The organism is Rheinheimera sp. (assembly GCF_030824435.1).
Taxonomy (GTDB): Bacteria; Pseudomonadota; Gammaproteobacteria; order Enterobacterales; family Alteromonadaceae; genus Pararheinheimera.
Window position 1 is genome coordinate 1 of the sequence record NZ_JAVBXS010000095.1, and the last position, 57,671, is coordinate 57,671.

Genomic DNA, 57,671 nt, shown 5'->3' on the forward strand with positions numbered 1-57,671 from the left:
CGAACCCCCACGCCGCGAAGCGCTAACACCTGAAGCTAGTGTGTCTACCAATTCCACCACCGAGGCATATGCCGCCGACGCCGTGCATATTATGCGCCGGCTGCATTTACGTCAACCTGCCATTGCAAAAAATCCTACATTTTTAAGCTGATCGTTTAAATGTTCAGCAAAAAGAAAAAGGTGCCTCCTAAATTCTGGCAGATATCACTATGGAAAAACCCGGAAGCGTCCTTGTCGCGGATAAAGCACCGGACAATCCGGATTTGCAGAAAACCGCCCTTTGCTTCATGTACCTTTAGCTATATCCAGCTGAAATAAGCTGCCTTCTATTGTCGCCAAACGCACCAGTTCATCAATAATGACACGCATTTTTGGCTGAAGATAAGGTGTTTTTAACCAAATCAGATGGATGGGTGTATGCTCTGCTACCTGATCATCAAATACAGACACCAGAGCCCCGGTTGTTAAATGTTCAGCAACTAACCAGAATGGCACCTGCACCAAACCAAGCCCGGCCAGTGCTGCTGCCAACATGGCTTCACAATCGGCAATTTCGTGGCGCACCGGAATATCAAATGCCTCTGTGATGCCATCGTCGTTTTTCAGCCGCCACTGCCGTTGCTGCCGCAAAGGCCAGCCGACAATACACTGATGCTGTGTCAGCTCTTTTTTATGTGTTGGCATGCCGTGGCGCTCAAAATAGCCAGGAGATGCACAAATCACTCTTTTTTGTTCGCCTAAACGGCGCGCCACCAAATCGAGACTGTCATCCAGCTGCCCTACCCTGATGGCGAGATCGATGCCATCTGCACTTAAATCCACCGGTCTGTCATTAAAAGTGATGACTAAGTCCAGTTGTGGATGTTGCTGCGCCAAATGAAGCAAAGCAGGCAATATAAATCTGCGGCCAAAAACGACAGGTAATTCGATACGCACCCTTCCGCTGGGAACTTGCTGCTCGTTGCCAAGCCTACTTTGTGCTTGCTGCAGAATGGCCAGGGCTCTTTGGCAATCTTGCAGGTATGAATCGCCACTGTTGGTTAAACTCACCTTTCTGGTGGTTCTGTGTAATAGCTTGGTACCAAGACTGTTTTCCAACCGTGCAATACTTTTGCTTAAGGCAGAGCCCGTCATGCCTAATGCCTGGGCAGCTAAAGTAAAACTGCCCAGCTCTGCCACCTGCACAAAATGACGGATCTCAACAAATTGCTGATTAACCATAAATATTAATTCCTATTGAGACTTACTATAGTGAACCATAAAGACTTAATCAGGTGATGTAAATCATTTATGCTGGTTTCACTCAGGCAGTATGTCTGCCACAACAACCGGATAACATCTGTGTGCTTTTCAGGCTGAACAACGCCAATATGCAAAACAGCCAGCGGAATTTCCCAACCCGAGGTAAATGAATAATGACATCATCTAAAGAACTGCAAAATAAAGTGGCCTTTGTACAGGGCGGTAGCCGTGGTATAGGTGCTGCTATTGTAAAACGTCTGGCTCGTGACGGCGCCGCAGTAGCATTTACTTATGTTTCTTCTGATGCACAGGCTGAATTGCTGGTGCATGACATTGTGACTGCCGGTGGTAAAGCTATTGCCATTAAAGCTGACAGCACAGATCCTGAAGCCATCCGCCGTGCTGTCCGCGACACAGTGCAACAATTAGGGCGTCTGGATATAGTGGTAAATAATGCCGGTGCTTTGATCTGGGAGCCTATTGAAAATCTTACGCTGGAGCATTGGGAACGCACTATTAATACTAATGTGCGAAGTGCTTTTATTGCCAGTCAGGAAGCCGCAATGCACATGCAAGATGGCGGAAGGATCATTCATATTGGCAGTACAAACGCAGAAAGGGTGCCTTTTGCCGGCGGCAGTATTTACAGCATGAGTAAAGCCGCGCTTGTGGGTTTAACCAAAGGTTTGGCACGTGACCTGGGCGCAAGGGCTATTACGGTGAATAATATTCAACCTGGGCCAGTAGATACAGATATGAACCCGGCCGACATTGATGCAGCAGCACCGGTCAAAGCCATAGGTGCTTTGGGTCGCTACGGTACTCCAGACGAAATTGCCGCTTTTGTTGCTTTTATTGCCGGTCCGCAAGCAGGTTATATCACTGGGGCCAGCCTGATGATTGATGGTGGTTTTTCAATATAACAACCACCATCAGTGGTATCCGGATAAAAAAGAACGCCGGGCATTTGCCCGGCGTTTTTCTGATAAACAGTGACACGGCGTGAACCGCGCTATCTGCTTAATATTTGGCTTTTTTAATTAAACCAATTTCTTCCAGACGCTGCATCAGGTAGTCGTTGGAATTAATAGGCTCAGGGTAACGATTTGGGTTTTCTGAGCTGATACAAGAATCCAGCGTTTCAATCACATAATCCGGGTTCGGATGCATAAAAAACGGAATTGAATACCTTGGCTGACCAGCAGCCGCGCCTGCCGGATTAACCACACGATGTGTGGTTGACGGCAACACATGGTTGGTCAGGCGCTGCAACATATCACCGATATTCACCACAATAGTGCCTTCAATAGTCGTGACTGGTAACCAGCTGCCGTCACGGCGCAGAATTTCCAGCCCAGACTCATGCGAGCCCACTAATAAAGTGATGAGGTTAATATCTTCATGCTGACCAGCGCGGATAGACTGGGTTGAGGTATCCGCAATTGGCGGATAGTGAATTGGCCGCAAAATAGAGTTGCCATAATTCACTTTGTCAGCAAAGTATTTTTGATCTTGTTTTAAGAACAAAGCCAAAGCTTCCAGCACCTGACAACCCAAGGCTTCTAACGCTGAATACAGCGCATAAGTGGCCTGCTTAAACCCTGGTACTTCAGCAGGCCATACGTTTGGATACAAACTAGGGTGTGGCGCCGGGCCGTTTAACTCACGGCCAACATGCCAGAACTCTTTTAAGTCCGGATGTTTGCTGTCTTTGGCTTTTTCAACACCAAATCCGGTGTAACCACGCGCACCACCCTGCCCAGGCTGATGGTATTGCGCTTTGACTTCAGTCGGTAAAGCGAAAAATTGTTTAATCGCTTGATAGGTGTTAGCAACCACTTCGTCCGGAATACCGTGGCCACTAATGCCACAGAATCCAAACTCAGTGTAAGCTTTGCCAATTTCGGCAACAAAGTTTTCTTTGTCGGTGGCAAACCGTCTGATATCTAAGGTTGGGACTTGTTGTTGAGTCATAGAACAGACCTGTTTTTCTTAGGTTGATGAGCTTAAATAAAAGAAAAAGCCTGCAATTGCTGCCGACATTAAATTAGCCAATGTCGCGGCAAACAGTGCTTTTAAACCCAGCTGTGCAATATCAGGCCGACGACTTGGCGCCATGCTGCCAAGACCACCCAACAGGATGGCAATCGACGAGAAGTTTGCAAAGCCACATAACGCAAAGGTTACGATTATTTGCGTGTGCTCAGAGAGCTTGCCTTCCTGCACATACTTAACAAAGTCCAGGTAGGCCACGAATTCATTAATCACCAGCTTTTGGCCGATAAAACTACCGGCTAACCGTGCTTCTTCCCAGGTTACGCCCAGGATAAAAGCCAAAGGCTGGAAGATATAACCAAAAATCAGTTGTAAGGTTAAACCTTCCATCCCCACTGCCGCGCCAGCCCAGCCGACGATGCCATTAATTAAAGCAATCAAACCAACAAATGCCAAAAGCATAGCGCCAACGTTTAAAGCCAGCATTAAACCACTGGCTGCGCCAGAAGCGGCGGCATCAATCACATTGGTACTTCTTTCGACAGTCTCAATTTCAGTCAGGTGGTTTTTTGGCGTATCAGTTTCCGGGATCAACATTTTTGCCATTAACAAACCACCTGGGGCGGCCATAAAGCTGGCAGCAATCAGATATTTCATCTCTATCCCTAATAAGGCATAACCAGCAAGTACCGAGCCTGCAACCGAAGCCAGACCACCCACCATCACAGCAAATAACTCGGAGCGGGTCATGGTTGGAATAAATGGTTTAACAATCAGTGGTGCTTCGGTTTGGCCAACAAAAATATTACCTGCCGCACTCATCGATTCAGGACGGCTGGTGCCGAGTAATTTCTGTAAACCACCACCGATAATACCAATGACAAATTTCATCACACCGATGTGGTACAACACGGCGATTAACGAAGAGAAGAAAATGATGACGGTCAAGACGTTGATCGCAAAAACAAAACGTCCCATATCACCGAATAGAAATTTAATACCTTCATTGGCGTATGCAATCACATTGCTCACAGCAGCTGACACATTAATCAGCACATCTTTGCCAAAAGGGATGTACAGTACAAAAGCGCCAATAGCCAGCTGAATGGCAAAAGCGCCACCCACGGTGCGCCATTTAATCTGGCTTTTGTGTGCAGACGCCAAATAGGCGACTAATAAGATGGCAAAGATGCCAACTAAACTCATCATATTGATATTCCTTGGATCTAGATCCGCAAAAGCTGCAGAATTATTGTTCTAGTGATGCCGGATTCCTAGGATAGCACCAAAAGATCAAGTAGTTACAGTTTCGAAGCGGGAGGCCGCCAGCTGAGTTGCCGGAGCTTGAGATTGCTTGTCTGGGGTTGTCTAAACTTGAAGTTTTGCCGGTCGATTATAACAGAAAAGAAACAGTTGAAAAGAGCCGGAGCATTAGTGTGTTCATAGACAAGTTTTGCTGAGAATTAAGCTTTATATCATCAACTTAGCTGCAGCTTATTCACAAATAACCCCGGATACCGAAACAAAAAAACCGCTATAACAGCGGTTTTTTTCGGCTTTGCAGCTTTAGACTGCCAGTAAAGAGCGTATTTTTGTTTTGATAATATCAATGGCTATTTCGTTTTTGCCACCGCGCGTCACCACCAAATCAGCATATTGTTTGGATGGGGAAATAAACTCAAAAAAGGCCGGACGCACGTAGTTTTCATATTGTTCGGTAATAGAACTTAAAGTACGGCCCCTGTCTTCCATATCTCTTTTAATACGGCGTAATAAACACACGTCCAGTGGTGTATCCATAAACACAGTGATATTAAATTGCTCACGCAGACGGGCATCTGTTAACAACAAAATACCTTCCACCAGAATCACTTTGGCTGGTTGCACCTTAATGGTTTCGGTTTTACGGGTATGGGTTTTATAACAATATTGCGGCATTTCTACCGCCTGACCTTCACGCAATTGTTGTAAATGCGCCGCCAGCAATTCATGCTCAAAAGCGGCCGGATGGTCGTAATTGGTCAGCACCCGCTGATCCATCGATAAGTGGTCCTGATTACGGTAATAGGCGTCCTCTGCCAACACTGAAATACGTTCACCGCCAAATTCAGCAACAAGTTCCTGATAAACGGTTGAAGCGAAAAGACTTTTGCCTGACGCAGAAGCACCGGCAATTGCAATAATGGTAGGTTTGGCCACGGTTCTGTTCTTATAAGTGTGAAATAAGCGTAATTATCGCGAATTTATGCAAAATTAGAAATAATTAATGTCTTGTTAGCGCAAAGCTTTGTGCTGCATCTGCAACTGAACTTATGCAAAAAAGAAAACGCCGGTCAGTTGACCGGCGTTTTTATGTGCTCTGAATGGTTATCAGAAGTTGTAGCTTACGCCAACTTTCATACGCCAGGTCGACTTTTCTGTGTAGAACTTGTCCCAGTTGCGCTGGTTCGACGTAATGTTGTTGTAAACATAATGGTAAGTGTTTTGGTCCAACGTGAAGTTAGCCAGAGTGACGTCACCGAAGTCATCGCCGTACACTTTACCTTTGCTGCTGTCGATCAGGTTCAGCAAGTTTTCGATATTAAAATATACCGAGCCTTTATGACCTTCAGCAAAACCAGGGATTTCCTGACGTAACGACAGATCCAGTGTGGTTACCCACGGAGTTGTTGCTACACCTTTTGGCAGGTATTGACCCTGGTACTGATCCAGACCTAACTGAGTCACACGTTCCCAGAACGTTGCTTCTGCAGCAGGGTTAGCAAATTTAACTACTGAATAATCGCCTTTTACCGGAATAAACGGCAGGAAGTAGTTGTTGGTTGTGCCAGGGCTTAACTGTACGTACGGGTTGGTCGCTTGTGGGCCGTTGAAGTCAGTTACACCTAACAGATAGTTAATTGGCTTGCCTGAACGACGCTCGTAGAACATGCTGACGTTAGTTGCATAACCAGAGAACAGTTCGGTTTCATAACCAAAGTTCACCACAAAACGGTGTTCAGTTTCGAAAGTAGAACGACCTAACAACATTTCGTTACGGTTGATTACCGGGTTATTACCATAGTTACTGCCTGCAGTAGAACTGGTTGCCGGTGCACCTTCAGTAATGTCCTGGTTGGTGTATGAAGTTACAACACTGATACCGTTGTCCCAGTTCTTGCTCAGCATAGTGCTGATAATTTTAGAACGGCCATCGTCTTCAGCATTGGTCAACATGATGTCAACAACACCATCGGTGTCGCGGTAAATCTTACGCTGACCATCAGGCGTGGTAGCAATTTGCTCAGAAGGCAGAATGCTGACATCTTGCCATACAACGCTGTCTTGTTTCTGCACATACAACAACTCTGTAGTCCAGTTGATGTCATCACCAATCACTGGCAGGCTGAACACATAGTCAGCAGCCAACTGATAACGCCAGTCAGACGGCAGGTTGAAGTTAGGATCAACCAGGTTAGTGTTACCACCCGTAGTAACACCAGCAACAGCATCTTTTAACGCCTGAGGAATTTGATCAAGCTTCACGCCAGTCAGGTTGCTTAAGGTACGGTCGCCGGTACCTATACCCACGTTTGAGTAGCTGTTTGAAATCCACACTGTTGGCTGACCACCAGAGAAGCGGCCTACACCACCACGTAAAGTCAGATCTTCAGTTGCTGTGTAAGTGAAACCCAGACGCGGCAGGAAAATATCGATGCCATCTAAGTTTTCGCTGTTGTCATAGCCGGTACGGGCCAGAGAGAAAGCGTTAAAGGCAGGCTCGTCGTTTGAACCTAAGCGCTCATAACGTAAACCCATATCCAAAGTCAGCTCGTCAGTTGCAGCCCACTCGTCATTGATATACAGCGCATGCTCGTCACGGATGAAGTCTGCCGCTGCATCATTTGGATTGTGGCTGATGGCGTTCTGATAACGGATGTTGGCAATCTGGTTCTGGAAGTTCGCCAGGCTGCTGAAGGTGTATTGACCTTTAGTGCGTTGTAAGAACAGGTTAAAAATATCTAAACGTTTAAACTGGTAACCGAAGCTTAAACGGTGATCGTCCATCAGGTAATCACCATCAGCAGCCAGGATCCAGGTTTTCTTCTGCAGGTCATTTGAATGACGTGACAAGTCGCTACCAATGGCAATAGTGGCTGTCTGGCCTGGGTTGCCAGCAAAACGCGGCACTGTGATTGATACATCACCAAACTCTGACAAAGATTTTTGTACAGTGGCAACGTCCATATAAGTTGCGCTTAACTGGGTTGAAAAATCAGAGTTCCAGTCAGAGTACAATTTAAAGGCGTGGTTATTCAGGGTTTCTTCTTTGTTGTACCAGTTAGAAGACAAACGCATTGTGGTTGAGCTTGACTGGTTGCCCTGAGTCTGGTTGCCTTTGTTGTACTGGTAGGTATAAGCAGCACGGTGTAAGTCGCTGATGTTCCAGTCCAGTTTAAACAACAGTTTTTCGTCAGTTTCTTCCGGAACTACATTCCAGTCACCTGCGTCAACGCCATATACAGTGCGGGCGATGTTCACAACCTGATCAATTTGTTCCTGTGATACAGCGCTGGCGTTTGATAAACCAGAGCCGGCAGGACCCCATTCCAGTGGTGGTGTTGCATCATAACTTTCAGCAGAAACGAAATAGAACAACTTGTCCTGTACTACTGCACCACCTAAGGTAGCAGCCCAGTTTTTGTTGTCATATTTCAGTGGCACTTCACCATTCGGGTTTTGAGCAGTGGCAGCAAAACGGTTTTCAGGCGTACCGGCTAAGCTGTCGTTTTTAATTTCATATTTAAATGAACCAAAAGTGTCGTTTGCGCCAGACTTGGTCACAGCGTTGATTTTACCACCCTGGAAACCACCGTCTTTGGCGTTAAAAGGTGATACATCAATAGTGATCTGATCAATGGCATCAAAAGAAATTGGTGAGCGTGTAGTTGGGTAACCGTTAGCATTCAGACCAAAGTCGTCGTTTTGTGAAATGCCGTCAACGCTGATGCTGTTATAACGTGGGTTAGTACCAGCAACACTTAACTCACCGTCTTTAGGTGATAATACGGCTAACGGGTTGTTTTTAACGATATCTTTCAGATCGTTGTTCAGGCTTGGTGCGTTTCTGATGTCATCTTCACCAAAGTAGCTGCTGCTGCCGTTGTTAGAAGCAGCAATTACAGCACCTGTTACCGCAATACGTTCAACGTCGTTGGCTTGTAATTGTTTGTTCAGCTGATAAGTGTCGCCCAGTTGCAGGAACACGTCACTCACAGTTTCATCAGCATAAGTGTCTGAATCAACGATAATTTTGTATGGACCACCAACACGTAAACCAGAGGCAACAAAACTACCGCCTTCGTTGGTGATTACAGTGCGGCTGGTGCCTGATGGTACGTGCAGAATAATAACTTTGGTACCTGCGGCAGCTGCGCCTTCAGGATTAGAAATACGACCGCGGATTGCTGAAGAAGTATCAGCCATGGCGTAGCTTGAACTTAAGGCCACGGCAACTGCCATAGCAATATGTCTCATTTTCATATCTGTTTTCACCCGGTAGTTGTAGGTTTTATCGAACCCTGATTAAAGCAAATCGTTGTTTAATTTTGGGAGACAAGCTTAACGCAGTATCATTACGTTTTTCTTACAGCCCTGTTTGACCTTTAAATTTATGCAGATTAAGGGAACTAATCTAATTTCTAGCGGTCAAAACGCGCCTGTTGTCAAATCAGTGTAACATATCAGACCAGAAATATGCAGAGTCGCTAATAACTTTGCTTAATATTTCGCAGAAATTTGCTGCAAAATTCAGCATTCTAGCCATCTAATTGCAATATTTCTGGGTTAAAACCACATTTCTGGTTATGTTGTCTGCCAATTTACTGAATGGACCTTATCAATGAAAAAGACGGCTGTTTTGCTGACTTTATTTTGCTTTTTTGCTGGAGGTGCTCCGGTGACGGCCACTGAACTTACTATCGCTACTTTTAACGTCAGTATGGAAGCGGAAAACTATGTGGAAAAAGGCCAGCCTTTGGGACCACAAGTGTTGTCAACACGCCTGCAACAAGGCGACAATCCACAAATCAAAAATATCGCCGCTATTATTCAGCAGGTGCGGCCAGATGTTATTTTGCTAAACGAATTTGACTACATTCAAGATCCCAAAGCCGGTGTGCAGCTGTTTATTGACAATTACCTTGCCAAACCACAACAAGGCGGCAAACCGCTGAATTATCCTTATTTTTATTACAACACCGTCAATACCGGCCAGCCCAGCGGTTTTGATTTAAATAACGATGGCAAAATAAATACGCCTGGTGAAGACGCCTGGGGTTTTGGCAAATATCCCGGCCAATATGGCATGGTGCTGCTGTCGCGTTTTCCAATAAACGCGCAACAAGTGCGTACTTTTCAGCATTTTAAATGGAAAGATATGCCAGGCCACAAAACCACGGTAAAAGCCGATGGCAGCCCCTGGTTTAGTAAAGATGCCTGGCAACAGATGCCACTTTCCAGTAAATCCCATTGGGATATACCGCTGAACGTTAACGGTAAAACTTTGCATATTCTGGCCAGTCATCCTACTCCGCCGGTATTTGACGGCGCAGAAAACCGCAATGGCCACCGCAACCATGACGAAGTGCGTTTTTGGGTTGATTATCTGTCGGGTGAGGACTACATCTATGACGATAAGGGCCATAAAGGTGGTTATCAAACCAAAGCACCTTTTGTGATTCTGGGTGATTTAAACTCATCTCCAGCAGAAGGTGATGCCTTTCGTGATGCCATTCAAGCGCTTATCCAGCACCCGCTGGTGAACGGCGCGCCCACTCCCACCAGCAAAGGTGGCGAGCTTCACAGTCCAACAAATCCCCATGCCGCCTCACACACAGCAGGCTGGCGGATGAGAGCCGATTATGTGTTGCCTTCCAAAGCCGGTATCAGCGTCAAACTGAAACAAAGTGGCGTGTTCTGGCCAGCGCCTGGCGAGCCTTTACATGAAGTGGTGAATAGCCGCGGTGCCAGCTCTGATCATCGTTTGGTCTGGCTAAAACTAAGTCTGGACTAACAATGCCGGGCTTGTTGGGTCTCTGAAGCAGAGGCTGCTTTTTACATCAGCGAAGTTTCAGCCTGAATAAACAAAGTTTATCAGCAATAAAAAAGCGCCAAAAAAGGCGCTTTTTTATTATTTTAGCTTTCACCCTGCCGGCTTATTGCTCTGCCAGCGGCTGGCTATAAGCCAGCTCCATATCCCATGGCAACTGGATCCAGGTGTCCTGCTCTATGTCAGTGACGTATTTGTCTACCAAAGGTTTGCCTTGTGGTTTGGCATACACAGTGACAAAACAGGCTTGCGGGAAATGTTCACGCAGTGCTTTGGCCGTTTCGCCTGTGTCGACTAAATCGTCGACAATCAGCAGCTTAGGGCTGTCTTTTAACGCAGCGTCTTTTAAAATTTTCAGTTCACGCTGCTGGTCATGGTCGTAGCTCGACACACAAATGCTGTCTACTACCCGGATATTCAGCTCACGCGCCAGAATAGCAGCTGGCACCAGGCCACCACGACTCACCGCCACTATGCTGTCAAAACCACCATCCAGACATAACTTGGCCAGCTCTTTGGTGGCACGGTGAAAAGCTTCCCATGACACATAAAACATTTTATTGCTGCAAAGTGACATACAAAGTTCCTTATGCCAGCGCCAAAGCGATTTCAACCATCTCGTTAAAGCTGGTCTGACGCTCATCCGGGCTTAATGACTCGCCGGTACGGATATGATCAGACACTGTCATAATGGCCAGAGCATTGATGCCATATTCAGCAGCAACACCGTATAAACCGGCCGCTTCCATTTCCACCCCTAAAATGCCGTATTTTTCCAGCGTATCAAACAGCGTGGCATCCGGGTTATAAAATAAATCAGAGGTAAAAACGTTACCTACTTTGACACCGATGTTTTTGGCGCGCGCTGCAGTGACAGCACGTTCCAGCAAATCAAAACTGGCTAAAGCGGCAAAATCCATACCTTGCAGACGGTTGCGGTTCACTGCTGAGTCTGTGCTGGCGCCCATCGCAATCACAACTTCACGCACTTTGACCGACAGTGGTAAACCACCACAAGAGCCAATACGGATAATGTTTTTAACACCATAAAACTTCACCAGTTCAGTGGCATAAATAGACATCGAAGGCACGCCCATGCCAGAGCCCATCACGCTGACGTCTTTGCCGTTATATTTGCCGGTAAAACCGTACATGTTACGTACTGTGTTCACACATTTTACGTCGGTTAAAAATGTGTCGGCGATATGTTTGGCACGCAGCGGATCGCCCGGCATTAAAACTGTGGCTGCAAAAGCGTCTACATCAGCGTGGATATGTGGAGTGGTCATCAGTTATCTCTTATTTGTTAGATTTTAATGCGGGTCTGGGCTAAAAAGGACTCACCATAAGCCAGTTTTTCCAGACCAAAAAATTCGGCCAGCGTCTGGCCCATATCAGCAAAACTTTGCCTTTCTGCCAGATTTACCGGCGCTACCTGCGGGCCGCTAAATAACACAGGCACATATTCGCGGGTATGTTCGGTGCCAACCCAGGTTGGATCACAACCATGATCGGCAGTCATTAACAACACTGAATTTTCATCAAGCGCAGCCGTTATTTCCGGCAGGCGGCTGTCAAAATATTCCAGCGCTTCACCATAACCAATTGGGTCGCGGCGATGGCCATAGTTCTGATCAAAATCCACCAGATTGGTAAATATCAGGCTGCGATCCGGCGCTTTGGCGTATTCTTGCAAAGTGGTATCCACCAGCGCCGCCAAACCATTGGCTTTGACTGCTTTGCTGATGCCCTGATGGGCATAAATATCGGCAATTTTACCAATGCTAATCACAGTGCCACCGGCTTGTGTCAGCTTATCCAGCAGCGTTGGCGCCGGAGGTAACACCGAATAATCTTTACGGTTGCCGGTACGGGCGTAATTTTGTGCGTTGTCGCCTAAAAAGGGACGTGCTATCACCCGTCCTATATTGTAAGGGTCCAGCAACTCTCTGGCGACTTCACAAAAGTGGTAGAGTTTGTCTAAGCCAAAATGTTCTTCATGCGCCGCTACCTGAAACACACTGTCGGCCGAGGTGTAACAAATTGGCATGCCGCTTTGTACATGTTCATCACCAAGTTTTACCAGAATATCTGTGCCTGAAGCGTGGCAATTACCCAAAATACCGGCAACGCCTGTACGCAGGCATAACTCGTCGATTAACTCTTGTGGGAAACTCTGTTGTTTGTTGTGAAAATAACCCCAGTCAAACAACACAGGCACACCGGCAATTTCCCAGTGCCCACTTGGGGTGTCTTTACCACTGGAGAGTTCTGCTGCAAAACCATAAGCGCCTTGTACCGGCTCCAGATCGGCCACAGCGGCAATTTCAGAAGAAGCGGCAAAAGCGGCTTTAACTAAGCCTAATCTGGCCAGGTTAGGCAACGCCAGTTGCCGGCCTTTGGCATTGGCAAAGGCGCGGGCTATGCTGCTAAAGGTATTGGCGCCGGCATCCCCAAATTTTTCGGCGTCCGGTGCACTGCCAATACCAAAACTATCCAGCACCAGAATAATTGCTTTTGTCATCGTTATTACCTCGGTTGACTCTGTACCACAGCAGTTGCAACAGCAACGCCAGAATATAAGGGTAAGAACATCAGTCCATACTGCAGCAGCCATCCTTAAAGATAGCCCAGAGTCCTTCGCTTATGCATCTGGCCTGAGCTTCAGATAGAAAATAGTCGGATGGAGAAAAACCATCCGCAGATCCGGCCAGTCAGAGCACAAAAATAAAAAGGGCACGCAGCTTAGAACGAAACAAAAATTTTAGCAATCCCTGCAGAAATGCCGGCGCTCAGACCGTTGTTTTTACCACAAAATCAGCAAACAACAACCCGTGGTTTTGTCACAGTCTTGCCCTTCTGTACCCCCAAGGGAGTAGCCAATGACCCCCTTCAAGGTCATAACAATCGGTGGTCTTGCGCTCTAACATAAGCACAACGCCGAGCTGTGTAAGCTAAGTCCTGATGTTCAGGATAAGTGATTACCCTTTGTAATCCGCCTGCAGCAGCCGTGGCAATTGGGCCACCGGGCCTGACGGGAAACGGTCAGACCTCCCCACTCTGGAAAGGTGTGTTGTGATGCTTCAAGATCAATTTAACCGTCGTTTCAGCTACTTAAGGCTGTCGCTGACGGAAAGTTGCAACTTTCGTTGCAGCTACTGCCTGCCAGATGGCAACGAATGCCAAAGCCGCAGTGAAGAACTGACGCTACCGGAAATTAAACGGCTGGTCACCGCCTTTGCCCTTTGTGGCACCCGCAAAATTCGCCTGACCGGCGGTGAACCCAGTTTGCGTCGCGATTTAACTGAAATTATTGCCACCTGCAAAGCAGTGCCTGGCATTGAACAGGTGGCGATGACCACCAATGGTTACCGGCTGAAACGGGATATTCAAAGTTGGCTGGACGCCGGACTGGATGCACTGAATGTCAGTGTCGACAGTCTGGACCCCGCCACTTTTGCGCTGGTGACAGGTCAGGACAAACTGCCGGATATTCTCGAAGGCATTGAATTGGCAAGTAGCCTCGGCATTAAAAAACTTAAACTCAATACAGTGCTGCTGCGCCAGCATAACGCCGGTGCATTGCCCGACTTTATGGCTTTTGTCAAAAACCGTGCTGTCACTTTACGTTTTATTGAACTGATGCAAACCGGCGACAACAATGCTTTTTTTGCCCGTCAGCACTTATCAGGTGACAACATCAAACAGCAACTGCTCGCTGCCGGCTGGTTATTGGGGGTGAAAGACGCCCACGCCGGGCCTGCACAGGAGTTTTTCCATCCAGCACATCAAGGCGGCATTGGACTTATCATGCCGTACAGCAAAGACTTTTGTGCCGACTGCAACAGACTCAGGGTATCGAGTCTTGGCGAGTTATTTCTTTGTCTTTTTACCGAACAACACCGCAGTTTACGCCATTTGCTGGCGCAGGATGAACCCGAACAAATCCGGCAGTTTTTACAGCACAGCCTGCTCTTTAAAAGCAGCAGTCATTCACTTGCTGAACAAAAAACCGGAGCCACCCGTCATCTGGCGATGATTGGCGGTTAACCCCTTGCGGGTTCATACACAAAGCGCAAAAGCAACAATCAGGCCGGGGTTTGACAGTGTTTCAGCACAGGCTGAACTCAGCAAAAACACCGGTTTATGGCAGGTAGTTTATGACAAATCAACACCAGCTCAGTGCAACAGCACAACAGCAAAAACCAACAACACAGCTGCAAAGCGCCATTATTCTGGCCGGCGGCCGCTCCAGCCGGATGGGCCAGGATAAAGCGCTGCTGAAACTGGACGGTGACAGCCAGCTCTGCCGAACCGTTGCACTGGCCAAAGCTGCAGGCTGCGATCAAATTCTGATTAGCCGCAACCAGCCCGGTTTTATTAACGACCTTTATCCGGATGCCGGCCCGCTGGCTGGTATTCAGGCTGCTTTGCTGCAGGTACATGCCAGCCAGTGCCTGATTTTACCTGTCGACACGCCGCTGCTAAACGCAGCGCTGTTAACTTTGCTGCTGCAATATCCTTGTGCTTGTTTTGCCGGTTCACCTTTACCTGCAGTGATCCCAACGAATCAGCAGGTGAAACACTGGCTGGCCAAAACGCTGCAACACAACACAAGCGCGGCAAAAAACAACAACACCACATCGGGCTTGTCAGTCACTGCATTGCTTCAGCAATTTGGGGTACAACAACTGCCTTGCCCTACCCCTGCTGCGTTGTTGAATACCAATACACCTGGTGAGTGGCAACTTGCCTTGCAACAACATCAGCACCTGAACCCGGAGGCAAGCCGTTATGGCCAAAATACCTAAAGTTTTCCAGCCGCTGACTGTTGCAGTGCTGACTATTTCCAACCGCCATACCGCAGAAAGTGACAGCAGCGGCGATTTGTTGTGTCAGCTGTTATCGGATGCCGGTCATCTGCCGCAGCACCGTGCCATAGTGCCATCAGCGCTGTATCAAATCCGCGCTGCGGTGTCGCAACTTATTTGTGATAACAACCATCAGGTGATACTGCTAAGCGGCGGTACCGGCTTTGCGCCAGACAACTGTACTGTCGCCGCCATCAGCGTGTTATTTGACCAAAAAATTGAAGGTTTTGGTGAACTGTTCCGCCAGCTGTCTTTTGCCGACATTGGCAGCGCCGCCCTGCAATCCAACGCAGTGGCCGGCCTTGCCAACCATAAACTGCTGGTGGCGATGCCGGGTTCACCTGCGGCCTGCCAACTGGCGATGCAACAGCTGGTGTTGCCCCAGCTCGACGCCCGGCAAGGGCCTTGTAATTTTGTGCCACAACTGGGGCCAGCACAGCATCAACCAGCCGCAGGCAAGCAACTGCCAGAGCAACAATTCTGTTGCCAACACAACTCACAACAGGAGTGATACAGATGAAAGATTATGCAGGGCTGACTCATCTGAACCAGGACGGCAGCGCCCGGATGGTTGATGTTGGCGCTAAAAACCACAGTCAGCGTCAGGCTGTGGCTTCGGCACTGGTGCAAACCACACCAGAAGTGATTGATTTATTGTTATCTGCCAGCTTAAAAAAAGGTGATGCTCTGGCCTGCGCCCGCATTGCCGGCATTATGGCAGCAAAAAAAACCAGTGATCTGATCCCGTTATGTCATCCGCTGGCACTTAGCAAAGTAGCCATTGAATTTAGCCCCGACATCAAACTGGGCACGCTTCGGATCAGCGCCACCTGCGCCGTCAACGGCAATACCGGCGTGGAAATGGAAGCTTTAACAGCAGCAGCCGTTGCCGCTCTGACTATTCACGATATGTGTAAAGCGCTGGATCCGGCGCTGGTGGTCAGCAATATTCAGCTGGAAGAAAAAACCGGTGGTAAATCAGGGCATTGGCAAAGAGCGGTTTATTTACAACAGCGCGCCGAACTTGTGCAAAACACGCAGCAATACCAGAGCCAGACCCACCATAACCAACCGGCCTCAGCCGCCAGGGAGCACATTGATGATTAAAATCCTGTTTTTTGGTGCACTGCGCGAAAGACTACAATGTGCCAATCTGAGTTTCGAGCTCAACAGCCCCTGCACAGTGGCCGATGTAATGGCTCAACTGCGTCAGCGCTCACCGTTATTTGCCGATGCTTTGCTGGACGCCAATCTGCTTTATGCACTGAATCAGCAGCTGTGTGATGTGCAGACTCAGGTGCAAAGCGGTGATGAAGTGGCGTTTTTCCCGCCTGTCACCGGAGGTTAAGATGACCGCAGTCTTTTTGCCACAACAGGGCAGTACCACCATTGAACCAGCAACAACGGCAGATTCAAACCCAGAGCACCTTGCTGCTGCGGCAGACAAGGTTGCCAATCACCACAACAGCGCTATTTATATCAAAGTGCAGATGCAGGATTTTTCACAACAAGTGCTGTATCAACAACTTGCTGCCACACCTTATTGTGGCGCCGTGGTAACCTTTACCGGGCTGGTACGGGATCACCCGGAGCTGCAGTTACAAGCGCTGGAGCTGGAACATTACCCGGGCATGACAGAAAAAGCGCTGCAGCAAATTGCAACAGAAGCAGCGCAAAGATTTGAATTAAAAGCTATTTCAATCATTCACCGCGTTGGTTTATTAACTGAAAGGGAACAAATAGTGTTTGTTGGTGTGGCCTCGGCGCACAGAAGCAGCGCTTTTGCCGGCGCCGAATTTATTATGGATTATTTAAAAACCCGGGCGCCTATCTGGAAAAAACAACACGACAGTCAGGGTTCGGCCTGGGTCGAAGCCAAAGCCTCAGATACAGTGCAACAGCAGCGGTGGCAACCATGACATCCCCGTCGCTGTTGCGTTTACCTGCAGTGTTGCGGCTCTGTGTGGTTATTGCCTGTTGCATCTGGCTGCTGCTGAACACCACTGTCAAAGCTGCAACACCAGGCAGCCTGGTGCGCATTGCAGCTGCGTCCGATTTACGCGACGCTTTAACGGCCATCAGCCAGCAATTTCAGCAGCACCACCCCGACAGCCAACTGGAGCTGGTGTTTGGCTCGTCCGGCAAACTGCAACAACAAATTATGCATGGGGCACCTTTTGACCTTTATCTTGCCGCCGATTTAAGTTATGCCAATAACTTATGGCAACAAGGTTTTGCGCTGCAGGCGCCTGTGGTACTTGGCAAAGGCCATCTGGTGCTGGTGACCAGAGCTGGTCTTGCTGCTGCAACTTTGTTAAGCGATCTACAGTCTGCCCGGTTTCGTTTTATTGCCATCGCCGAACCACAACATGCCCCTTATGGCGACAGAGCCAGACAAAGCATGAAAAATAGCGGCTTATGGCAGCAGTTAGCCCCCAAAATAGTGTATGGCGAAAATGTCGCCAAAACCTTTGCGCTGGTACAAAGTGGTGCTGCCGATGCAGCACTGGTGGCCTTGTCATTGCTAAAAAAACCGGGCAATAAACCAAAGTTCCCGGTGATTGACAGCAGCCTGCACCAGCCACTGCAAGCAGCGCTGCTCAGGCTAAAACATGCCCAAACACCACAGGCTGCACAGTTTTACCATTATCTGCAATCGGCGCAGGCTCAGGCACTGCTGCAACAATATGGTTTTAGTGCACCATGAACCTGCTGCAACTCAGTCCGGCCGACTGGCAAGCCTTGTGGCTGACACTCAAACTCTGTGCTGTTACCACTTTACTGCTGCTGTTGATTGCCACACCACTCGCCTGGTGGCTGGCCTTTGGCAAACAAAAAAGACACAGTTTAGTGGAAGCCGTAGTAACTTTGCCGCTGGTGTTACCGCCTACAGTGTTGGGTTTTTATTTGTTGTTGTTATTCAGTCCACAACAAGGCATAGGCCTGTGGCTTTCCAGTCTCGGTTTGCCGCCGCTGTTATTTAGTTTTGAAGGTCTGGTGCTGGGCTCGGTAATTTATTCGTTACCTTTTGCTGTGCAACCGCTCAAACAATGTTTTCGAACTGTCGGCAAACAACCGCTGGAAACCGCAGCTTTATTGGGCGCCGGCCGCTTTGACCGTTTTGTACATGTCTTATTGCCGCTGACCAGACCAGGTTTTATTGCCGCAGCCAGCTTAACCTTTGCCCATACCCTGGGCGAATTTGGCATGATTATGATGATAGGTGGCAGTATTGCCGGCGAAACCAAAGTGTTGTCGGTGTTGATTTATGACCATACCGAAGCCATGAATTACGGCGCCGCCCATCAGTTATCTTTGTTGATAGTGCTGATGTCTATGGTGTTGTTATTTGGTCTGAACCGCTGGCAACAGGAGCGCCGTTAATGACAGCAACAGCAACGGCAATACCAGCGGCTGCGCCCGGCGCTGAAGCCCAGACCCAACAACAACGGCCATCACAACAGCCAGGCTTAAAAATTGATATTCAGCTCAGCAGAGCAGGTTTTCAGCTGGCCATTTGTACTGACATTCCTTTCGAAGGCGTCACCGCCATCTTTGGCCGCTCCGGTTGTGGTAAAACCAGCCTGCTGCGCGCCATTGCCGGACTGGAACCTGCTGTACAGGGACAAATCAGTTTTGCCGGACAACAATGGCTTGATGGCAAACAACAATATCCGGTGCAGCAACGCCGTATTGGCCTGGTCAGTCAGCATGACACTTTGTTGCCTCACTTAACGGTTCAACAAAATCTGCTGTTTGGCTACGAGCGGGTGCCGGCCGCCTTACGCCGGCTGCAGCCTGCTGAGCTTTATCAGCGCCTTGATTTAACCTTGTTGCTGGATCGCAAAGTACAGCAGCTGTCGGGCGGGCAGAAACAACGGGTCGCGCTTGGCCGCGCTTTATTAGCACAACCGCAACTGTTGTTATTGGATGAACCTTTTAGCGCTTTAGACAAACAAGGCCGGCAGGAAATTTTGCCTTATCTGCAACAACTGCTGCTGGATATTAAAATACCGGTGCTTTTTGTCAGCCATCAGCTGGAAGATGTGGTGCAGCTGGCTGATCAGCTGTTGTTGTTAACTGACGGCAACATAACAGCACAGGGCCCGCTGGCCAACCTGTTACATCAAGAAGTTGATTTGCAACATGAAGCTTTAAGCCTGTTATATGGTCGTTTGCAACAACACGGCAGCACAGCTGCTGGTTATTGTCAGATTTTGCTTGGTGACACTCTGGTGTTATTACCGGTCCAGGCTGGCCACCAAGGGCGCCAGGACTTATGCCGGTTAAAAATAAGAGCCCGTGATGTCAGCGTCAGCCTGCAGCCACTGCAACAAAGTTCGATTCAGCTGCAACTAAGCGCACGCGTCAGCCATTGGCGAGCGGCTAGCCAGCCGACAGAATTATTGTTGTTTCTGACGCTGAACGATGGCCAGCAACTGACAGCACAAATCAGTAGCCTGGCCTTTTCACAACTGGCGCTGCAACAAGGCAGCGCCTTATACGCCAATATCAAAGCAGCAGCTTTAAGTTAACAACCAGCCAGCGCCTTGTGCTGCGCCGATAAAAAACCGGCAGCAAATTGTTGCAAACGTTCACTGCTGCTGCCTTGCGGCAACATTACTTCAATCAGTGAAAAACGCTTGTCATCTTGCATCGCATAAGCAAAAGCAGTTTCCAGCTGTGACAAACTCCAGACCTGATAAGCACCGCCCCCCATGCCACGGGCAATAGCGGAATAATTCCAGCCTTGCAGCGAGGTCGAGGTCAGCTCTGGCGAAAACGCTTTGATCATTTGCCAGCCACTGTTATTGAGCAACAACACAATAGGGGCAAAACCATAACGGGCACAATGCCCCAACTCCAGCCCTGTCATCTGAAAAGCACCATCCCCAACCAGCACCAGCGGCCTTAAACCACTGGCTGCCTGCACCCCAAGCGCGGCCGGCACTGCATAACCCATAGACGCATAAAAAGCCGGCGCCAGCAGATAAGTAGGTTTCACCTGCAAGGATGCAAAAAGGCAATCACCAATATCACTGACCACTGGCACCAGCGTATTTTGCTGGCTAAGTAGCTGATCAATCAGTGTTAATACACTGGCCGAATTTAGTTTGCGATCCTCAGTGGCCTGAAGCTGTGGTGTTGGCGCCGGTTTCACATCACGGTTGGCAAAACAAGGCAGCGGTGCCAGCAGCAGCTGTTCCAGCAGTTCTTTGATGGCCAGATCATGAAAAATCACGCCGGCCATTTTTAGTTCACCCTGCTGTATCAGCAGCAGTTTTTCGGCCGGAAACAACGCCTGATGGGCAGCAAAGTTGCTGTCATTCTGAATCACCCCCAGCTGAATTATTAAATCTGCGTCCTGCAGTAGTGTCAGTGCTGCCTGGTCCTGCTTATCGACAAAAACACCGGCATATTGCGGATGCTGCTGATCAACACAAGCCCGTCCAAGCAAAGTGGTCAGCATAGGCACATTCAGCACAGTGGCCAGTTGTTCCACCAATGCCACAGCGCCAAAACGCCGCACGCCAATACCACATAACAACACGGGTTTTTTCGCCTGATGTAGCCTTTTGACTATGGCGTCGCTCGCCAGCTGCAGCTCCTGCTGATGCAAAGGATCCTGCCCTTGTTGCTGGCAATGCAAAGCCGCCAGCGCCTGCGATACCGCCGCTGTGGATAATTGCCAATTTGCGGCATCACGCGGAATTTCAATAAATACCGGCCGGGATTCACGTTGACAGCTGGCAATAGCCCGGCACAATTCGGCGGCAGCAGTACGCTCATCATCCAGCCGCACCTGAGCACAGGTGATTTCACGGTAAATATCACGTTGTGAATCCAGATGCCGCGCCTGATGGTGGATCAGCAGGTTACGCTGAATTTCTGCTTCGGATGGAAAACCGGCAATAATCACCAGCGGCACCTGCTCGACATAAGCCTGTGCCACTGCATTCACTGCATTCAGGGCGCCGGCGCCATAAGTTAATACCACGGCGCTGGGTTTATTGGCCATACGGGCGGCAGCGTCGGCGGCAAACACAGCTGAAGGTTCATGGCTGACATAATAAAGCGGAATTTTACCGGCTTGTTCTAATCCGGCAAAAAGTGGCAACACAAAGTCACCGGGAATACCAAATATCTGTTGTACCCCCGCCTGTTGCAACTGCTGCAACAACAAATCCACTAAACGCATTTTTTACACCTCAGTCTTTGTAGTTGCGTTAGTGTGCGACGGGGTGAAGCTGTGCTTGTTGACCTGGATCAAGCAAGCCACTGCCATCAGACGGGGCAAAGGGGGTACTGCCGTTGCTCCTCAGGCTTTGGGTAAATCCACATAAAAACAGCTGCCGTGTCCTTCTTCGGAGCTAAAGCTGATGCGGCCGTTCATCCGTTCGACCAGTTCTTTACAAATGGCCAGGCCAAGACCAGTGCCTTGTTGTTGCCTGCTGCTTGACGCATCCGCCTGACTAAATTTCTGAAAAATCATGGGCCTGAATTGTTGTGGAATACCGCTGCCGTGATCACAAACGCTGATCCGCATAAAACCCGGCAAGGACTGCAGTTTCAGTTGTACCACAGCACCATCCGGCGAAAACTTGATGGCATTGGATAATAAATTCGACAAAATCTGCGCTAAACGTTGTGCATCAACCAACACCGGCTGATCCTCGCTTGTAGTGGCAGCTTCAATACGGATTGACCTTTTGGCGCCATACACCTGGTTGGCTTCGACACTTTGCATCAGCAAAGGCCATAACAACTGGGCTTCAAGATGAAAAACCATACCGCCGGCGGCAATTTTTTCCAGATCCAGCAAATCATTGATCAACATCGTTAATCTTTTGCTGTTGTCATGCGCCACTTTCAGCATATGTTGTTTCAGCTGCGCATGGCCCTCATCTTCCAGCACCTGATGACAAAGCAAATCCAAAGCGCCGGAAATCGAGGTGAGTGGTGTACGCAATTCATGGCTGACGGTGGCAACAAATTCATCTTTCATCTGGGCAATACGTTTACGTTCGGTAATATCACTGAGCACCAGATAAAGTTTTTCTACCTGTTGCTGACCGTCACGAAATTGCGGATAAAGATCCAGATTGCACCACAAATACGCCTGTATTTCTGCATGCCAGAAGCCAAGTTCATACCCTGTCACAGCTTCACCTGTTAACAAGGCATTTAATACCGGCTGCAACGGCGCAGGCGGCAATGCTTGGGGCGGCATAATTTGCCAGTCTGGCGCCAAAGGTAAGTTCCCCTGCAGCTGCGCCATGCTCAAAGCCATCAGTTTTAACGCCGCCGGATTGGCATCCAGCAATTGAGCATTGGCACCATAAATCAACACCCCCTGCCCCATATGCAAAAACAACTGATGAAATCTCGCTTCAGATTCGGCCCGTTTTTTTGCCATCCGATCCGCCAGTTGCAGCGCTTGTTGTTGCCGGCTTAATAACTCCAGCACCAGCAAAAATAACAAAGAGCTGATGGCAAAACCAAGCAAGGGTATAGACCAGTTCAGCTGGGAGCTAAACTGGCGCTCAAAATTATTACGGCTGGTTAAGGTTAATAACCACTGATGGCCATAAGCCGGTAGCTGATAACGGGTGCTGAATAAGGCTTTGGTGTCAGGCTCAGCCTCATGCCAGAGCGCCGAGTTGTACATTAAGTTTGTGTCAGCACTACTGTGGCCATCGTGAATAGTAAAGTCGACCATTAAGTCTCTGTTGCCAAGCAGGCCGTGCATCAGGTCGTCCATCCGGTAAGGGCTGTAGACAAAACCAAATAAGGCCGCCCAGCGTTCGGCTGCAGTGCCAAGCGGCCGGCTTTTATCATACACAGGCACATACATTAAAAAACCGGCCTGCTGCGGGCCTTTAATTTCCTGTTTTAAGGTGACTTTGCCTGAAATGGTGGTGCTATTGTTGTCAACGGCATCTTGCATGGCTTTGCGCCGCACCGGCTCAGAAAACATGTCATAACCAAGAGCTGCCCTGTTCCTTTCATTGTCAGGTTCAAGATACATAATGACAGTGTAAAAATCGCGTTCACCTTCAGGTGTCACTTGTTGTGGCGGCAAATTTTCTGTGGTTAACATGGCATGATAAGCAGCTATCTCTGCAGCCGGAATAGCTTTTACCACGCCAACCCCCTGAATACCCGGGAAATTGACTTTGAGATTTAATCTGTTGGCAAAAGCCCGCCACTCTTCAGAACTAACATGGTCACTGGCATCAAAAAAACCGGCACCACTTAATAAAATCTGTTCGTGATCCTGCAGCCGTTTTTGAATAGAAGCCAACACTTCACGGTTATGCAGTTCAAATTCGGCTTTGGCACGTTGATGTTGGTTGCTGAGCAGGCTTTGCCATAAAACGGCTGTTGCCAATAACCCAAGCAGCAGAATAAGCCAGGCGGCTATTCCTCTTGGGCTAAAAGCGGTATGAACCAATAATTTCATTAGTGATGACAAGCTGTTAGAACAACAATGTGGTTAATCTTAGCGTTAATTCTGCAGTCTGAATATGCGGCTAAAGTTTTAGATTCAAAGCCAGGCAATGCCAGGTTCAGCGCAACCAGTCAGACAACAACTGCAGCTCCAGCAGCTCACCACTGGCAATATCGGCTTTTTCCAGCGCCAAAGGCACCAGACAATTAGCGGCCAACAAAGATGACAACATGCCAGAGCTGTCCATCATCACAGGCTCCAGCTGCAGCTGGCCATTTTGCTGGCTGAGGACAGCCCGCTGAAAATCCAACCGGCCCGGTTTTTTTGGAAACTTTGTTTTGGCTGTGGCCTGCAACCGCAATGCTGGCGTGGCTTGTTCACCGGCAAGTTTTCTCAGTGCTGGTTGGGCCAGTTGATCAAGAGTTAACACCGCAGACACCGGGTTGCCTGGTAAACCAAAAAACCAGCAATTGCCGAGTTTGCCAAAAGCAAAAGGTTTACCTGGTTTAATAGCCACCTGCCAGAAACTTACCTGACCCAGCTCTTCCAGCACCTGACGGGTGTAATCGGCGTCTCCTACTGACACACCACCGCTGGTCACCAGCACATCCACTTCAGTGGCGGCTTGGGCAAAAGCCGCTTTGAGCAGCGCTGGCTCGTCCGCCACCCAACCATAATCAGTCAGACCAACGCCAAGCCGCGCTAACATGGCCCCCAGCACAAATCTGTTGCTGTCATACAGCTGACCTTCGGCCAGCGGCAAGCCTGGTGCCACCAGCTCGTCGCCAGTGGAAATAATGCCTACTTTTAACTGCTGATACACGGGGAGCTTTGCATAACCCAAAGTGGCAGCAAGACCAAGCTGCAAAGGGCCAAGCCTTTGGCCCTGTTTCAGCACCACTGCACCTTGTTGAATTTCACTGCCGGCTAGCCGCACATGCTCACCACGTTTGGGCTGGCAACACAAACGTATATTATCCGCGCCTTGTTGCTCCACCTGCTCCTGCATCACCACAGTATCAAGTTCTGCCGGCAATTTGGCGCCTGTCATAATGCGGATACAACAACCTGGTGGCAGCGGCCCCTGATACGGATGTCCGGCCAGACTTTGCCCGACCAGAGTCAACAATGGTTGTGCTATAGCGTCTGAATACCGGAAGGCATAACCGTCCATCGCTGCATTGGTATAAGCCGGAATTTGCAAAGGCGACAGCACATCTTCAGCCAATACCCAACCCAATGCCTGCGCCAGAGGTTGCTGCTGCACTTTTTGTTGGCAGCTGACGGCCTCCAGCAGCTGCGACAACGCCTGCTGAAATGACAACATTGGTTTTTTTCCCTGCGGCAAAGCTGCTGTGGCGGCCATGAGTGTGCTCCGTTAAATTATGTGTTGCTGACAACCAGGGCGCGCGCCGCTAAAAGCCACGCGCTGTTATTGCCTGCTGTCAGAAACTGCGCGCGTCGTTAAACAAGTGCTGTTAAGCGTTTCGGCCCTGGTGATTTACCATCCAGACAGCGGCTTCAACCCTGGAGCGCAAATTAAGTTTTTTCAACAGATGCTTTACATGCACCTTCACAGTGCCGTCGGAAATATCCAGCTCGCGGGCAATCAGTTTATTGCTTTGACCTTTAGCTATCAGGCTGAGAATTTCATATTCGCGGTTGGTCAGGCTGTTAATGTCGGCCGCTGGTTTTTCCGCCGGCCGGCGAATCGCAGTGGCAAGGGCGGCATTAACGGCGTCACTTAACACCATTTTGCCACTGGCAGCTTTTTTAATTTGCTCCAGCAGTTCATCCGGATCCGAGTCTTTTAATAAATAACCGTCAGCGCCCAGGCCAATGGCTTTGATCACATCTTCGTTGCTGTCCGACACTGTCAGCATCACAATACGTGAGGTCACCCCTTCATCGCGCAGCCTTTTCAGCGTTTCCAGCCCGTCCATGCCCTGCATATTTAAATCGAGAATAATCAAATCAGGGTCAAGCTCGGGTGCGCTCGCCAGCGCTTCAGCACCAGAGCCGGCTTCGGCCACCACTTCAAATTCGGCTTCAAAAGCCAATAACTGCCGTAAGCCTTTGCGTAACAGCGGATGGTCATCAACCAGCATCACTGTGGTTTTACAATCTGACATTTTTTGCTCCAACACCATTCAGGTTTATGCGCTTATGCTGCATGCTTGCTTGGCCGATAAAGTTGATTTATATCATGTCAGACGCAAAGTCTGACCCGCTGCATTTTTACGCCTAAAGTTTGCCTTTAAACTTCACGGTTATAAATCATTGTTTATAAACTAAAAAACTGACAGCACCTGCAAAACTACCACTTTATAGGTATCCATTCTGCGCAGTATGGCTGTTGTAACTAACTCCTCAGTCTCATTGTGGCCTTGCTGCTGTGCCTGCATAGTTTCAGCGCACCTTTTGTGGGTTAGCTCGGAGTGGACTATGTCGAATTTAAAACGTTGGGAGCCGGAAAACGAGACGTTCTGGCAACAGCAAGGCAGTAAAATTGCAAACCGGAACCTGTGGATCTCCATTCCCAGCCTGTTATGTGGTTTTGGCGTCTGGATGCTGTGGAGTATTGTCACAGTACAAATGTTAAATGTGGGTTTTCCTTTTACCACCAGTGAGTTATTTACCTTAACCGCCATTGCTGGTTTAACGGGCGCCACCTTACGTATTCCATCAAGCTTTTTTGTCCGGCTTTGTGGTGGCCGTTATACGCTGTTTTTAACCACAACTTTGTTGATGATCCCGGCTGTGGGCACGGGTTTGGCGTTGCAGGATAAAAGCACCCCGCTGTGGGTATTTCAGCTGATGGCGTTGTTATCCGGTATTGGTGGTGGCAATTTTGCTTCTTCCATGTCGAATATCAGCTTCTTTTTCCCGAAAAAACAACAAGGTTTGGCGTTGGGTTTAAATGCTGGCCTTGGCAATTTTGGTGTCACCACAGTGCAGATTGCGGTGCCACTATTTATGTCTTATGGCGTGTTTTCACTGTTTGGCGCCGGTGACCCTATGGTGCTGGAAAAAGCCAGTGGTACTGTGATTGGCACCATTGCTGCCGGCACTCAAACCTGGATCCAGAACTCCGGTTTTTCCTGGTTGATTACCTTAGTGCCGCTGGCGTTTTTATTGTGGTTTGGCACCAATAACCTAAACACTGAAGAAGTCACCCCCAAGCTGCCGGCAGCCCCGGTTTCTTTTGCCATTATTTTGTCGATGCTCGGTATTGGTTTTTTAACTTCTATTGTTGGCCTCTGGCTGATGCTGCCACAAAATGCCAATGGTTCTGGTTTTGGCATTCCCAAAGAAATTGTCATTATTCTGGTGTTATTCAGCACTGTGATGTTGTTAAAACTGCTGCCGGGCGCTATCCGCACCAGTTTAGACCGGCAATACAAAATTTTTAATAATAAACACACCTGGGTGATGAGTGTGTTGTACGTGATGACCTTTGGCTCTTTTATCGGCTTTTCGGCGGCCTTTCCACTGTCGATTCAGGTGATTTTTGGCTATAGCCATATCATGGTGGACGGTGTGATGACCCACACTACACCAAACCCTAATGGCCCAAGCGCGTTAACTTATGCCTGGATAGCACCTTTTATTGGCGCTTTAATCCGCCCTGTGGGTGGCTGGGTTGCCGATAAAGTGGGTGGTGCTTTTGTCACCCAAATCTGTTCAGTGATCATGATTGTTTGTGCTTTAGGCGCGGCTTATTACATGCAGCTGGCTTATCAAAGCGCAACACCAGAGCAATATTTTGTGCCTTGTTTCCTGATTTTCTTGGGTTTATTTGCCGCCAGCGGTATTGGCAACGGTTCCACCTTCAGAACCATAGCTGTGGTATTCCCTAAAGAACAGGCAGGCCCTGTGCTTGGCTGGACATCGGCAGTCGCAGCCTACGGTGCTTTTTATATTCCACAGGTTCTGGGTGAACAAATTAAAGCCGCCACGCCGGAATATGCCATGGTTGGTTTTGCCGCGTTTTACGCTTTATGTCTGGTATTAAACTGGTTCTTTTACCTGCGTAAATCAGGTGAGTTTTATAACCCATAACAAAAAATACCAGCGCAAAACCACAAAAATGCCAGTCAGCTTTGACTGGCATTTTTTTGCGTTCTGGTCATTGCTCTGATCTGGCTCAAAGGTTGATAAGGCTTGGCTTCAGCTAAATGTTCGTCAGATAAACATATGGGCAAAGGCATTAAACAACAAGCCAATCACAACAATGCCGCAGACCACAATGCCAACAAACAACAGTAACAACGGCAGTTTAATCACTTTTTTCAGCATGATTAACGATGGCAAAGATAAAGCGGTCACCGACATCATAAAAGCCAGTGCAGTGCCAAGCCCTACCCCTTTACTGACCAAAGCTTCAGCAACAGGTAAGGTACCAAAGATATCGGCATACATAGGCACACCAATCAAAGTTGCCACAAAAACCGACCACCAGTTGTCCTGCCCCAGCACCGAAGTCACCCAGGCTTGTGGCAGCCAGTTATGAATAGCTGCGCCAATAGCCACACCAAGCAGCACATAAAACCAAACCCGCTGAAAAATATCGGCCACCTGGGCTTTGGCATAATCAAAACGGTCTTTGCGGCTAAGCTCTGCCTGCGGTATATCCAGCACAGGGCTGTGCAGTACAAAAGATTCTACATAACGACTCATATTGGCTTTGCTGATCAAAGTGCCGCCAATCACCGCCAGCACTATACCCACCAGCACATAAGCAATGGCAATAGACCAGTTAAAAATGCTGGCCAATAAAATCACCGACGCCAGATCAACCAAAGGTGACGAAATTAAAAACGAAAAAGTCACCCCAAGCGGCAAACCCGCGCTGCTAAAACCAATAAAAAGCGGAATGGAAGAACAAGAGCAAAATGGTGTGATAGTGCCCATCAAAGCGCCGGTGAGATTTGCTTTAAAACCACGCATACCACCCAGAATTTTTCTGGTGCGCTGTGGTGGAAAATAACTTTGTAGCCAGGATACAGTAAAAATAAGCACAGCCAACAATATAAAAATTTTGATCACGTCATAAATAAAAAAATGCAGACTGGCGCCCCAACGCGACTGCATCGACAAACCAAAAACATCTTCCACCAGCATTTTGACTACATCAGCTAACCACTGCATTTTCAGCAGCTGGTTATTCAGCCAGCTCCAAACCTCCATTTGTATCCCCTTATGTTGCCGCATGCAGTTTTAAGCATAGCATTGACATATGAAAAAACATATATATCATAAATGATATATATGGAGAAACATATGTTATCTATGCCTACTCTGATTTTTATTTGTACAGAAAACTCGGCCCGCTCGCTGATGGCTCAAGCCATTGCCCGCAGCCAGTATGCCAACAGGTTCGAGGTTTTTAGTGCGGGCAGTCAGCCAACTTACCCGGATCTCAGAGCGTTAGATGCTATAAAACGACATGGTCTCTCCAGCGAAGGTTTAGCCTCAAAACCGTTGTCTGCTTTTGAAGAGACTGAGTTTGATTACGCCATAGTGTTATGCAGCAAAGCCCGGCAGGAGTGTCAGAAGGCGTTAAAAGCGCGGCATATTCTGGCATGGGATTTTCCGGATCCAAAAGAAACCGGCACCGCCAAAGCTTACGACACCACAATGAATGAGCTCAGCGAGCGGCTCAAGATGTTTGTGTTGCTCTATGATAAGTCTCAACACAACAATGCAATAAAGGTGGCAACTGACATGTCCCCCGTTGAATTTTTTAAATTACTGGCCGACGAAACCCGCTTGTTTTCACTGTTACTGATTGCGCAGGAAGGTGAACTTTGTGTCTGTGAGTTGATGTCGGCATTGAGTGAATCACAACCGAAAATTTCCCGGCACCTTGCCATGCTCAGAAGTGCCAGAGTATTGCTGGACCGCCGCCAGGGCCAATGGGTATTTTACCGGCTGAATCCGGAATTGCCTCAATGGGCCAGAGACACGCTGGAACAAACCAGAGCTCAGAATAGCGGATTGCTCACCCCCTTATTGAATAACCTTTGTGCCATGGGCGAAAGACCGGAGCGGGCAAAAGCCTGCTGCGCCTGAATAAGTCAATAAAGGGAGTCAGCGCGGAGCACAGCATGAAAATTTTGTTTTTGTGTACCCATAACGCCTGTCGCAGCATTCTGGCAGAGGCGATTTTTCGCGCTGAAGCCCTTACAGCAGGGATGGATATCAAAGTGCAAAGTGCCGGCTCTGCGCCACGTGGTCAGGTGCATCCGTTAACACTGCAATATCTGAGCGCCAGCCATATCGACACCACAGAGCTTTACAGCAAAAGCTGGGATGATTTGGCAGATTATGCACCGGATCTGGTGATCACTGTTTGTGATCAAGCCGCCGGAGAGTCCTGCCCGGTTTGGTTTGGTAACGCAGTGAAAGCACACTGGTCGCTGCCAGACCCCAGCCGGGCCACCCTGAGTCCAGGTGCACAACAACAAGAATTTGCAGCTTTGCACCAGGCGCTGCAACAACGTGCCAAAGCATTGTTTCAGGCGACAACAACCCCTGACAGCACAATGTTATCGGCCATAGCTACAAGTTTTCCGTTGCAACTTGCCGGTTCTTTCCCGTCAAACTGAAGCTGTAACCAAGGAGTTTATGTGGGCATTTTTGAACGTTATTTATCTATTTGGGTTGCGCTGGCGATGGCCATGGGTGTGCTGGCCGGCTTGTGGCAGCCGGCCTGGTTTAGCCTGGTGGCGTCTTTTGAATATGCACAGGTGAATGGTGTCATTGCGCTACTGATTTGGCTGATGATTTACCCCATGATGGTGCAGGTTGATTTTGCCGCTATCCGCGACGTTGGCAAAAAGCCAGCTGGTTTGCTGCTGACGCTGGTGATCAATTGGCTGATAAAACCCTTTACCATGGCGCTGCTGGGCTGGTTGTTTTTCCGGCTGTTGTTTGCCGATTGGGTTGACCCACAGACCGCCACTGAATATATCGCCGGGATGATTTTATTGGGTGTTGCACCTTGCACCGCTATGGTGTTTGTCTGGAGCCAGCTGACCAAAGGTGACGCTAATTACACCCTGGTGCAGGTGTCGGTGAATGATCTGATCATGATTTTTGCGTTTGCCCCTATCAGCGCCTGGCTGCTTGGGGTGTCCGATATCACAGTGCCCTGGTCGACTTTATTGTTGTCCGTTGTACTTTATGTGGTATTGCCGCTGCTGGCTGGGGTGCTGACCCGCCGTTATCTGGCAAACCGCTCTTTGTCCGGCGAAGACGCTATCCGCTCTTTTGCGGCACAGATTAAACCCTGGTCGGTCTTTGGTTTATTGGCAACAGTGGTGCTGTTATTTGGCTTTCAGGCACAAACCATTCTCAGTCAGCCGCTGGCAATAGTGCTGATTGCCATCCCGTTATTGCTGCAAACCTATGGCATTTTTGCCCTGAGTTATTTTGTTGGCTGCAAACTCAAACTGCCACACAACATTGCCGCCCCTGCCGGCATGATTGGCGCCAGTAACTTCTTTGAACTGGCTGTTGCTGTGGCTATTTCATTGTTTGGCCTGCATTCAGGGGCTGCACTTGCCACAGTAGTGGGTGTACTGGTCGAAGTGCCGGTTATGTTGTCGCTGGTGTGGTTTGCCAATCGCACCCGTCACTGGTTTGCCAATGCATAAAGCTTTCACTGAGCTGATAAAGGAATTGTGATGACCCATCCGTATAACCTGTTACCACTGGAGCCGCACAAGCCTGCCGGCCTTATTTTTACGCCCTGCCCCGGCACTAAAGGCACATCGGTGGACGATGCCCTGACCACACTGCAACAAGCGGGTGCAACGGCGCTTATCACACTGATGCCTCAAGCCGAGCTGGAAGCGCATCAGGCTGCCACTTTGGCTGAACATTGCGCCGCCAAAGGCTTATGGTGGTTTCACTGCCCTATTGCTGACGACGAAGCACCGGCGGCGGATTTTACCAAAACCTGGCAACAGGCTGGTGCGCAGGTGCATCAGCTGTTGTCAGCAGGGAAAACAGTAGCAATCCACTGTAAAGGTGGTTCGGGTCGTACCGGCTTAATAGCGGCGCAAATTCTGTTGGAGCGTGGTGAACCACAAGATGTTGTACAACACAAAGTGCAGGCGATTAGGCCTTATGCCTTAACCTTGCCTGCACATGTCGCTTATTTTCAACAAGTTGCGGAGACTCAATCATGAAAGAATTTAAAGTGTTAGGTATGGGTTGTAGTAAATGTGCCAAAACCGTTGAATCCATTGAGCGTATTGCTGCCGAGCTTGGCATCGAGGTTCAGATAGAAAAGATTGAAGACATGCAGCAAATCATTGGCTTTGGTGTGATGAGCACCCCAGCCGTTGTATTAAATAACCTTGTGGTGCATACGGGCTCCATCCCGCACCGGGAACAGATTGAACAGTGGCTGAAAAGCTAAAACAGAGGATAATTTGATGAGCATTAAAGTAGGTATTAACGGTTTTGGCCGTATCGGCCGGTTAGCTTTGCGCGCCGCTTTTGACTGGCCTGAATTTGAGTTTGTACAAATTAACGACCCGGCCGGCGACGCCGCCACTTTTGCCCATCTGCTGAATTTTGACTCAGTGCATGGCCGCTGGCTGCATCAGGCAGAAGCTCTGGGTAATCAAGTCGTTATCAACGGCAAAATGATTGCGGTTAGCCATCACAAAAATATCAATGACACCGACTGGTCAGGTTGTGATCTGGTGCTTGAATGTTCCGGCAAAATGAAAAGCAAAGCCGTGTTGCAGGCGTATCTGACTCAGGGCGTCAAACGGGTGGTGGTCAGTGCGCCGGTAAAAGAGCTTGGTGTGCTGAATGTGGTGATGGGCGTGAATCATCAGCTTTTTGATGCAGCAAAACACCAGATAGTGACAGCCGCCAGCTGCACCACCAACTGTTTAGCCCCTGTGGTCAAAGTAATTCATGAAAACCTCGGCATTAAACATGGTGCTATCACCACTATTCACGACTTAACCAACACCCAGTCGATTTTGGATACCCCGCACAAAGATTTACGTCGCGCCCGCGCCTGTGGCAGCAGTTTAATTCCAACCACCACGGGTTCAGCCACAGCTATTACCGAAATTTTCCCAGAGCTTAAAGGCCGGTTAAATGGCCATGCGGTGCGGGTGCCGCTGGCCAATGCCTCCCTCACCGACTGTGTGTTTGAAGTGGAACGCGCCACCACAGCCGAAGAAGTCAATGCTTTACTCAAAGCCGCGGCTGAAGGTGAACTGAAAAACATCTTAGGTTATGAAGAGCGGCCTTTGGTGTCGGTGGATTATAAAACTGACCCACGCTCCAGCGTTATTGATGCTTTGTCGACCATGGTGGTGAACGGCACCCAGGTTAAAATTTACGCCTGGTACGACAACGAATGGGGTTACGCCAACCGCACTGTGGAACTGGCGCTGCTGGTGGGCCGGGCAGGTGAAGGCTTTCCGGTTTAAAAAAGGCTTTATCGCTCAACGAACTCTTTATCCTTTAATCAACTTTGTGTAGTTCAAACAATTGCGGGGCAAACGCCGATTAAGGTTGCGTCAGGCTGATTCAAACAGCAATAAAGACCTGCCCCGCTGGTGCCTGACAGAATAACGGCTGTGGTATCGCAGCCTTATTGCTTCATTTGGGAATAATCATGTCTGCATTAGCGGCCAACGCTGGCCTGAAACAATATCTGCTGGTCACCGGCAATTATTGGGCTTTTACTCTGACCGACGGCGCTTTGCGCATGCTAATAGTGCTGCATTTTTATACGCTGGGTTATAGCCCGCTCGCCATTGCTTCGTTGTTTTTGTTTTATGAGTTTTTTGGTGTCGTCACCAACTTAGTGGGCGGCTGGCTGGGTGCCCGTATTGGCCTGAATAAAACCATGCATATTGGCCTGCTGCTGCAGGTGCTGGCGCTTGCCATGTTGCTGGTGCCAGCCTCTATGTTGACAGTGGTTTGGGTGATGGCAGCGCAGGCGCTGTCTGGTATTGCCAAAGACCTCAACAAAATGAGTGCCAAAAGTTCACTCAAACTGCTGTTGCCAGACAATGCCCAGAGCGCTTTGTATCAATGGGTAGCGATTTTAACCGGCTCTAAAAATGCACTGAAAGGCGTTGGTTTTTTCCTCGGCGGCTTATTACTCAGCCTTTGGGGTTTTCAGGGCGCTGTTGCTGCCATGGCCGGCGCACTGGCGCTTATCTGGCTGCTGAGCTTGGTGCTTTTGAAAAAAGACTTGGGCAAAAGTAGTTTTAAACCCAAATTTAAAGACTTGCTCTCCAAAAGTACCGCCATAAACAAACTGTCGGCAGCACGGCTGTTGTTATTTGGCGCCCGTGATGTCTGGTTTGTGATTGCATTGCCGCTGTATTTATCCAGCCATTTTTCCTGGAGCCAGGCCGAAGTGGGCGCTTTTCTGGCGTTTTGGGTGATAGCTTATGGCGCTGTACAGGCTTTTGCCCCGGCCATTACCGGCCGCAGCTCTGGCCGTCAAAGTGGCAACAACAGCACACCGGATGCCACCACGGCTTTGCACTGGGCCTTATTACTTTGTGTTATTCCGGCACTGCTAAGCTTTGCTCTGGTGTACAGCAACAGTGCAATCTGGGTGTTGATTGTTGGCCTGTTGTTATTTGGCGCTGTTTTTGCGGTGAATTCGTCTTTGCACAGTTATCTGATTGTAAGCATGGCCGGCCGTGATGGCGTATCGCTTGATGTAGGTTTTTATTATATGGCCAACGCCATGGGCCGGCTGATTGGCACGCTGTTATCGGGCTGGGTCTATCAGGCTTATGGGTTTTACGCTTGCCTCTGGGTGTCCAGCGCTTTTTTACTTGGCACAGTGCTGGTGACCTGGCGTTTAAACAGCGCAGCAAAGGCCGCCGGGCAGTAAAACAGACCAGCTGCAGTTGCGAAAAGTCTGACAGATTGGCTATAGTCGCGACGCAATCAAAGGCGCCGCAAAACCGCGGCCTTAGTACCACATGGATGTTCCTGATGAAATTTTGCTTCGGCTTTCAAGTTGCCGCAGTCAGTTGTTTATTCGTTTCAGTTGCGGCGCAGAGCGCCGCTTTGCCGGTCAATCTTGTGGCCACTGAGCTTTTGACCACTACCCTGCCCGAAGCTGAGCCTGTTGCCAGTGTGATAGTGCCGCCGGCACTGGCGACACAATATCGAAGTGCCGAGCCTATTGGTTTATTGGCATTTTCCCCCGACAACCAGCAGCTGGCTTTTAGCAGCAGCCATCACAGCAAACAACAAAGTGCGCTTGGCGATATCTGGCTTAGCGAACTTTATGTATGGTCTTTTACCGCAAGCGGCAGCCCACAGAAACTGATTGATGCCCCCACCACCAACAAATTTGCTTATTATGGTGCCCCTGCGCTCAGCCTGGAGTGGCAGCACCACAACATCTTATTGGTGATTGGTAATGGTGATGATGCAGCCACAGAGCTGACTTATTTAACCGCCCAAAAACGGCTGAAAAACCCCAATATTGGTGAAAAAACGCTGGATGAAGCCCCTTCCCTGACCGAAGCCGAACGTCTGGTGCAGCAGTGTTTTACCGACTGGCCCGCAGAGGTGGTTGAACACAGCAACAATCACTGGCTGCAGCCAGATAAAACTCTGTTATATCAGGCTAATTATGCGGGAGTAGCACGCGATCTCTGGCTGATTGATATTGCCAATTGCCAGCGCAACTTATTACCTTTACCCAAGGGGCTCGGGCAGCAGCAGATCTGGGCTTTAGGCGGTGCGCTTTATCAAAACCAGCTGGTGTTGGCTTTACGGCAGCATCACAAAAAGCGCAGCCAAACCCTGTTATTGCAAACCGATGTCAGTACCCTTGGCACCACACAACAACAATGGCTGAACTGGAGTTATGGTCTTGGTGGCTCGTTCGAATTTACCGCCCTGACGTCGACCGACAAACAAAGTTTATTTTTGCTCACTGACAACTACCAGCCTTGTCGTAGCCGGCTTTATAGCCTGAATCAGCAGCAGCTCAGTGCTATTGCCGTGGATGGGCACTGGCTTTGTAATGCAACAGTCAACCACCACGGCCTGCTTGGCCTGACACTGACAGCCACTAAGCCTGACAATAAAACCGGCGAAGTAGCCAGCACCAATACTATCTGGGTGGTCAAACCTGAATTTTTACAGGCATTCAGATAAAAAACAGCAGCCTGAAGTCGCTTCAAACCACAAAACCCGGCCTTAAGGTCCGGGTTTTGTTTTATCTGCTGTTTGCGGCAGTTCCAGCTGCAATATAGCCAGCTGGCGTTTTAACTGCTGCAGGTTATCAAGCAGCCGCTGCTCAATAAATTGCAGTTTTGCGTTGGGGTCTGTGATGGCGGCCAGCTCAGAGGCCAGACGGCGTAATCTTTGTTGTTGCAGTTCGTTTTGATAACTATTGCTCTGAACACCAAGGCTCTGAACCGAAGGACTCTGAACACCGGGGTTTTGAACCGCAGAGCTCTGAGCACCGGAGTTCTGAACTGCAGGACTCTGAACCGCAGAACTCTCAGTACCTGGACTTTGCCCATCAGGCTGCAAAATAGCAGAGTTTTGGGCTGTAGCCGGGTTGTTGTGTTCAATAGTGGAGTAAGGCATTAAAACACTCCGCACAAACAAGCTAAGGCCCATAACAGCAGTTAGCTTGTGGTTATTGTTAACCCAGTGTCGGCGATACTGCTGTAGCTGCCAATGCCCAAAAAGAGGTAGCCGCTTGCACCAGCCAATGATACAAAACGGCTTCTGTGGTTAGCGCCTGTCCGGGCTGGCTTCAGGCCAGTCTGAACCTGGCCACCATATCCTGCAAAGAACCGGCAAGCCTTGCCAGCTCGCGGGCTGTTGCCGCTGTTTGTTCAGCGCCGGCGCTGGTTTGTACTGACACATCGCTGATACGGATAATATTCTGGTTTATCTCCTCCGCCACTGTACTTTGTTCTTCAGCAGCCGAAGCAATCTGGGTCGTTTTGTCGTTGATGGTGACAATACCTTCCAGCACAGCTTCCAGTAAGTGGCCGGTAGAATTGATATTTTCCGCACCTTGTTGCGCTTGTTGCAGGCTAAGCTGCATATCGGCAGACGCCTGCTCTGTGCTTTGTTGCAGGGTTTCAATCATGCTGCGGATATCCACTGTCGATTGTTGGGTGCGCTGGGCTAAATGCCGTACTTCATCGGCCACCACTGCAAAACCGCGCCCCTGATCGCCAGCCCTGGCCGCTTCAATAGCGGCATTCAGTGCCAGCAGGTTGGTTTGATCAGCAATACCGCGGATCACCTCCAGCACCGTATTAATCGACTGACTATGGGTTTTTACCTGCAAAATAGTGCTGTTGGTTTCCTGCACCTGATTCGATAATTTGCTTATTAACTCAATAGTTTGCTGCAGCTCGTTTAAACCTTTACCGGCATGCTGGTGTACAGTATTGGCTTCATCAGCCGCTTCTGCTGTACTGCTGGCCACATCACGCACTGTTGCACTCATTTCATGCATGGCGGTAGCAGCAAGTTCGGTGTCCTGTTGTTGTTGCAATACACCACGGCTGGTTTGAATAGTGACAGCTGATGCCTGCTCGGCCGCTGCCGCCACCTGATGTACGGCAGAATCTATTTGTTGCAGCACCTGTTGCAGCTCGTCGGCCACCGAATTAATACCCCGGGCAATATGGCCAAATTCGTCATGACTTTGGTATTGCACCCTGGCGGTTAAATCACGGGCGGCCAACCTGGCCATGGCAACATCAATTTTGGCCACGGCATTTTTAATATTTTTAATAACACCAAAAGCCAGCCAAAGTACAAACACCAATACCAGCAGGTTCGACAACAAAGCCCACCATAACGCTTGTTGGCTGTTTTTATACACCAGCGCTGCGGCGGTGGCTGTTTCAGCCAGTAGCTGATTTTGCAGCACCACCAGTTTATCGATACGGCTGCTGGCTAAATCAAACCAGCGGGCGCTGTCGACATCTAACTTGGTATGAATTGGGGTTTGAAATACCAACTGCTGCAGGGTTTTAAATTCTGCACTGTCAGCCTCTGCCAATGCTGTTTTAAGTCTGTCTTGTTGCCCGCCGCTTTGGCGTAATACATTTTCCTGAAAAGCCAAAAAGGCGCCCAGATTGGTGCTGACCCGGCTTAACAGTTCGCTGTCGAGTTGCTGCTGATTAAACACCAGCCCTAATAAAGCGCGCTCCCGACCTGCCCTTTCTATCATTTCCATCAGCTGGTTCATTACACCTAACTGCCGCGCCATCTCAAGGTGCGACAACTGCTGCTCAGCCTGATGACTTAAAGCCAATAACTGGCTAATTAAACCGGTATAACGGGCAGCGGATTCGGTGTTTTTGATACGCTGCTGGTCAACATCCTGTCGCAGTACTGACAGTTCCGACAACTTTTGCTGCACTGCAGTTAATTTGTCATCTTTTAACAATAAAAACTGCGTCAGCCGCTGGTCAGTATCAGCACGGGCCTGACGCATTTTGTCGGCAAACTTATTGCCTTTGCTACCCAAAAACACCCCGCTGCTGCCACGTTCAGCCTGCAGGCCATTGACCAGAGCGCCCAGCACCAGACTTTGCTGCACCCGCAGTTCAACCTCGGCCGCCACTTTCAGCTCAGCATATTGGGACCACATATGCTGACCCACAAACCAGCATAAAAACAACAAAGGTAAAGCCAGCAGCAACAGCAGTTTATGTTGCATAGGCCAGTTGCGAATCATCGCTTGCATTCAACTCTCCTTGAGAAAACCGCTGACAGGCGGCAAAGGGGTAGGTTATTCAACCTGAGCAGGTTGTTGTTGCAGGTATTCCGGGGTAAAACTGAAATACACCCCGGTGCCGCCCTGCTCGCGACGGCGGATTTGAATGGCGCCACCCAGCTGTTTACTGCGCTCCTGCATAATAGCCAAACCATAATGGTTCAGTTTTTCCGCATGTTGCGCTATGCCAATACCATTATCTTCAATGGCCAGTTCAATGGCCTGGCCCTGCTGCTGCGCCAGTCGGATCACCACTTCAGACCCCTGACTGTGATGTACCGCATTCTGGCTGGCTTCACGCACTATCTGCAGTAAATGAATTTCTTCCTGTGGCTGTAACGGGGTGTTTGTCAGCTGATAATCCAGTGAAAATTTCATGCCGGATTGTTCTGACAGCTGGGTTGCTGTCAGTTGCAGTGCCTGTTGCAAACCGCCGCCGTCCACTTTTAACCTGAAGGTGGTGAGCAATTCACGCAGCTGGCGGTAAGCGGCATCCAAACCATGTTTCAGTTCCAGCGACACGTCCTGCATACTGGCTTTGTCGTCGAGACTGATGGCTTTATTCAGCCGGCTGACCTGAATTTTTAAATAAGAAAGTGCCTGGGCTAAAGAGTCATGCAGTTCACGGGCAATCACAGTGCGCTCCTGCATCAAAGCCAGTCTTCTGGACTGCTCAGCTTCTGATTTTAAACTCATCGCAATAGCCAGCTGATCGGCCACTGTACTCAGCAATTGTTGTTGCCATTCGGCTAATTTTTTATCGGCGCTGCTTCGAGCCACCAGCACGCCATATTGCTGATGATCCCTTTTAAGCTGATAACGGTATAACAGCTGCTCATCCCGGCGTATACCATGGGTCGGCGCTTCAATACATTCTTCACAACTGTTACGACTGCAAGGGTCTTGATCCACGTCAGCCGGTTGCAGCTGTAAATAAGGTGCACTGCCCTGCTCAGTGATCAAACAAAGTTCAATATCACGAATGTGTGTCACCTGCTGTAGCCGCTCGACCAGCATATTCAGCTGCTGGCGATCCGGCACCTGCTGGTTAAAACTGCGCGCCATGTCATATAAAAACTGCAACTTGGTATTACTTTGTTGCAGCGCTGCGGTTTGTTCATCCACCCGTTTTTCCAGATTGCCATACATATAAGCAATGGCGTCACTCATTTTGTTTAAGGTACCGGCCAATACACCAAGTTCATCCGGCTGTTCGGCGCTAAGGCGCGAGGTAAAATCACCCTGACCAATACGCCGTGCCGCGCGGGTCAGCTCTGACAAAGGTTGTTCTACTCTGGATTTAAGCCAGTACATCACCACCATGGCCAAAATCACGGTTAAAAACAGCGCCACCACCTGCACTAAACGCAGAGCCCGTACTTTTTGTTCGGCATCTTGTTGAATACTGCCCACCAGCCCTTCCAGCAAAGCCACATGGCTGGCAATTTGCCGGGCTAAATCTTCACCGGCAAGCTCACCACTGCTGATCTGCGGACTGAGTTCAAGCCAGTTGTGGCGCGCCTGCCGAAAAGACTCACTGAGTGCACGTTTTTCGTGTTTCATGCGGTAAAACACCGGATGTTGCCAGCTATTCAGTAACTTCTGCTGTGCTTCTGCCAACTCTTGTGGTTTTTGTTGTTGGCTCAGCAGCGCCACTTTATAAGTTTGCATCCGCAGTGAACCGGCCACGTTAATGGCCAAAGCGTCACTGTCGGCTTTTTCTGATAACCAGTATGAAATCAGCATGGTACTGAGTGCCATTGCCACTATGCAGGATAGAGCAACGCCAATCCGCGTCACAATTGAAAATTTTTTCATCATTCAATCCAAAATGAAGCCAGGCACAGAATAAGCGATTTTGCCCCGCCAGAAGCTGCGCAAGTGAGCTACCCCTTTTACCCCGCCAGCCAGAACTTGTTGTTTTTACATTGGAGCTGGCGGCGAAGTTTACATTTTTATTCAAACACTTACCGAAAATTCATCCTACCTCTTTTGGGGTAGATAACAACAATTTTACCCATTTTCATGCCATAGCAAGCTTGTGCCAGATCAATCATCATTCGCCCAACATTCTTATAGTGTTCAGAAGTTAAGCAGACAAGGTTGTTGCAGATGCAACAGCAGCAACCAGCGCCAGGAGTAAACCGATGAGTCATCTTCTCGACAAATTGCGGTTTTTTAAAACCCGCAAAACGCCATTCTCCGACGGACATGGCATCACTACTAATGAAGACAGAACCTGGGAGCAGGGTTACCGGCAACGTTGGCAACACGACAAAATTGTACGTTCTACCCATGGGGTGAACTGTACCGGCTCTTGTAGCTGGAAAATTTATGTCAAAGATGGTCTGGTGACCTGGGAAACCCAACAAACCGACTATCCGCGCACCAGACCCGACTTGCCCAACCACGAACCCCGTGGTTGCCCTCGTGGCGCCAGTTATTCCTGGTATATCTATAGCGCGAACCGGCTGAAATATCCAAAAGTACGCCAGAGCTTAATGAAGTTATGGCGTGAAGCCAAAGCCATTCATAAAGATCCGGTGCTCGCCTGGCAATCTATTATCAACGACCCGGTAAAAGCCAAAAGTTACAAAGAACGCCGTGGTTTAGGTGGTTTTATCCGCGCCAGCTGGGATGAAGTGAACGAACTGATTGCCGCAGCCAACGTACATACCGCCAAAACATATGGTCCGGACCGTGTTACCGGCTTTTCGCCTATTCCGGCCATGTCGATGGTGTCTTATGCCGCCGGTGCCCGTTATTTATCGTTAATTGGTGGCAACTGTTTAAGTTTCTACGACTGGTACTGCGATTTACCACCTTCTTCCCCTCAGGTGTGGGGTGAACAAACCGACGTGCCTGAATCGGCCGACTGGTACAACTCCAACTACATTATCGTTTGGGGTTCGAACGTGCCACAAACCCGTACCCCGGACGCCCACTTTTTAACTGAAGTCCGTTACAAAGGCACCAAAACCTGTGTCATCACCTCAGATTATTCTGAAGCATCGAAGTTTGGTGATACCTGGCTGGCACCGCGTCAGGGCACAGATGCCGCCCTTGCCATGGCCTTTGGGCATGTGATTTTAAAAGAATTCCATGTCAATAACCCAAGCGCGTATTTTACCGACTACGTGCGCCGTTATACCGATATGCCGATGCTGGTTATTTTAGAAGATCAGAATGGCAAATTAGGCCAAGGCCGATTCCTGCGCGCCGCCGATTTGGTTGACAACTTAGGTGAGCAAAATAACCCGGACTGGAAAACCATTGCTTTAGATAACAACAGCGGCAAACTGACCAGCCCGAACGGCGCTATTGGTTATCGCTGGGGCCAGAATACCGACCAGATTGGTAAATGGAACTTAGAGCAAAAAGACAAAAACGGTGACATTGAACTGGCATTAAGCCTAAAAGACAACCATGACGGTTTAGTCGATGTCGCTTTCCCGTATTTTGGTGGTGCGCCACACGAATACAAATACTTCCAGCACACAGCGCATGACGATATTCAGCTGCGTAAAGTGCCGGCGAAAAAAGTACAGCTCGCTGACGGTACTGAAGCGCTGGTGGCCACAGTCTATGACTTAACGTTGGCGCATTATGGCGTGGATAACGGTATTGGCGATGCCAACCGTGCTTCCTCTTACAACGACAATGTGCCTTATACCCCGGCCTGGCAAGAAGCCATTACCGGCGTTAAACCAGAAGATGTGATTCGGGTGGCCACTGAATTTGGCCGCAACGCCGACAAAACCCGTGGCCGTTCTATGGTGATTGTGGGTGCTGCACTGAACCACTGGTATCACATGGATATGAACTACCGCGGCCTGATCAACATGCTGATGATGTGTGGTTGTATCGGTCAGAGTGGTGGCGGCTGGGCGCATTATGTCGGTCAGGAAAAACTGCGGCCACAAACCGGCTGGGCACCGCTGGCTTTTGCCACCGACTGGCAAAAACCACCCCGTCATATGAACGGTACTTCGTTCTTCTACAACCATTCCAGCCAGTGGCGTTATGAAAAACTGGATATGGCAGAAGTGGTATCGCCTCTTGCCAATAAAGAAAAGTGGACTGGCTCTATTATCGACTTTAACGCCCGCGCCGAACGCATGGGCTGGTTACCTTCTGCACCACAGCTTGGCGTGAACCCGCTACATATTGCCGGTAAAGCCAAAGCAGCCGGTATGGAAATTAAAGATTATCTGCTGAATGAACTCACCAGCCACAACATTAAATTTGCCTGTGAAGAGCCGGAAAATCCGCAGAACTTCCCACGTAATATGTTTGTCTGGCGCTCAAACTTATTGGGTTCCTCAGGCAAAGGCCATGAATATATGCTGCGCCATTTACTCGGCACCAAACATGGTTTGCTGGGTAAAGATTTAGGCGGTTTTGGCGGTAAAAAACCAGAAGATGTTCAGTGGACCGACAGCCCGGCCGAAGGCAAAGTAGATTTATGGGTGACCTTAGATTTCCGTATGTCGACCACCTGTCTGTATTCCGACATCGTTTTACCAACAGCCACCTGGTATGAAAAAGACGATATGAATACTTCGGATATGCATCCATTTATTCATCCGTTGTCAGCCGCTATTGACCCTGTGTGGGAAGCACGCAGCGACTGGGAAATTTTTAAAGGCATTGCCAAAGAGTTCTCCCGCGTTTGTGTGGGCCACTTAGGTGTTGAAACCGATGTGGTGACCACGCCAATGCACCACGACACCCCGGCCGAATTAGCCCAACCTTATGGCGTAAAAGCCTGGTGGAAAGGTGAATGTGCCGCTGTACCTGGCATCAGCATGCCCCATTTAAATGTGGTGGAACGTGATTATCCCAATACTTATCAGCGCTTTACATCTTTAGGCCCATTGCTGGAAAAAACCGGCAACGGCGGTAAAGGCATCGGCTGGGATACCAAAAATGAGGTGCATTTCCTTAAAGAGCTGAACCGTACTCATACCGCTGAAGGCGCCAACAAAGGCATGGCGAAAATTGAGTCGGCCATTGACGCCTGTGAAGTGATTTTAAGTTTAGCGCCTGAAACCAATGGTCAGGTGGCGGTAAAAGCCTGGGCTGCCCTTGGCAAAATTACCGGCCGTGACCATCGCCATCTGGCACTGAATAAAGAAGATGAAAAAATCCGCTGGCGCGACATTGTGGCCCAGCCACGCAAAATCATCTCCTCACCCACCTGGTCGGGTCTGGAAGACGAACATGTGTCTTACAACGCCGGTTACACCAACGTGCATGAGCTTATTCCATGGCGCACCATCACGGGCCGTCAGCAGTTTTATCAGGATCACGAGTGGATGCGCGACTTTGGCGAACAGCAATGTGTGTACAAACCGCCGATCAACTTAAAAACTGTGGCCCCTGTGCTGAATAAAAAGCCCAATGGCAACACCGAAATAGTCCTGAACTGGATCACCCCTCACCAAAAATGGGGCATTCACAGTACTTATTCCGACAACCTGCTGATGCTGACCTTGTCACGTGGTGGCCCTATCGTCTGGCTTAGTGAAATTGACGCCAAAGCGGCGGGCATTGAAGACAACGACTGGATTGAAATTTTTAACGTCAACGGTGCCATAGCGGCCCGTGCCGTGGTGTCACAGCGGGTGCCTGAAGGCATGAGCATGATGTACCACGCACAGGAACGTATTGTGAACGTGCCAGGTAGTGAACAAACCGGTACCCGCGGTGGTATCCACAACTCTGTGACCCGCGCTGTGATGAAACCCACCCATATGATCGGCGGTTATGCCCAGCAATCTTATGGCTTTAACTATTACGGCACTGTCGGGTGTAACCGCGATGAGTTTGTCATCGTCCGTAAGATGAACAAAGTCGACTGGCTGGACACCCAATAGGAGTAGCATGATGAAAGTACGCGCACAAATAGGCATGGTATTAAATCTCGACAAGTGCATAGGCTGTCATACCTGCTCCATTACCTGTAAAAACGTCTGGACCTCGCGTGAAGGTGTGGAATACGCCTGGTTTAACAACGTCGAAACCAAACCTGGTATTGGTTTTCCGAAAGAATGGGAAAACCAGCAAAAATGGAACGGCGGCTGGGTGAAAAACGCCAAAGGCGAGCTGGAGTTAAAAATTGGCGGCAAACGCCGGGTGCTGGCGAATATTTTCGCCAACCCGGATTTACCGGAAATTGACGACTACTACGAACCTTTTGATTTTGACTATCAACATTTACACAACGCGCCGGACAGCAAACACCAGCCAGTGGCCCGGCCGCGCTCGCTGATCAGCGGTCAGCGCATGGAAAAAATTGAATGGGGCCCAAACTGGGAAGAAATTCTCGGTACTGAGTTTGCCAAACGCAAAAAAGATCAGAACTTCAATGAAGTAGTGCAAAAAGACATCTACGGCCAGTTTGAAAAAACTTTCATGATGTATTTACCAAGGCTTTGCGAACACTGTCTGAATCCGGCTTGTGTGGCAGCTTGCCCAAGTGGTGCTATCTACAAACGCGAAGAAGACGGCATCGTGCTGATTGACCAGGACAAATGTCGTGGCTGGCGCATGTGTGTCTCGGCCTGCCCCTACAAAAAAATCTATTACAACTGGAAAACCGGTAAATCAGAAAAATGTACTTTCTGCTTCCCGCGCATTGAAGCCGGTCAGCCGACTGTTTGCTCTGAAACCTGTGTTGGCCGTATCCGTTATTTAGGTGTGCTGCTTTACGACGCCGACAAAATTTCGGCCGCAGCCAGTGTCGCCAACGAGCAGGATTTATATCAGGCCCAGTTGGATATTTTCCTGGATCCAAAAGATCCACAAGTGATAGCCGCAGCCCGCGCCGAAGGCATTCCGGATAACTGGATCAATGCCGCCCAGCAAAGCCCGGTTTATATGATGGCGATGGAATGGAAAGTGGCGCTGCCACTGCACCCTGAGTACCGCACCCTGCCAATGGTTTGGTATGTGCCGCCACTGTCACCTATTCAAAGTGCAGTGCAGGCCGGCCATGTTGGTATGAATGGCGAAATTCCGGATCTGAAATCCTTGCGGATTCCACTGCGGTATCTGGCCAATATGCTAACCGCCGGTGATGAAAAACCTGTAGTCAGAGCACTGGAGCGCATGATTGCAATGCGCGCTTTTAAACGCTCACAACAAGTGGATGGTGTGGAAGATTTAGCGGTCTTAAAAACTGTGGGCCTGACGGCGCTGCAGGTGGAAGAAATGTACCGTTATATGGCACTTGCCAACTACGAAGACAGGTTTGTGATCCCAACCAGTCACCGTGCTTATGCCGAAAACGCTTATGACTTAAAAAGCAGCTGTGGTTTTAGCTTTGGCAATGGTTGTGGTGATGGCAATAACGACGTCAGCCTGTTTGGCACCAAAGCCAAAGGTGTACGTCAGGTGATTCCGGTTGAGCTGAAGGATTAACAGATGAAAATTTTACAGGTTTTATCCTTATTACTGGATTACCCCACCGAACTTTTGCATGACAGCAAAGAAGAATTGCTGGCGCTTATTCAAAGCGCCGGCCTGTCGGCTGCCAACCAACAAGCGCTCTGTGACTTTGTCACAGCGCGCCTGAGCGGCGATTTAATGGACTGGCAGGCCGATTATGACGGTCTGTTTGAACGTGGCCGTTCTTTATCTTTGTTGTTGTTTGAACATGTGCATGGTGAGTCACGCGACCGCGGTCAGGCCATGGTCAATCTGCAAAACCAATATAAAGAAGCGGGTTTGGACATTGGCTTAAAAGAGCTGCCGGATTATCTGCCGCTTTATTTAGAGTTTTTGTCGACCCAGGGTGATGACAACGCCCGTTTTGGTTTGCAGGAAGTAGCGCCAGTGCTGGCGCTGCTGGCAGCCCGCTTGCAAAAACGCCAGTGTAACTATGCAGCGGTGTTTATTGCCCTGTTGGAGCTGTCAGATACCGACATCGATTTATCGGATATTCAGACACAAATTGCCACTGAAGAACGGGATGACACGCCTAAAGCGCTCGACAAAGTCTGGGAAGAAGAAATGGTGACTTTCCTTGGCAATGAACAGCAAAACGGTGCTTGTGCCAGCAGTGTGATACGTCCAAGCGAACAACAACGCAAAGACCAGTTTGTGCCGCTGAATACCGAGCTGCTAGCCACTGACGCCGGCGCTTTGGCGCCAGAGGCCCATGTTGTAGATAAAGATTCGCTGGCTGCGGAAATTTTTGCCCATGCCGCCGCGAATAAAAGAGCTGCAGCTGCAACAGCAGCTTCAGTAAAAGGAGTGTGATATGACCGCCTTTACCCCTTCAATTTTTGACAGTTTTGCTTTTGGCATTTACCCCTACATTGCCATGGCCATTATGTTTATCGGCAGCTGGGTGCGCTACGACCGCGAGCAATACACCTGGAAAACCAGCTCCAGTCAGATCATGGAGAAAAAGCAGCTGCGAAAAGGCAGTATTGCCTTTCACATTGGTGTGATAGCGATCTTTTTTGGCCATTTTGCCGGTTTGCTGATGCCAAAAGCGGTCTGGCATCTGCTGGGCATCACTGTTGAAATGAAACAACTGATTGCCATGGGTGTCGGTGGTTTTTTTGGGTTGATTTGTTTTTACGGTCTGACCATTTTAATTATCCGCCGGCTGAATAACCCAAGGGTACGCGCCACTTCCAGCACCATGGACATCGCCATTTTATTGCTGCTGTACGCACAATTAATTTTGGGTTTGTTGTCGATTTTTGTCTCTATGGGGCATTTAGACGGCGCCGAAATGTTAAAGCTGATGACCTGGGCGCAAAGCACCATGACCTTCCAGAGCGCTGCTGCGGTAGAAGCAATTTCTGGTGTGCACTGGATTTTTAAAGCCCATGTGTTTTTAGGTATGAGCATTTTTGTGTTGTTCCCGTTTAGCCGCCTGGTGCATATGCTGAGCGTGCCGGTGCAATATTTCCGCCGCCAGCATCAGATAGTACGCCAGCGTTTTGTCCGTTAAGCCCTTGCTGTTCTGCCCCGCTTTGGCAGCTGCTGTTTTCCCTGAAAGGAAACTCAGGTTGCTGTCAAAGCGGTTTTTTCGGAGAAAATGATGATTATTGTGAATGAAAAACAAATTCCGGAAGCTGCCATTATGGCGGAGATGCAATACCATCCGGCCGCTGAAAAACGTGCAGCTATGCTCAAAGCCGCTGAAAGCCTGATTATTGCTGAACTGCTGAAACAACGTGCGCTGGAACTGGGCCTTGCCGACGAAAACCAGCTGCAGGACCATAGCCCGGCGTCACAGGATTTAGTGCTGGATAAACTGCTGCAACAGGAAGTGCTTATTCCAACCGCCAGCAGCGCCGAATGCCTGCATTATTATCAGCAAAACCCACAACGTTTTGTCACTTCACCGTTAATTGAAGTGCGGCATATTTTGTTGCCGGCCGCCCCGGAAAACGACGCTGAACGCGCCAAAGCCAAACAACTGGCTGAATCTATTTTGACTGAACTGCAACAAGCCAGCGATTTTGCAAAGCTTGCCGCCAACTATTCGGTGTGCAGCAGCAAAGACAGTGGTGGTCTATTAGGCCAAATCAGCAAAGGCCAGACTGTGCCTGAATTTGAACGTCAGGTGTTTAAGGCCCAGCCCGGCCTGATGCCCTACCCGGTCGAAAGCCGTTTTGGTTTGCATGTGGTGGATGTGCTGCGCCGGATTGAAGGTGACTTGTTGCCTTTTAACGCGGTAGAGCAAAAAATTCAGGATTACCTGAATGAAAAAGTACGCCGTAAAGCCATAGCCCAATATATTCAGAGCCTGATTGTGGAAGCGCAGATTGAAGGTTATGACTTTGCCGTCAGTAGCTCACCGCTGATGCAATAAAAACCCGTGCCATCGGCATTGTTGCCAATTTATAAAAAAACCGCCCTCTGGCTGCAGTCGGCGGTTTTTTTAGTTCTGTGCTTTTTACGACCGGTTATTTGCTTCGGGCTTTTTTACACCGAGCTTTTTGCCACAAACTAAAAACAACTACTCCTTTAGTTTTAGCTTGATACCTCCGCTAAATCAGCCTTACCAAAAACTGAGTAACCATTTCATTTTATTCATGTTTTAACGTAATGACCTTATAATTTCCGTGCTTTTTAGCCGCCTTGATGAAGGAAATTATGAAAAAAGCCAACTCAGTTTTACTCACCCCTGTGTCTCTGCTCGCCCTCACTGTCGCCAGCCTCTGCCTGCCAGCTGCCAATGCAGCTTCTTCCGCCGCTGACGCCTTAAAACAAACGACTGTCAGTGCCCAGTTCCGTTACCGGCTGGAAAATGTCGATGAAGACAAAGCACTACAAAACGCTACTGCCTCTACCTTAAGAAGCCGCCTGACATTAAATACCGGCAGCTGGTTTAATAGCAAAGCCTTGCTGGAAATTGACAATGTCAGCAGCATCGGCGGCGAAAGATACAACAGCACCGTCAATGGCAATGGCCGTTATTCAGTAGTCGCAGACCCGACAGGCACTGATATCAATCAGGCTGCACTAATTATCAGCCCTAACCCCGATGCACAATTTACCCTGGGTCGTCAGCGTATTAACCTGAATAATCAAAGGTTTATCGGCAGTGTTGGCTGGCGGCAAAATGAACAGACTTTTGATGGGTTACGTTATCAGCAAAAACTCGCTGCCAACTGGCAACTGGACCTTGCAAGCCTGCATAACGCCAACAGAGTGTTTGGTCCCAAAGGCAGTGCCGCCGACTTGCACGGTCGTTTTAATCTCGCCACCTTAAACTGGCAACTGCTCACAACGCAGCAGCTCAGCGCTTTTGTTTATGATTTGGATTTTGACACGCTGCAAGCGCGCGACAGCAGCACCCAGGGGCTTGATTACAGCGGCAATCTGGCTGCCTTGCCCAAATTAAAATGGCAACTGGCACTGGCCAGCCAAACCGATGCCCATCAGGCGCCGGTCGATTTTAACCATCATTACCATCGTGTTGATTTCAGTTACAACTTTGGCTTATTCACCGGCAAAGTGTGGCAGGAGCGCATGGCGGGTGACGGCCAAACTGCTTTTCAAACGCCTTTTGCCACCCTGCATGCTTTTGACGGTTTTGCCGATTTATTCCTGACAACTCCCAATAGTGGTGTGCGCGACAACGCACTGGAAATCAGCCTGCCGGTGAAAAGCACAAAACTGGCGCTGAGCTATCACCAGTACGATAGCGATGCGGGCAGTCAACAGCTTGGTTCTGAAGTGAATGCCACACTGGCCTGGGATCCGACGCCTCAACTGAATCTGCTGGTTAAACTGGCACAATACAATGCCGATAGCCATGCCGCTGACACCAACAAAGTCTGGCTAATGGCCAGTTATAACCTTTAAGTTTCGTCCCGGCCCGACCTCCACGTCGGTTTTTTGCAACGCCATGCCGCAGTTGCGCCTTGTGATCGTAGAGCGGCCGGATATGCTACCGCAGACACCAACAAAGTCTGGCTGATGGCAAGTTATAAGCTGTAAGTTTCTTCTCGGCCCGACCTCCACGTCGGTTTTTTGCAACGCCATCCAGAGGGTTCCGGATGGCGTTTTTTTTATAACTGCTCAAACTCCCCCCACTCCAACCCCCAAAGCACATTGATTTCGCCTTTACCTCTGTTGGGGTAATAAGCGCAGGCGCCATGCTGCCTGCAGCCAGATGCGCTTTTTAAGCACCCAAAAACATTGATCCAGATCAAAGTCTGCCCGGGCGCAGAACCTAAGCTAACACCATATCTAGTGCCAAAAACACACAGCAAACACAAGATACAGGATTATGCCGGATTTATATTTTTACGCCGAGCAAGTGGTGTGGCAGGAAGTGCCGGGCGAAACCAGCCTGGCTTTTACTATCAGCGGCTGCACTCTGGGCTGTAAAGGTTGCCATAGTGCACAAAGTTGGCCTGCCAATGCTGGCATACCGCTCAGCCCGGCGTTGCTTCTGGAAAAACTGCAAAAATACCGCGGCCTGATCAGCTGTGTGTTGTTTTTAGGCGGTGAGTGGCAACCGAAGCTTTTGCAACAACTGCTGCAACTTTGCAAAAAGCAGGGGCTAAAAACCTGTTTATACACAGGGCTGGATAGCCCGCCGCCCGGCCTGCTGCCGCTACTGGATTATCTGAAAACCGGCCGCTGGCAGGCTGAACTGGGTCCTTTGGGCCATCCTGGCAGCAATCAGCGTTTTTACGATTTAAACCTGCTGCAGGAACAAAGCTGGAAGTTCCGTCAGACAGCACAAAACAGCAACAGCAAAAACTCAGTAGCAACACAATCTAGAACAAACACAGCCACAATAAGCACGACCATAACAACGACTGCGACCACAAAAACAACTTCAGAAGGACTTTTACCATGCAACGACTGATGAGCCATCAGGTACAACAAAAACTCGATTTTATTCAGCACTACCTGCACGCCACCAATGCCGCCGATGGCTCCAAAATGGACGCCAACGCCAATGTCACACAAAAAAACATTGCCACTTTAGAAGCCGAGCTGATGAAAGATTATTTTATTCAGGTGAACCGGGCTCAGGTCAGTCAAAAAATTGCCGAACTGTTTGGCAGCGATTTGGCAGCAGAATATGTGCGGCAAATTGAAGCCCACGAAATTTATGTACACGACGAAACCAGCTTAAAACCTTATTGTGTGTCTGTGACCATGTACCCCTTTTTACGTGACGGCCTGACCAAACTGGGTGGTGAGTCCAAAGCGCCACAACATTTAGAATCCTTTTGTGGTTGTTTTGTGAACTTTGTTTTTGCCGTCAGCAGCCAGTTTGCCGGCGCTGTCGCTACCGTCGAATTTTTAACTTATTTTGATTATTTTGCCCGCAAAGACTACGGCGATCACTACCTGACAACCCACAAAAAACAAATTGAAAACCATCTGCAGCATGTGGTCTATGCGCTAAACCAACCGGCAGCAGCCCGTGGTTATCAGAGTGTGTTCTGGAATATCTCGGTGTACGACCAATATTATTTTGACTCTATGTTTGGCAATTTTGTATTCCCGGATTTTGTAAAACCGCAGTGGCAGTCGGTATCCGCCTTACAGGACTTTTTTTTAAGCTGGTTTAATCAGGAAAGGGAAAAAACCATTTTAACTTTCCCGGTGGTCACAGTTGCCATGCTGACGGAAAAAACGGACAAGCCAGAGCAAAGTTATTGTAAAGACAAAGAATTTGCCGAAAAAATGGCGCAACAGCTGGCAGATGGCAGTGCGTTTTTTGTGTATTTGTCCGACAGCGCCGACTCACTGGCCTCTTGCTGCCGTTTACGCAGTGAAATCAGCGACAACACTTTTTCTTATTCGTTAGGCGCAGGAGGTGTCGCCACCGGCTCTATTAATGTCATTACCATCAATATGAACCGGCTGGTGCAGGATGGCCGCGATTTAGCGGTAGAAATTGAAAAAATTCAGCAATATCAGGTGGCTTACCGCAAGCTGATGGAAGAATATCAGGCAGCAGGCATGCTTACAGTGTACGACGCCGGTTTTATCAGCCTGGACAAACAGTTTTTAACCATTGGCATTAACGGCATGGTAGAAGCGGCCGAATCGCAGGGCCTGACCGCCAGCAATAATCCGGCTTATATTGCTTTTGTACAACAGCAGTTAAAAACCATTTTTGACGCCAATAAAACCGCCAAAGCAAAATACGGTTATCTGTTTAATACCGAATTTGTACCGGCGGAAAACCTGGGTATTAAAAACGCCAAATGGGACAAAGCCGACGGTTATTTTGTGCCAAGAGACTGTTACAACTCGTATTTTTATGTGGTAGAGGATGAAAGCTGCAACGCCCTGGATAAATTCCAGCTGCATGGCCGTGCCCTGCTGGATTACCTCGATGGTGGCTCAGCTTTGCATTTAAATCTGGAGGAAAAACTCAGTCAGGATGCTTATTTAAAACTTCTGAATATTGCCGCCGGCACCGGCTGTAATTATTTTTGTGTTAACGTCAAAATTACCATCTGCAATAGCTGCGAAGCCATCGACAAACGCACCTTAGCGGCCTGCTCCTGCTGTGGCAGCACAGATATTGACTACGGCACCAGAGTGATAGGTTATTTAAAGCGGGTCTCGGCTTTTAGCAAAGGCCGGCGTATTGAACATCAGCTGCGCCACTACCATCAAAGCCCGGCGAAACAAACACAACCCCAGAAACCACAACAACAAACAATCCCTGCTTAAAGGCTTTTGCAAACGCCTGGCCAGCGCCAGCTACCCACAAAGGGGGAGTTGAACTCCCCCTTCTGTGCAAACTGCCCTCAGCCTGCTGTTGTTACACTGACGCCAACCCTTGCTGCGCTTGGTGCATTTTATGCTACCCATACTGGTGTTAGCCTGTGATCAACAAAAAAGTGCAGCAGAACCACATTGTTAATGCCAAAAAAGGCCGGGAGTTTCAGATGAATATTGAAAGTTATCAGGATTTAATTACTGCCGCCAAACAACAAAACGAGCCACAGCGGCTGTTGTTTGTATTTGCCAAAGCCGAACTGCCCAATGGTTACACCCAAAACCAGCACGACAGTTATCAGCAAGGTCATGGCGGAGCTTTAAGTCCGGTGCTTTGTGTGGATAAACTGCCGGAAGAAATTGCTGAATTTGCCACTTTAACCGCTGAATCTGCCGTCACCGGCATTGACTGGGATATTGCTTTTGTGTCGGCCCTTGGCGGCCGTGCTGGTTTTGCCCCCAATAGCGACGAAGCCGAACAACCACTGAAAATGATGCTGGCAAAAATTCAGTCCGGCATTATTGCCGACTTCCTGACTTTTAACCGTCATGGTGAGCTGGTGGCGCTTTATTAAGCGCCACGATAAAACTGCTGCGCTGTATGAAGCGCCACGATAAAACTGCCAGGCTGTATTCACCGAAAGTCAGGGGCAAATGAAAAGGCGGCAACAGCTATCCACTGAGTGTCGCTGATAAAAATCAAATAAAACCCAAATAAAACAACAAGTTTTGCTGCACAATCAAGATAGTGCTGTTATTGTTTGATGCCAGACGCTGCCTGAGTCAGGTAACACCTGGTTCAGGCATCACCACCATGACAGAAGGCAAACCTGATTGATACCACTGCTGCATCGTTTTACAACATGGCTGACCGGCAACAGGGCAAAAACCCGGGCTGAACAGCAGCCGGTACACCCCCCCCTGGATCAGGCGGAAGCTCAGGTTTGGGCCGATATGCCCACCACTTTTCATGGCACAAATGGCAAACTGATCCCGGCTGATACAGAGGTAAGACGGCAACTGTTTTTATCCTTGCTGGCAGAAGCCAAAGCGGCCGAAAACCAGCCCGCTCAACCCGCAAAAACAACATCACAAAAATCAAAGTAGCACTCTTAAAAAGATCAAAGTTAACTGCACAGCCCAGCCTGCGATGGCTGGCTGCTCGCGTCTTTTAGCCTGCTGCAGACAACACTTTTGCCACTTTTTGCTGCAATTGCCAGACAGTTGTTGGTAACTGTGCCGCACAGTCAAAACTATCGAGGAAGTTTTTTAAATAAAGGCCCAGTTCGGTATCGCCCAGCATGCTTAAACGGCGCTGAAAAAACAGTGTGTCGGGATCGGCCTGGCTGCTGCATAACAGGAAAAAATCGCTGCTGCTGGCTTTCACCCTTAAGTCGGCTTGTTGTTTTTGTAAATCATCACAAGCGCTGACGCAAAGTTTGTGTTGGCGCAGCTGCAAACTAAACAAAAAAGCAAAATCTGTGACCTCTATCACCACTGTTTTGTCGGCTAAAAAATCCAGTTCGCCCTGTTGGCAATGTGTCAGAAAAAGCCGGTTCAGCACCTGGCTTATCAGGCCAATCTGCAGCTGCAGCGGCAACCATTGATTCAGCTTTTGACCAAAGGCTGGCAAGGCTTTTATCACTTTGGGAGTAATCATTTTGAGTTGACACATTGGGAACACCTCTTTGATTCAACAATTTATACTGAGCTTCAGTGAAATCCTGATTTGTTGGTTATGGTGACACAGCCAAAGTCAGGCGCCCATCAGGCAAAAGAGGTAGTGACAGATGGAATTATTGTGCCCTGCCGGCAGTGTGGCGGCGCTTAAAGCAGCAGTGGAAAACGGTGCTGACGCTGTTTATGTTGGCTTAAAAAACGATACCAATGCCCGTAATTTTGCCGGCCTTAATCTTGATGATTTAAAGCTGGCCGAAGCTTGTGCTTATGTGCATAAAGCTGGCAAAAAACTGCATGTGGCTATTAACACTTTTGCTCACCCCAATAACTGGCAACGCTGGCAACAAGCGGTAGATCAGGCAGTTAGCGCGGGTGCAGACGCACTGATTATTGCCGATATGGCGGTGCTGGCTTATGCCGCTGAGCAGTACCCGCACATAGAGCGACATTTGTCGGTGCAGGCTTCGGCCACCAATATGGCTGCTATTGAATTTTACCGCAAGTTTGGCATCAGCCGCGTGGTGCTGCCAAGGGTGTTGTCCATTCAGCAAGTCAGAGCCATAGCCCGCAGCAGCGACATAGAACTTGAAGTTTTTGCTTTTGGCAGCCTCTGTATTATGGCCGAAGGTCGTTGTTATTTAAGCTCTTATTTAACCGGCCAATCCCCCAATACCGCAGGCGCCTGCTCTCCTGCAGCTTTTGTGCGCTGGCAGGAACATAAGGATGGCAGTCTGGAATCGCGTTTAAACGGTGTGTTGATAGACAAATTTGCCCCGGGCGAAACCGCAGGTTATCCCACTTTATGTAAAGGCCGCTTTGATGTAGACGGTGAGCTTTACCATACACTGGAAGAGCCGACCAGCCTGAATACATTAGCGCTGCTGCCGGAACTACACCGCGAAGGCATTCGTTCGTTAAAAATTGAAGGCCGTCAGCGCAGCCCGGCTTATGTGGCAAGCCTGACCCGGGTTTGGCGTCAGGCTATCGACACCCTGCTGAAAAACCCGGACGCCTTTAGCGTACAGGCGCATTGGGATCAGGTGCTGGCCTCACTTTCCGAAGGCAGCCAAACCACCCTTGGCGCTTATCATCGCAGCTGGAAATAACTTATGTCTCTTTTTACACACTCAGTAAACCAGGCCAGCCCGGCAACCTCAGCAAGCCCAGCTGCGCCACTAAAACTGGCCTTGGGGCCGGTGCAATATTATTGGCCCAAAGCGCAGATCCTGGATTTTTATCAGCAAGCGGCAAGTTCAAAAGCTCAGGTGGTGTATTTGGGCGAAACCGTCTGCAGCAAAAGGCGCGAACTGAAATTCAGCGATTATTTTGCCATTGCCCAGATGCTGCGCGAAGCCGGTAAAGAAGTGGTGTTATCGACCCTGACCATGCTGGAATCCCCTTCTGAGCTCAAAGAGCTGCGCCGTTATTGTGACAATGGCGATTTTTGGATTGAAGCCAACGATGTGGGTGCTATTCAGATGGTGCAGGAGCAACAACTGCCTTTTGTGGCCGGTGCTGCCATTAGTGTTTATAACCACAAGGCGCTGCGCCAGTTAGTACAGCTGGGCATGAAACGTTGGGTCATGCCGGTGGAGCTGTCGCGCGACTGGTTACTGGATATTTTGCAGCAACCGTTAATTGCCGACGTGCGCGACTGTTTTGAAGTGGAAGTATTTGGCTTTGGCCATTTGCCACTGGCCTGGTCGGGCCGTTGTTTTACCGCCCGCTCGGAAAACCGCGCTAAAGATCAGTGTGAACTTTGTTGCCTCAATTACCCCAAAGGCCGCATTGCCAAATCGCAGGAAGGCGAAGCGGTGTTTTTACTCAACGGCATTCAAACCCAGTCGGGCGAAAGGTATAACCTGCTCAACGATTTGCCTTCAATGCAAGGGCTGGTGGATGTGGTACGGTTAAGCCCTGAGCCTGAACACAGTTTTGAATGGCTTGATAAATTTCAGCAAGTACTTGAAAGCACTGCAACTTCCCGTCAACCTTTACCGGCAAACGACTGCAACGGTTATTGGCATCAGTTGGCTGGTTTACAGCAGGCTCGTTTACAGCAGACTGACGAATAAAAGGATACAAAGATGCAAACAGCCAAAATTGGCATTCTGACCGTCAGCGACCGCGCTTTTGCCGGTATTTATGACGATATTTCCGGCAAAGCCATTATCGACACTTTAAATCAGTATTTATTAAGCCCATGGCAGGCCGAATACAAAGTGATCCCAGACGAACAGCCGCTGATTGAACAAACTTTATGTCAGCTGGTAGATGAGCTGGGCTGTTGCCTGGTGGTGACAACCGGCGGCACGGGCCCTGCCAAAAGGGATGTTACCCCGGAAGCCACAGAAGCGGTATGCGACAGAATGATGCCGGGTTTTGGTGAGCTGATGCGCGCTGAATCACTAAAATATGTGCCGACCGCTATTTTGTCACGCCAAACCGCCGGCCTTCGTGGCAGCAGTTTAATTATTAATTTACCAGGCAAACCCAGTGCTATCCGCCAATGCCTGGACGCAGTATTTCCGGCCGTGCCTTATTGTATCGATTTGATGGAAGGGCCTTATCTGGAATGTAACGACGAGGTGATCAAGATATTCAGGCCGAAAAAAGGCTAAGGGTTTTGTGCTGCTCCCTTGTGTGACAAACTATCTGGCCGGATTGTCACTCCCGCTGTTGGTTTTATGTCGACACTATCAATAGTGAGCGCGGGAGGCGCGAACGGGCGAACGGCGTAGTTGCCGCTGGTGGTTTAAGTTAAATCGATGCTGCCACTCCGGCGCTAAAACACTGCAACCACTTCCTCCCAACATACTGAATCAAAAAAGAATATTCACTTTTATCTACTTTGCTAAAAAACAACACCGACCTAAACAACCTTATTTTGCCGACAAGGCAAAAGCCCCACTACCCCTTCTTGATTAAAAACAACCAAATCACCAGCAATAAAGTGGCAAACCAGAAGCCGGACATCAGTTGCCAGAATAACAGCCGGTTGGTTTTGTGTTTGGCTACTACTTGTTGTTGTAAAAACAGAGGGTTGGGGTTTTGTAAGTCTTTCATCAGCAAGCTGACTGAACTGTAGCGCTGGCTTAAATCCAGGCTGACGCCTAGTTCCAGTGCGCGGTCGAACCAGGGTGGAATGACGGGGTTGTGCTGATCACTGTGCTGATACCGCAGTTTTTGGTAGTCACGCATACTTTGGCAATCTTCTACTTTGGGGCCGTACGGCAGCTGGCCGGTAAACAGCTCGTAGCAAATGGTAGCCAGCGCATACACATCACCCTGCACGCCGGAGTTATGGCCCAGCAAATAATGCGGGTCTGA

The 57,671-nt window shown here is 49.2% G+C and carries 51 protein-coding genes and 1 riboswitch (1 of these 52 running past the window's edge); of the genes, 32 read left to right on the forward strand and 19 right to left on the reverse strand.

What is annotated here, in order from left to right; genetic code table 11:
• Positions 1–285: 285 nt before the first annotated feature.
• On the reverse strand, positions 286–1,221 hold the full coding sequence (locus tag RCH83_RS15650; protein ID WP_306523716.1) for a LysR family transcriptional regulator: 936 nt from the start codon (positions 1,219–1,221) through the stop codon (positions 286–288).
• A gap of 194 nt (positions 1,222–1,415) precedes the next feature.
• Between RCH83_RS15650 and RCH83_RS15655 the strand changes: the two genes are divergently transcribed.
• Positions 1,416–2,165, forward strand: coding sequence for a 3-oxoacyl-ACP reductase family protein (locus RCH83_RS15655; RefSeq protein WP_306523717.1), 750 nt, complete (start codon positions 1,416–1,418; stop codon positions 2,163–2,165).
• 97 nt (positions 2,166–2,262) lie between these two features.
• Here the strand turns inward: RCH83_RS15655 and RCH83_RS15660 are convergent, their stop codons facing one another.
• The 4 genes from RCH83_RS15660 to RCH83_RS15675 form a co-directional block, all read right to left on the reverse strand.
• Positions 2,263–3,216, reverse strand: coding sequence for an isopenicillin N synthase family oxygenase (locus RCH83_RS15660; protein ID WP_306523718.1), 954 nt, complete (start codon positions 3,214–3,216; stop codon positions 2,263–2,265).
• Positions 3,217–3,234: 18 nt separating this feature from the next.
• Positions 3,235–4,446 carry a NupC/NupG family nucleoside CNT transporter gene (locus tag RCH83_RS15665; protein WP_306523719.1) on the reverse strand — a complete coding sequence of 404 codons (1,212 nt, stop codon included), beginning with the start codon at positions 4,444–4,446 and terminating at the stop codon, positions 3,235–3,237.
• Between the two features lie 357 nt (positions 4,447–4,803).
• Positions 4,804–5,436: a uridine kinase gene (udk, locus tag RCH83_RS15670; protein ID WP_306523720.1), complete on the reverse strand. Its 633-nt coding sequence runs from the start codon at positions 5,434–5,436 to the stop codon at positions 4,804–4,806.
• 171 nt (positions 5,437–5,607) lie between these two features.
• The gene (locus RCH83_RS15675; protein WP_306523721.1) at positions 5,608–8,760 is read right to left on the reverse strand and encodes a TonB-dependent receptor domain-containing protein; all 3,153 of its coding nucleotides are present in this window, start codon (positions 8,758–8,760) and stop codon (positions 5,608–5,610) included.
• A gap of 415 nt (positions 8,761–9,175) precedes the next feature.
• On the opposite strand from RCH83_RS15675, the gene RCH83_RS15680 reads away from it, so the two are divergent.
• Entirely contained in the window at positions 9,176–10,291 is a 1,116-nt protein-coding gene (locus tag RCH83_RS15680) for an endonuclease/exonuclease/phosphatase family protein (RefSeq protein WP_306523722.1), read from the forward strand.
• A 142-nt stretch (positions 10,292–10,433) separates the two neighbouring features.
• On the opposite strand, the gene gpt is transcribed toward RCH83_RS15680, so the two are convergent.
• From gpt to RCH83_RS15695, 3 genes are read right to left on the reverse strand one after another with little or no spacing between them, the layout of a single operon-like run.
• Positions 10,434–10,904, reverse strand: a complete 471-nt coding sequence (gene gpt, locus RCH83_RS15685; protein ID WP_306523723.1) for a xanthine phosphoribosyltransferase — start codon at positions 10,902–10,904, stop codon at positions 10,434–10,436.
• Between the two features lie 10 nt (positions 10,905–10,914).
• Complete coding sequence (gene deoD / locus RCH83_RS15690) at positions 10,915–11,616, reverse strand: purine-nucleoside phosphorylase (protein WP_306523724.1); 702 nt, start codon at positions 11,614–11,616, stop codon at positions 10,915–10,917.
• 17 nt (positions 11,617–11,633) lie between these two features.
• Positions 11,634–12,851 (reverse strand): phosphopentomutase, encoded by a 1,218-nt coding sequence (locus RCH83_RS15695; protein WP_306523725.1) that lies wholly within the window; start codon positions 12,849–12,851, stop codon positions 11,634–11,636.
• A gap of 401 nt (positions 12,852–13,252) precedes the next feature.
• Positions 13,253–13,414, forward strand: a riboswitch (molybdenum cofactor riboswitch).
• Here RCH83_RS15695 and moaA point away from each other — a divergent pair.
• From moaA to modC, 9 genes are all read left to right on the forward strand, one after another.
• Entirely contained in the window at positions 13,406–14,377 is a 972-nt protein-coding gene (gene moaA, locus RCH83_RS15700) for a GTP 3',8-cyclase MoaA (RefSeq protein ID WP_306523726.1), read from the forward strand. Its footprint overlaps the riboswitch before it by 9 nt.
• 110 nt (positions 14,378–14,487) lie before the next feature.
• Complete coding sequence (locus tag RCH83_RS15705; protein WP_306523727.1) at positions 14,488–15,138, forward strand: molybdenum cofactor guanylyltransferase; 651 nt, start codon at positions 14,488–14,490, stop codon at positions 15,136–15,138.
• The gene (locus tag RCH83_RS15710) at positions 15,122–15,709 is read left to right on the forward strand and encodes a molybdenum cofactor synthesis domain-containing protein (RefSeq protein WP_306523728.1); all 588 of its coding nucleotides are present in this window, start codon (positions 15,122–15,124) and stop codon (positions 15,707–15,709) included. The genes RCH83_RS15705 and RCH83_RS15710 overlap by 17 nt, the downstream gene beginning before the upstream one ends.
• Positions 15,710–15,714: 5 nt before the next feature.
• Positions 15,715–16,305 carry a cyclic pyranopterin monophosphate synthase MoaC gene (gene moaC, locus RCH83_RS15715; RefSeq protein ID WP_306523729.1) on the forward strand — a complete coding sequence of 197 codons (591 nt, stop codon included), beginning with the start codon at positions 15,715–15,717 and terminating at the stop codon, positions 16,303–16,305.
• A complete protein-coding gene (locus RCH83_RS15720) occupies positions 16,298–16,546 on the forward strand; it encodes a MoaD/ThiS family protein (protein WP_306523730.1) in 249 nt (82 codons plus the stop codon). The genes moaC and RCH83_RS15720 overlap by 8 nt, the downstream gene beginning before the upstream one ends.
• A gap of 1 nt (position 16,547) precedes the next feature.
• Positions 16,548–17,117 carry a molybdopterin synthase catalytic subunit MoaE gene (moaE, locus tag RCH83_RS15725; protein ID WP_373689791.1) on the forward strand — a complete coding sequence of 190 codons (570 nt, stop codon included), beginning with the start codon at positions 16,548–16,550 and terminating at the stop codon, positions 17,115–17,117.
• Positions 17,114–17,905, forward strand: a complete 792-nt coding sequence (gene modA, locus RCH83_RS15730; protein ID WP_306523731.1) for a molybdate ABC transporter substrate-binding protein — start codon at positions 17,114–17,116, stop codon at positions 17,903–17,905. The genes moaE and modA overlap by 4 nt, the downstream gene beginning before the upstream one ends.
• Before the next feature lie 2 nt (positions 17,906–17,907).
• Entirely contained in the window at positions 17,908–18,582 is a 675-nt protein-coding gene (gene modB / locus RCH83_RS15735; RefSeq protein ID WP_306523774.1) for a molybdate ABC transporter permease subunit, read from the forward strand.
• On the forward strand, positions 18,582–19,733 hold the full coding sequence (gene modC / locus RCH83_RS15740) for a molybdenum ABC transporter ATP-binding protein (RefSeq protein WP_306523732.1): 1,152 nt from the start codon (positions 18,582–18,584) through the stop codon (positions 19,731–19,733). The genes modB and modC overlap by 1 nt, the downstream gene beginning before the upstream one ends.
• Here the strand turns inward: modC and RCH83_RS15745 are convergent.
• The 4 genes from RCH83_RS15745 to narL all read right to left on the reverse strand — a co-directional run bounded on the left by RCH83_RS15745 (position 19,730) and on the right by narL (position 25,782).
• Complete coding sequence (locus RCH83_RS15745; protein ID WP_306523733.1) at positions 19,730–21,397, reverse strand: thiamine pyrophosphate-binding protein; 1,668 nt, start codon at positions 21,395–21,397, stop codon at positions 19,730–19,732. The two genes, modC and RCH83_RS15745, sit on opposite strands and share 4 nt — an antisense overlap.
• Positions 21,398–21,517: 120 nt before the next feature.
• On the reverse strand, positions 21,518–23,662 hold the full coding sequence (locus RCH83_RS15750; protein WP_306523734.1) for a CHASE domain-containing protein: 2,145 nt from the start codon (positions 23,660–23,662) through the stop codon (positions 21,518–21,520).
• Positions 23,663–23,768: 106 nt separating this feature from the next.
• A complete protein-coding gene (gene glp / locus RCH83_RS15755) occupies positions 23,769–25,016 on the reverse strand; it encodes a gephyrin-like molybdotransferase Glp (RefSeq protein WP_306523735.1) in 1,248 nt (415 codons plus the stop codon).
• A 112-nt stretch (positions 25,017–25,128) separates the two neighbouring features.
• A complete protein-coding gene (gene narL / locus RCH83_RS15760; protein ID WP_306523736.1) occupies positions 25,129–25,782 on the reverse strand; it encodes a two-component system response regulator NarL in 654 nt (217 codons plus the stop codon).
• A gap of 313 nt (positions 25,783–26,095) precedes the next feature.
• On the opposite strand from narL, the gene RCH83_RS15765 reads away from it, so the two are divergent.
• A complete protein-coding gene (locus RCH83_RS15765) occupies positions 26,096–27,712 on the forward strand; it encodes an MFS transporter (protein ID WP_306523737.1) in 1,617 nt (538 codons plus the stop codon).
• 123 nt (positions 27,713–27,835) lie between these two features.
• Here the strand turns inward: RCH83_RS15765 and RCH83_RS15770 are convergent, their stop codons facing one another.
• Positions 27,836–28,840 (reverse strand): permease, encoded by a 1,005-nt coding sequence (locus RCH83_RS15770; protein WP_306523738.1) that lies wholly within the window; start codon positions 28,838–28,840, stop codon positions 27,836–27,838.
• A 93-nt stretch (positions 28,841–28,933) separates the two neighbouring features.
• Here RCH83_RS15770 and RCH83_RS17650 point away from each other — a divergent pair, with 93 nt between their 5' ends.
• The 8 genes from RCH83_RS17650 (at position 28,934) to RCH83_RS15815 (ending at position 35,830) form a co-directional block, all read left to right on the forward strand.
• Positions 28,934–29,725 carry a metalloregulator ArsR/SmtB family transcription factor gene (locus RCH83_RS17650; protein WP_373689793.1) on the forward strand — a complete coding sequence of 264 codons (792 nt, stop codon included), beginning with the start codon at positions 28,934–28,936 and terminating at the stop codon, positions 29,723–29,725.
• A gap of 35 nt (positions 29,726–29,760) precedes the next feature.
• Entirely contained in the window at positions 29,761–30,261 is a 501-nt protein-coding gene (locus RCH83_RS15785; protein ID WP_306523739.1) for an arsenate reductase ArsC, read from the forward strand.
• Between the two features lie 21 nt (positions 30,262–30,282).
• Positions 30,283–31,311: an ACR3 family arsenite efflux transporter gene (gene arsB, locus RCH83_RS15790; RefSeq protein ID WP_306523740.1), complete on the forward strand. Its 1,029-nt coding sequence runs from the start codon at positions 30,283–30,285 to the stop codon at positions 31,309–31,311.
• A gap of 30 nt (positions 31,312–31,341) precedes the next feature.
• Positions 31,342–31,848, forward strand: a complete 507-nt coding sequence (locus RCH83_RS15795; protein WP_306523741.1) for a tyrosine-protein phosphatase — start codon at positions 31,342–31,344, stop codon at positions 31,846–31,848.
• On the forward strand, positions 31,845–32,081 hold the full coding sequence (locus RCH83_RS15800) for a thioredoxin family protein (protein ID WP_306523742.1): 237 nt from the start codon (positions 31,845–31,847) through the stop codon (positions 32,079–32,081). Before RCH83_RS15795 ends, RCH83_RS15800 begins: the two co-directional genes overlap by 4 nt.
• Before the next feature lie 16 nt (positions 32,082–32,097).
• Positions 32,098–33,117 (forward strand): ArsJ-associated glyceraldehyde-3-phosphate dehydrogenase, encoded by a 1,020-nt coding sequence (locus tag RCH83_RS15805; protein ID WP_306523743.1) that lies wholly within the window; start codon positions 32,098–32,100, stop codon positions 33,115–33,117.
• Positions 33,118–33,305: 188 nt separating this feature from the next.
• Positions 33,306–34,547: an organoarsenical effux MFS transporter ArsJ gene (gene arsJ, locus RCH83_RS15810; protein ID WP_306523744.1), complete on the forward strand. Its 1,242-nt coding sequence runs from the start codon at positions 33,306–33,308 to the stop codon at positions 34,545–34,547.
• A gap of 194 nt (positions 34,548–34,741) precedes the next feature.
• Positions 34,742–35,830 (forward strand): hypothetical protein, encoded by a 1,089-nt coding sequence (locus tag RCH83_RS15815; protein ID WP_306523745.1) that lies wholly within the window; start codon positions 34,742–34,744, stop codon positions 35,828–35,830.
• A gap of 42 nt (positions 35,831–35,872) precedes the next feature.
• Here RCH83_RS15815 and RCH83_RS15820 read toward each other — a convergent pair whose 3' ends face one another.
• The 3 genes from RCH83_RS15820 to RCH83_RS15830 all read right to left on the reverse strand — a co-directional run bounded on the left by RCH83_RS15820 (position 35,873) and on the right by RCH83_RS15830 (position 40,247).
• A complete protein-coding gene (locus tag RCH83_RS15820; RefSeq protein WP_306523746.1) occupies positions 35,873–36,268 on the reverse strand; it encodes a hypothetical protein in 396 nt (131 codons plus the stop codon).
• A gap of 172 nt (positions 36,269–36,440) precedes the next feature.
• Positions 36,441–38,399, reverse strand: a complete 1,959-nt coding sequence (locus tag RCH83_RS15825; protein WP_306523747.1) for a methyl-accepting chemotaxis protein — start codon at positions 38,397–38,399, stop codon at positions 36,441–36,443.
• Positions 38,400–38,444: 45 nt separating this feature from the next.
• Positions 38,445–40,247 carry an ATP-binding protein gene (locus RCH83_RS15830; RefSeq protein WP_306523748.1) on the reverse strand — a complete coding sequence of 601 codons (1,803 nt, stop codon included), beginning with the start codon at positions 40,245–40,247 and terminating at the stop codon, positions 38,445–38,447.
• Positions 40,248–40,576: 329 nt separating this feature from the next.
• Between RCH83_RS15830 and RCH83_RS15835 the strand changes: the two genes are divergently transcribed.
• From RCH83_RS15835 to RCH83_RS15875, 9 genes are all read left to right on the forward strand, one after another.
• Positions 40,577–44,308 carry a nitrate reductase subunit alpha gene (locus RCH83_RS15835; RefSeq protein ID WP_306523749.1) on the forward strand — a complete coding sequence of 1,244 codons (3,732 nt, stop codon included), beginning with the start codon at positions 40,577–40,579 and terminating at the stop codon, positions 44,306–44,308.
• 10 nt (positions 44,309–44,318) lie between these two features.
• On the forward strand, positions 44,319–45,854 hold the full coding sequence (gene narH, locus RCH83_RS15840) for a nitrate reductase subunit beta (RefSeq protein WP_306523776.1): 1,536 nt from the start codon (positions 44,319–44,321) through the stop codon (positions 45,852–45,854).
• 3 nt (positions 45,855–45,857) lie between these two features.
• Positions 45,858–46,694, forward strand: coding sequence for a nitrate reductase molybdenum cofactor assembly chaperone (gene narJ / locus RCH83_RS15845; RefSeq protein WP_306523750.1), 837 nt, complete (start codon positions 45,858–45,860; stop codon positions 46,692–46,694).
• Between the two features lies 1 nt (position 46,695).
• Positions 46,696–47,400 carry a respiratory nitrate reductase subunit gamma gene (gene narI, locus RCH83_RS15850; RefSeq protein WP_306523751.1) on the forward strand — a complete coding sequence of 235 codons (705 nt, stop codon included), beginning with the start codon at positions 46,696–46,698 and terminating at the stop codon, positions 47,398–47,400.
• A 90-nt stretch (positions 47,401–47,490) separates the two neighbouring features.
• Positions 47,491–48,267 (forward strand): peptidylprolyl isomerase, encoded by a 777-nt coding sequence (locus RCH83_RS15855; RefSeq protein WP_306523752.1) that lies wholly within the window; start codon positions 47,491–47,493, stop codon positions 48,265–48,267.
• A 284-nt stretch (positions 48,268–48,551) separates the two neighbouring features.
• Entirely contained in the window at positions 48,552–49,766 is a 1,215-nt protein-coding gene (locus tag RCH83_RS15860; RefSeq protein WP_306523753.1) for an alginate export family protein, read from the forward strand.
• 427 nt (positions 49,767–50,193) lie between these two features.
• Positions 50,194–50,781: an anaerobic ribonucleoside-triphosphate reductase activating protein gene (nrdG, locus tag RCH83_RS15865; protein ID WP_306523754.1), complete on the forward strand. Its 588-nt coding sequence runs from the start codon at positions 50,194–50,196 to the stop codon at positions 50,779–50,781.
• Entirely contained in the window at positions 50,769–52,613 is a 1,845-nt protein-coding gene (gene nrdD / locus RCH83_RS15870; RefSeq protein ID WP_306523755.1) for an anaerobic ribonucleoside-triphosphate reductase, read from the forward strand. The genes nrdG and nrdD overlap by 13 nt, the downstream gene beginning before the upstream one ends.
• Before the next feature lie 218 nt (positions 52,614–52,831).
• Positions 52,832–53,236: a ribonucleotide reductase subunit alpha gene (locus tag RCH83_RS15875; RefSeq protein WP_306523756.1), complete on the forward strand. Its 405-nt coding sequence runs from the start codon at positions 52,832–52,834 to the stop codon at positions 53,234–53,236.
• A 208-nt stretch (positions 53,237–53,444) separates the two neighbouring features.
• Here the strand turns inward: RCH83_RS15875 and RCH83_RS15880 are convergent, their stop codons facing one another.
• The gene (locus RCH83_RS15880) at positions 53,445–53,681 is read right to left on the reverse strand and encodes a hypothetical protein (protein ID WP_306523757.1); all 237 of its coding nucleotides are present in this window, start codon (positions 53,679–53,681) and stop codon (positions 53,445–53,447) included.
• 151 nt (positions 53,682–53,832) lie between these two features.
• On the reverse strand, positions 53,833–54,336 hold the full coding sequence (locus RCH83_RS15885) for an SCP2 domain-containing protein (RefSeq protein ID WP_306523758.1): 504 nt from the start codon (positions 54,334–54,336) through the stop codon (positions 53,833–53,835).
• Between the two features lie 115 nt (positions 54,337–54,451).
• Between RCH83_RS15885 and RCH83_RS15890 the strand changes: the two genes are divergently transcribed.
• The 3 genes from RCH83_RS15890 to mog are packed head-to-tail and all read left to right on the forward strand — an operon-like array spanning position 54,452 to position 56,962.
• Positions 54,452–55,447 carry a peptidase U32 family protein gene (locus RCH83_RS15890; RefSeq protein WP_306523759.1) on the forward strand — a complete coding sequence of 332 codons (996 nt, stop codon included), beginning with the start codon at positions 54,452–54,454 and terminating at the stop codon, positions 55,445–55,447.
• A gap of 3 nt (positions 55,448–55,450) precedes the next feature.
• Positions 55,451–56,416, forward strand: a complete 966-nt coding sequence (locus RCH83_RS15895) for a U32 family peptidase (RefSeq protein ID WP_306523760.1) — start codon at positions 55,451–55,453, stop codon at positions 56,414–56,416.
• A 12-nt stretch (positions 56,417–56,428) separates the two neighbouring features.
• Positions 56,429–56,962, forward strand: a complete 534-nt coding sequence (mog, locus tag RCH83_RS15900) for a molybdopterin adenylyltransferase (protein ID WP_306523761.1) — start codon at positions 56,429–56,431, stop codon at positions 56,960–56,962.
• A gap of 289 nt (positions 56,963–57,251) precedes the next feature.
• Here the strand turns inward: mog and RCH83_RS15905 are convergent, their stop codons facing one another.
• On the reverse strand, positions 57,252–57,671 hold the final stretch of the coding sequence (locus RCH83_RS15905) for a bifunctional protein-serine/threonine kinase/phosphatase (RefSeq protein ID WP_306523762.1). It continues 1,371 nt past the right edge of the window; the window shows 420 of its 1,791 coding nt (coding positions 1,372–1,791); the start codon falls outside the window, past its right edge; the stop codon is at positions 57,252–57,254.

Bases quoted from the DNA above. Each gene is read 5' to 3' on its own strand.
- RCH83_RS15650 (WP_306523716.1), bottom strand. From the start codon at position 1,221: ATGGTTAATCAGCAATTTGTTGAGATCCGTCATTTTGTGCAGGTGGCA.
- RCH83_RS15655 (WP_306523717.1), top strand. From the start codon at position 1,416: ATGACATCATCTAAAGAACTGCAAAATAAAGTGGCCTTTGTACAGGGC.
- RCH83_RS15660 (WP_306523718.1), bottom strand. From the start codon at position 3,216: ATGACTCAACAACAAGTCCCAACCTTAGATATCAGACGGTTTGCCACC.
- RCH83_RS15665 (WP_306523719.1), bottom strand. From the start codon at position 4,446: ATGATGAGTTTAGTTGGCATCTTTGCCATCTTATTAGTCGCCTATTTG.
- RCH83_RS15675 (WP_306523721.1), bottom strand. From the start codon at position 8,760: ATGAAAATGAGACATATTGCTATGGCAGTTGCCGTGGCCTTAAGTTCA.
- gpt (WP_306523723.1), bottom strand. From the start codon at position 10,904: ATGTCACTTTGCAGCAATAAAATGTTTTATGTGTCATGGGAAGCTTTT.
- deoD (WP_306523724.1), bottom strand. From the start codon at position 11,616: ATGACCACTCCACATATCCACGCTGATGTAGACGCTTTTGCAGCCACA.
- RCH83_RS15695 (WP_306523725.1), bottom strand. From the start codon at position 12,851: ATGACAAAAGCAATTATTCTGGTGCTGGATAGTTTTGGTATTGGCAGT.
- moaA (WP_306523726.1), top strand. From the start codon at position 13,406: ATGCTTCAAGATCAATTTAACCGTCGTTTCAGCTACTTAAGGCTGTCG.
- RCH83_RS15705 (WP_306523727.1), top strand. From the start codon at position 14,488: ATGACAAATCAACACCAGCTCAGTGCAACAGCACAACAGCAAAAACCA.
- RCH83_RS15710 (WP_306523728.1), top strand. From the start codon at position 15,122: ATGGCCAAAATACCTAAAGTTTTCCAGCCGCTGACTGTTGCAGTGCTG.
- moaC (WP_306523729.1), top strand. From the start codon at position 15,715: ATGAAAGATTATGCAGGGCTGACTCATCTGAACCAGGACGGCAGCGCC.
- RCH83_RS15720 (WP_306523730.1), top strand. From the start codon at position 16,298: ATGATTAAAATCCTGTTTTTTGGTGCACTGCGCGAAAGACTACAATGT.
- moaE (WP_373689791.1), top strand. From the start codon at position 16,548: ATGACCGCAGTCTTTTTGCCACAACAGGGCAGTACCACCATTGAACCA.
- modA (WP_306523731.1), top strand. From the start codon at position 17,114: ATGACATCCCCGTCGCTGTTGCGTTTACCTGCAGTGTTGCGGCTCTGT.
- modC (WP_306523732.1), top strand. From the start codon at position 18,582: ATGACAGCAACAGCAACGGCAATACCAGCGGCTGCGCCCGGCGCTGAA.
- RCH83_RS15745 (WP_306523733.1), bottom strand. From the start codon at position 21,397: ATGCGTTTAGTGGATTTGTTGTTGCAGCAGTTGCAACAGGCGGGGGTA.
- RCH83_RS15750 (WP_306523734.1), bottom strand. From the start codon at position 23,662: ATGAAATTATTGGTTCATACCGCTTTTAGCCCAAGAGGAATAGCCGCC.
- glp (WP_306523735.1), bottom strand. From the start codon at position 25,016: ATGGCCGCCACAGCAGCTTTGCCGCAGGGAAAAAAACCAATGTTGTCA.
- narL (WP_306523736.1), bottom strand. From the start codon at position 25,782: ATGTCAGATTGTAAAACCACAGTGATGCTGGTTGATGACCATCCGCTG.
- RCH83_RS15765 (WP_306523737.1), top strand. From the start codon at position 26,096: ATGTCGAATTTAAAACGTTGGGAGCCGGAAAACGAGACGTTCTGGCAA.
- RCH83_RS15770 (WP_306523738.1), bottom strand. From the start codon at position 28,840: ATGGAGGTTTGGAGCTGGCTGAATAACCAGCTGCTGAAAATGCAGTGG.
- RCH83_RS17650 (WP_373689793.1), top strand. From the start codon at position 28,934: ATGTTATCTATGCCTACTCTGATTTTTATTTGTACAGAAAACTCGGCC.
- RCH83_RS15785 (WP_306523739.1), top strand. From the start codon at position 29,761: ATGAAAATTTTGTTTTTGTGTACCCATAACGCCTGTCGCAGCATTCTG.
- RCH83_RS15795 (WP_306523741.1), top strand. From the start codon at position 31,342: ATGACCCATCCGTATAACCTGTTACCACTGGAGCCGCACAAGCCTGCC.
- RCH83_RS15800 (WP_306523742.1), top strand. From the start codon at position 31,845: ATGAAAGAATTTAAAGTGTTAGGTATGGGTTGTAGTAAATGTGCCAAA.
- RCH83_RS15805 (WP_306523743.1), top strand. From the start codon at position 32,098: ATGAGCATTAAAGTAGGTATTAACGGTTTTGGCCGTATCGGCCGGTTA.
- arsJ (WP_306523744.1), top strand. From the start codon at position 33,306: ATGTCTGCATTAGCGGCCAACGCTGGCCTGAAACAATATCTGCTGGTC.
- RCH83_RS15820 (WP_306523746.1), bottom strand. From the start codon at position 36,268: ATGCCTTACTCCACTATTGAACACAACAACCCGGCTACAGCCCAAAAC.
- RCH83_RS15825 (WP_306523747.1), bottom strand. From the start codon at position 38,399: ATGCAAGCGATGATTCGCAACTGGCCTATGCAACATAAACTGCTGTTG.
- RCH83_RS15830 (WP_306523748.1), bottom strand. From the start codon at position 40,247: ATGAAAAAATTTTCAATTGTGACGCGGATTGGCGTTGCTCTATCCTGC.
- RCH83_RS15835 (WP_306523749.1), top strand. From the start codon at position 40,577: ATGAGTCATCTTCTCGACAAATTGCGGTTTTTTAAAACCCGCAAAACG.
- narH (WP_306523776.1), top strand. From the start codon at position 44,319: ATGAAAGTACGCGCACAAATAGGCATGGTATTAAATCTCGACAAGTGC.
- narJ (WP_306523750.1), top strand. From the start codon at position 45,858: ATGAAAATTTTACAGGTTTTATCCTTATTACTGGATTACCCCACCGAA.
- narI (WP_306523751.1), top strand. From the start codon at position 46,696: ATGACCGCCTTTACCCCTTCAATTTTTGACAGTTTTGCTTTTGGCATT.
- RCH83_RS15855 (WP_306523752.1), top strand. From the start codon at position 47,491: ATGATTATTGTGAATGAAAAACAAATTCCGGAAGCTGCCATTATGGCG.
- RCH83_RS15860 (WP_306523753.1), top strand. From the start codon at position 48,552: ATGAAAAAAGCCAACTCAGTTTTACTCACCCCTGTGTCTCTGCTCGCC.
- nrdG (WP_306523754.1), top strand. From the start codon at position 50,194: ATGCCGGATTTATATTTTTACGCCGAGCAAGTGGTGTGGCAGGAAGTG.
- nrdD (WP_306523755.1), top strand. From the start codon at position 50,769: ATGCAACGACTGATGAGCCATCAGGTACAACAAAAACTCGATTTTATT.
- RCH83_RS15875 (WP_306523756.1), top strand. From the start codon at position 52,832: ATGAATATTGAAAGTTATCAGGATTTAATTACTGCCGCCAAACAACAA.
- RCH83_RS15885 (WP_306523758.1), bottom strand. From the start codon at position 54,336: ATGTGTCAACTCAAAATGATTACTCCCAAAGTGATAAAAGCCTTGCCA.
- RCH83_RS15890 (WP_306523759.1), top strand. From the start codon at position 54,452: ATGGAATTATTGTGCCCTGCCGGCAGTGTGGCGGCGCTTAAAGCAGCA.
- RCH83_RS15895 (WP_306523760.1), top strand. From the start codon at position 55,451: ATGTCTCTTTTTACACACTCAGTAAACCAGGCCAGCCCGGCAACCTCA.
- mog (WP_306523761.1), top strand. From the start codon at position 56,429: ATGCAAACAGCCAAAATTGGCATTCTGACCGTCAGCGACCGCGCTTTT.